Source organism: Aeromonas sp. ZOR0001, assembly GCF_000801015.1.
GTDB classification, from domain to species: Bacteria; Pseudomonadota; Gammaproteobacteria; order Enterobacterales; family Aeromonadaceae; genus Aeromonas; species Aeromonas veronii.
On record NZ_JRJY01000052.1, the window covers coordinates 1 to 41294 of the forward strand.

General features: G+C 58.2%; 43 protein-coding genes and 2 tRNA genes. 20 read left to right on the top strand and 25 right to left on the bottom strand.

All coding sequences use genetic code 11. From position 1 onward, the window contains the following. Positions 1-51: 51 nt before the first annotated feature. Entirely contained in the window at positions 52-3042 is a 2991-nt protein-coding gene (locus L972_RS22115; RefSeq protein ID WP_162504340.1) for a VWA domain-containing protein, read from the top strand. A gap of 73 nt (positions 3043-3115) precedes the next feature. On the opposite strand, the gene L972_RS07110 is transcribed toward L972_RS22115, so the two are convergent. Next, complete coding sequence (locus L972_RS07110) at positions 3116-3610, bottom strand: hypothetical protein (protein ID WP_005335330.1); 495 nt, start codon at positions 3608-3610, stop codon at positions 3116-3118. A gap of 185 nt (positions 3611-3795) precedes the next feature. Between L972_RS07110 and L972_RS07115 the strand changes: the two genes are divergently transcribed. After that, positions 3796-5751 carry a sensor domain-containing protein gene (locus tag L972_RS07115; protein WP_081990700.1) on the top strand — a complete coding sequence of 652 codons (1956 nt, stop codon included), beginning with the start codon at positions 3796-3798 and terminating at the stop codon, positions 5749-5751. 63 nt (positions 5752-5814) lie between these two features. Here L972_RS07115 and rraB read toward each other — a convergent pair whose 3' ends face one another. Next, a complete protein-coding gene (rraB, locus tag L972_RS07120) occupies positions 5815-6150 on the bottom strand; it encodes a ribonuclease E inhibitor RraB (protein ID WP_026034893.1) in 336 nt (111 codons plus the stop codon). Positions 6151-6415: 265 nt separating this feature from the next. Here rraB and L972_RS07125 point away from each other — a divergent pair. From L972_RS07125 to L972_RS07140, 5 genes are all read left to right on the top strand, one after another. Beyond that, positions 6416-6491 (top strand) — tRNA-Phe (locus tag L972_RS07125). Between the two features lie 4 nt (positions 6492-6495). Next, positions 6496-6571, top strand: a tRNA-Asn gene (locus L972_RS07130). Positions 6572-6654: 83 nt separating this feature from the next. After that, a complete protein-coding gene (locus L972_RS21780) occupies positions 6655-6867 on the top strand; it encodes a hypothetical protein (protein ID WP_156127043.1) in 213 nt (70 codons plus the stop codon). Positions 6868-6997: 130 nt separating this feature from the next. Next, complete coding sequence (locus L972_RS07135; RefSeq protein ID WP_047437039.1) at positions 6998-8272, top strand: alpha/beta fold hydrolase; 1275 nt, start codon at positions 6998-7000, stop codon at positions 8270-8272. A gap of 350 nt (positions 8273-8622) precedes the next feature. Further along, complete coding sequence (locus tag L972_RS07140; protein ID WP_047437042.1) at positions 8623-9348, top strand: carbonic anhydrase; 726 nt, start codon at positions 8623-8625, stop codon at positions 9346-9348. Positions 9349-9434: 86 nt separating this feature from the next. On the opposite strand, the gene L972_RS07145 is transcribed toward L972_RS07140, so the two are convergent. Together L972_RS07145 and L972_RS07150 are read right to left on the bottom strand one after the other, a co-directional pair. Continuing rightward, positions 9435-10343 (bottom strand): pseudouridine-5'-phosphate glycosidase, encoded by a 909-nt coding sequence (locus tag L972_RS07145; RefSeq protein WP_047437045.1) that lies wholly within the window; start codon positions 10341-10343, stop codon positions 9435-9437. After that, positions 10337-11428 (bottom strand): PfkB family carbohydrate kinase, encoded by a 1092-nt coding sequence (locus tag L972_RS07150; RefSeq protein ID WP_047437047.1) that lies wholly within the window; start codon positions 11426-11428, stop codon positions 10337-10339. Before L972_RS07150 ends, L972_RS07145 begins: the two co-directional genes overlap by 7 nt. A gap of 204 nt (positions 11429-11632) precedes the next feature. On the opposite strand from L972_RS07150, the gene L972_RS07155 reads away from it, so the two are divergent. Next, complete coding sequence (locus tag L972_RS07155) at positions 11633-12085, top strand: RNA methyltransferase (RefSeq protein ID WP_005335311.1); 453 nt, start codon at positions 11633-11635, stop codon at positions 12083-12085. A gap of 120 nt (positions 12086-12205) precedes the next feature. Here L972_RS07155 and L972_RS07160 read toward each other — a convergent pair whose 3' ends face one another. Continuing rightward, the gene (locus L972_RS07160) at positions 12206-12949 is read right to left on the bottom strand and encodes a hypothetical protein (protein WP_047437103.1); all 744 of its coding nucleotides are present in this window, start codon (positions 12947-12949) and stop codon (positions 12206-12208) included. A gap of 188 nt (positions 12950-13137) precedes the next feature. Here L972_RS07160 and L972_RS07165 point away from each other — a divergent pair, with 188 nt between their 5' ends. After that, positions 13138-13569, top strand: coding sequence for a universal stress protein (locus L972_RS07165; protein ID WP_005335309.1), 432 nt, complete (start codon positions 13138-13140; stop codon positions 13567-13569). 77 nt (positions 13570-13646) lie between these two features. On the opposite strand, the gene L972_RS07170 is transcribed toward L972_RS07165, so the two are convergent. From L972_RS07170 to crp, 4 genes are all read right to left on the bottom strand, one after another. Continuing rightward, a complete protein-coding gene (locus tag L972_RS07170; protein WP_005354246.1) occupies positions 13647-14282 on the bottom strand; it encodes a murein L,D-transpeptidase catalytic domain family protein in 636 nt (211 codons plus the stop codon). 174 nt (positions 14283-14456) lie between these two features. Further along, positions 14457-15551, bottom strand: a complete 1095-nt coding sequence (locus tag L972_RS07175) for a porin (protein WP_047437051.1) — start codon at positions 15549-15551, stop codon at positions 14457-14459. 342 nt (positions 15552-15893) lie between these two features. Continuing rightward, positions 15894-16694 (bottom strand): putative RNA methyltransferase, encoded by an 801-nt coding sequence (locus L972_RS07180; RefSeq protein WP_047437054.1) that lies wholly within the window; start codon positions 16692-16694, stop codon positions 15894-15896. A gap of 125 nt (positions 16695-16819) precedes the next feature. Then, a complete protein-coding gene (crp, locus tag L972_RS07185; protein ID WP_005335304.1) occupies positions 16820-17458 on the bottom strand; it encodes a cAMP-activated global transcriptional regulator CRP in 639 nt (212 codons plus the stop codon). A gap of 300 nt (positions 17459-17758) precedes the next feature. On the opposite strand from crp, the gene L972_RS07190 reads away from it, so the two are divergent. Beyond that, positions 17759-18166: an OsmC family protein gene (locus L972_RS07190; protein ID WP_047437057.1), complete on the top strand. Its 408-nt coding sequence runs from the start codon at positions 17759-17761 to the stop codon at positions 18164-18166. Positions 18167-18260: 94 nt separating this feature from the next. After that, positions 18261-18557, top strand: coding sequence for an MliC family protein (locus L972_RS07195; RefSeq protein WP_042060888.1), 297 nt, complete (start codon positions 18261-18263; stop codon positions 18555-18557). A gap of 141 nt (positions 18558-18698) precedes the next feature. Here L972_RS07195 and L972_RS07200 read toward each other — a convergent pair whose 3' ends face one another. Genes L972_RS07200 through L972_RS07210 form a run of 3 tightly spaced genes read right to left on the bottom strand, consistent with a single transcriptional unit; the run spans position 18699 to position 20395 of the window. Further along, on the bottom strand, positions 18699-19232 hold the full coding sequence (locus tag L972_RS07200) for a DUF4136 domain-containing protein (protein WP_047437062.1): 534 nt from the start codon (positions 19230-19232) through the stop codon (positions 18699-18701). Between the two features lie 16 nt (positions 19233-19248). After that, positions 19249-20118, bottom strand: a complete 870-nt coding sequence (locus L972_RS07205; RefSeq protein WP_042658487.1) for a phosphoribulokinase — start codon at positions 20116-20118, stop codon at positions 19249-19251. A 52-nt stretch (positions 20119-20170) separates the two neighbouring features. Then, the gene (locus L972_RS07210; RefSeq protein ID WP_005335298.1) at positions 20171-20395 is read right to left on the bottom strand and encodes a YheU family protein; all 225 of its coding nucleotides are present in this window, start codon (positions 20393-20395) and stop codon (positions 20171-20173) included. 97 nt (positions 20396-20492) lie between these two features. On the opposite strand from L972_RS07210, the gene L972_RS07215 reads away from it, so the two are divergent. Continuing rightward, the gene (locus L972_RS07215; RefSeq protein WP_047437067.1) at positions 20493-21644 is read left to right on the top strand and encodes a GGDEF domain-containing protein; all 1152 of its coding nucleotides are present in this window, start codon (positions 20493-20495) and stop codon (positions 21642-21644) included. Here L972_RS07215 and L972_RS07220 read toward each other — a convergent pair. From L972_RS07220 to L972_RS07230, 3 genes are all read right to left on the bottom strand, one after another. After that, the gene (locus tag L972_RS07220) at positions 21623-22609 is read right to left on the bottom strand and encodes a hydrolase (RefSeq protein ID WP_047437069.1); all 987 of its coding nucleotides are present in this window, start codon (positions 22607-22609) and stop codon (positions 21623-21625) included. The genes L972_RS07215 and L972_RS07220 overlap by 22 nt on opposite strands. Before the next feature lie 66 nt (positions 22610-22675). Then, positions 22676-23575, bottom strand: a complete 900-nt coding sequence (locus L972_RS07225; protein ID WP_005335289.1) for a chemotaxis protein — start codon at positions 23573-23575, stop codon at positions 22676-22678. A 152-nt stretch (positions 23576-23727) separates the two neighbouring features. After that, positions 23728-24387, bottom strand: a complete 660-nt coding sequence (locus tag L972_RS07230) for a hypothetical protein (RefSeq protein WP_047437072.1) — start codon at positions 24385-24387, stop codon at positions 23728-23730. Between the two features lie 39 nt (positions 24388-24426). On the opposite strand from L972_RS07230, the gene L972_RS07235 reads away from it, so the two are divergent. Then, entirely contained in the window at positions 24427-24630 is a 204-nt protein-coding gene (locus L972_RS07235) for a YheV family putative zinc ribbon protein (RefSeq protein ID WP_005335287.1), read from the top strand. A 143-nt stretch (positions 24631-24773) separates the two neighbouring features. Beyond that, positions 24774-25445: a peptidylprolyl isomerase gene (gene slyD, locus L972_RS07240; RefSeq protein ID WP_005348264.1), complete on the top strand. Its 672-nt coding sequence runs from the start codon at positions 24774-24776 to the stop codon at positions 25443-25445. Between the two features lie 100 nt (positions 25446-25545). On the opposite strand, the gene L972_RS07245 is transcribed toward slyD, so the two are convergent. Together L972_RS07245 and L972_RS07250 are read right to left on the bottom strand one after the other, a co-directional pair. After that, positions 25546-25761, bottom strand: coding sequence for a SlyX family protein (locus tag L972_RS07245; RefSeq protein ID WP_005335285.1), 216 nt, complete (start codon positions 25759-25761; stop codon positions 25546-25548). Between the two features lie 14 nt (positions 25762-25775). Further along, positions 25776-26744, bottom strand: coding sequence for a vegetatible incompatibility protein HET-E-1 (locus tag L972_RS07250; RefSeq protein WP_047437077.1), 969 nt, complete (start codon positions 26742-26744; stop codon positions 25776-25778). 118 nt (positions 26745-26862) lie between these two features. Here L972_RS07250 and fkpA point away from each other — a divergent pair, with 118 nt between their 5' ends. After that, positions 26863-27666: an FKBP-type peptidyl-prolyl cis-trans isomerase gene (gene fkpA / locus L972_RS07255; RefSeq protein ID WP_005335283.1), complete on the top strand. Its 804-nt coding sequence runs from the start codon at positions 26863-26865 to the stop codon at positions 27664-27666. A gap of 151 nt (positions 27667-27817) precedes the next feature. After that, complete coding sequence (locus L972_RS07260) at positions 27818-29224, top strand: sigma-54-dependent transcriptional regulator (protein WP_005348258.1); 1407 nt, start codon at positions 27818-27820, stop codon at positions 29222-29224. Between the two features lie 54 nt (positions 29225-29278). Here the strand turns inward: L972_RS07260 and L972_RS07265 are convergent, their stop codons facing one another. The 3 genes from L972_RS07265 to L972_RS07275 all read right to left on the bottom strand — a co-directional run bounded on the left by L972_RS07265 (position 29279) and on the right by L972_RS07275 (position 31085). Then, positions 29279-30148, bottom strand: coding sequence for a hypothetical protein (locus tag L972_RS07265; RefSeq protein WP_047437081.1), 870 nt, complete (start codon positions 30146-30148; stop codon positions 29279-29281). Between the two features lie 113 nt (positions 30149-30261). After that, the gene (locus L972_RS07270; protein WP_005335280.1) at positions 30262-30597 is read right to left on the bottom strand and encodes a hypothetical protein; all 336 of its coding nucleotides are present in this window, start codon (positions 30595-30597) and stop codon (positions 30262-30264) included. A 143-nt stretch (positions 30598-30740) separates the two neighbouring features. Next, the gene (locus tag L972_RS07275) at positions 30741-31085 is read right to left on the bottom strand and encodes a DUF2956 domain-containing protein (protein WP_005349520.1); all 345 of its coding nucleotides are present in this window, start codon (positions 31083-31085) and stop codon (positions 30741-30743) included. 259 nt (positions 31086-31344) lie between these two features. On the opposite strand from L972_RS07275, the gene ushA reads away from it, so the two are divergent. Continuing rightward, positions 31345-33069 carry a bifunctional UDP-sugar hydrolase/5'-nucleotidase UshA gene (ushA, locus tag L972_RS07280; RefSeq protein ID WP_047437084.1) on the top strand — a complete coding sequence of 575 codons (1725 nt, stop codon included), beginning with the start codon at positions 31345-31347 and terminating at the stop codon, positions 33067-33069. Between the two features lie 209 nt (positions 33070-33278). Here the strand turns inward: ushA and L972_RS07285 are convergent, their stop codons facing one another. Beyond that, positions 33279-34139, bottom strand: a complete 861-nt coding sequence (locus L972_RS07285) for a Tim44 domain-containing protein (RefSeq protein WP_005335275.1) — start codon at positions 34137-34139, stop codon at positions 33279-33281. 363 nt (positions 34140-34502) lie between these two features. Between L972_RS07285 and dnaB the strand changes: the two genes are divergently transcribed. The 3 genes from dnaB to L972_RS07305 all read left to right on the top strand — a co-directional run bounded on the left by dnaB (position 34503) and on the right by L972_RS07305 (position 37589). Further along, positions 34503-35897, top strand: a complete 1395-nt coding sequence (gene dnaB, locus L972_RS07295; protein WP_026035132.1) for a replicative DNA helicase — start codon at positions 34503-34505, stop codon at positions 35895-35897. 199 nt (positions 35898-36096) lie between these two features. Continuing rightward, entirely contained in the window at positions 36097-37170 is a 1074-nt protein-coding gene (gene alr, locus L972_RS07300; protein WP_047437087.1) for an alanine racemase, read from the top strand. Next, positions 37170-37589: a secondary thiamine-phosphate synthase enzyme YjbQ gene (locus tag L972_RS07305; protein ID WP_047437090.1), complete on the top strand. Its 420-nt coding sequence runs from the start codon at positions 37170-37172 to the stop codon at positions 37587-37589. The genes alr and L972_RS07305 overlap by 1 nt, the downstream gene beginning before the upstream one ends. Positions 37590-37709: 120 nt before the next feature. Here L972_RS07305 and pepE read toward each other — a convergent pair whose 3' ends face one another. From pepE to L972_RS20665, 4 genes are all read right to left on the bottom strand, one after another. Continuing rightward, positions 37710-38447, bottom strand: coding sequence for a dipeptidase PepE (gene pepE / locus L972_RS07310; protein WP_047437093.1), 738 nt, complete (start codon positions 38445-38447; stop codon positions 37710-37712). Positions 38448-38691: 244 nt separating this feature from the next. Next, positions 38692-40053, bottom strand: coding sequence for an endonuclease/exonuclease/phosphatase family protein (locus L972_RS07315; RefSeq protein WP_047437096.1), 1362 nt, complete (start codon positions 40051-40053; stop codon positions 38692-38694). Between the two features lie 230 nt (positions 40054-40283). Further along, positions 40284-41096 carry a heme ABC transporter ATP-binding protein gene (locus L972_RS07320; protein ID WP_047437099.1) on the bottom strand — a complete coding sequence of 271 codons (813 nt, stop codon included), beginning with the start codon at positions 41094-41096 and terminating at the stop codon, positions 40284-40286. Between the two features lie 11 nt (positions 41097-41107). Then, a partial coding sequence (locus L972_RS20665; RefSeq protein WP_156127044.1) for an iron chelate uptake ABC transporter family permease subunit occupies positions 41108-41294 on the bottom strand: 187 nt, incomplete at its 5' end.

The following is a 41294-nucleotide window of genomic DNA, read 5'->3' on the forward strand; positions in this document are numbered from 1 at the left end:
GTGGTGGGTTACACCACCAACACCGGCGCGAGCTCGACACTGACACTAACCATGAAGCCGGTGGTCGACGGTGTGACGCTCAAGGTTGAGCTGGTGAGTGGCGGGTTTGTGCCGGGGGCGGCGAAGGTAGAGCAGATCCTGTCCGACCTGGCTGGCAAGACGCAGTCTAAATTGCCGACCCCTGGCGATGATTATCTGGTTTCCAAGGATGGCAGCTGGGTCTTGGGCGGTGACGGCAAAGACACCATCAAGTACGGTAGTGGCGACCACTTCTCGGCAGATGGCGGTTCTGGCAATGACATTCTGATCGGCGGTGGCAGTGTCACTGACCATCTGATCGGTGGTGACGGGGACGACATCCTGATCGGCGGCAAGAACGCTACGTCGTCGGTGACTCTGGATGGCGGTGCGGGCAACGACACGCTGATAGCCCAAAGCCTGAAAGCCTCCACCTCTTATTATGGTGGCGATGGTCTGGATGTGGCCTATATGCCGGGTTCGATGAAGGATCTCAAGCTGATTAAGCCTAGTGGCTCACAGAGCTTTGATTACAGTCTCGTGTATAAAGACCCGATTAGCGGTGCTTTGACTTACCATGATTTTTACAGCGTTGAGACCCTTTACCTGCAAGATGGCAAGTATGAGTTCAAGGATGGCAACCTGACCAAGGTGGCTGATCTGGCGACGCTGAAGGTGGATGTCGATCTGATCGATAACGACGGCAGCGAACATTTTACCGAGCTGACCATCAAAGGGTTACCTCAGGGGACGCTACTGTCAGGCGGCACACTGCAGGCCGACGGCAGCTGGAAGGTGCCAGCCAGCATGCTGGATAAAGACGGGAAATTGTCGCTGCAGGTGGAGTTGCCTGTCGGTAGCCAGAATATCAAGGTGACCGTGGTGGCTGGTTCGCAAGAGTATGACATGAATGGTCAGCCGATAGCCGGTGAAGTGAAATATACCGAAGCGGATACCGGCTTTATGGTCAAGCCCACTAACCCGAATGGGGACAATGGTACGTCAGACAAACCTGTCGAGGGTGGGCGTGGTGATGATGTATTGCTGGGAGATATAGGTGGTATCAAGACCTCGGTTGAACCGGGCAAAAACTACAATATCGCCCTGATTGTAGATACATCAGGCAGTATGAAATTTGGCCTGGATGGAAGGGAAAACCCGCCTGCAGGTCAGGACAGAATGACCTTGACGATTAACGCCCTGAAAGCGTTGGCCAATCAGCTGGCAGGCCATGATGGTGTCGTTAACGTGACGCTCATTGGCTTTAGTAACTCGGCGAGTTCACTGTTGACGATTAACGATCTGTCCAGAAGTAATGTGCAGTCGTTTATCGACAAGATCAGCTCGTTGAAGGCCAACGGGGCGACCAACTACGAGGATGCCTTTATCAAGGCTGCCGCGTGGTTCAACAGCCAGCCGGGCAGTGGCAGCGGGAAAACGTTCGAGAACCTGACCTACTTCCTGACTGACGGTAACCCGACGGTTTATAACGGGGATACTTCGGGCAGTGGTGGCGATACCGACAATATCGATATGCAGAAGGCCATCGATGCTTTTGCGAATCTGTCCGGCCAGAGCGAGGTCAAGGCGATCGGCATCGGCACTGGCGTGACCCAGGGGAACCTGGCGTATTTCGACAATACCAAGGTGGTCGGTTCAGGTAGTCAATATGAGAACGCTCAGTTGCTGAATGATTTTTCCGGTAATACGGGGCCGTGGAGCGCGAATAGCTGGAGCAGGACTGGCGATAGCTCGGGGAGTGTCACAATGGTCGGTAGTCGGCTGGAGTTGAAAGATAGTGCGAAAAATCAAGCGTCAGTATTTGTCAGCGAAAAAATGACATTGGTGGCTGGTAGCGGTCTGCGCTTCGACCTTGGCAAGGGTAGTGATGTCGGCTCCGAAGACAGTTTCTCGGTGCAGCTGCAACACTGGAACGGCACTGCCTGGGTGAATGTTGGTGCCGCGGTGACCTCAGCGGGGACAATCAACAGCGGTGCGCTGGCTGCGGGTGATTACCGTTATGTTTTTACCATAAACGAGTGGGGAAACTCAGGAACGGCTACCCTGACGATCGATAATTTGATTAAGGTGATGGACGGGCGCCCGCCGGTTGGCCAACCCGATATCATCACCACGGCAGATCAGCTTAAGGCTGTGCTGGTTGGCAGTTCGACCACCAACACGCCTGCTGAGGTGGGGAATGATGTTCTGCACGGTGGCGCGGGCAACGATATCCTGTTCGGGGATGCCATCAATACCGATCACCTGCCGTGGGGCACGGCTGGCAACCCGGCCAAGCCGGCAGATTGGGTTGATGGCAAGGGACTGGATGGGCTGACCCAGTTCCTGACCTTGAAAAACGGTTATGCACCCAGCTCCCTTGAGCTTTACGAGTACATCAAGGGGAATGCCAACTCATTGGATGTGGCGGGCGATACCCGAGGGGGGAACGACAAGCTGCAAGGTGGCCTTGGTGACGATATCCTGTTTGGCCAGGGTGGCAACGATGAGCTCTATGGGAATGATGGCAAAGATATCCTTTATGGCGGAACTGGCAGCGACAAGCTGGATGGTGGTGCCGGGAACGATATTCTGAGCGGCGGTTTGGGTAACGATATCCTGACTGGTGGGGAAGGGACCGATATCTTCGTGTGGAACAAAGGGGATGCCAGTGCCAACAATCCAGCCACTGATGTCATTACTGATTTTAACAAGACGGCCAATAATACCGTCGACTTGAATCAGAAGGATGTCATTGACCTGAGTGACCTGCTTGATTCTGATGGAAGCAAGAGCGAGGCATCTCTGAAAGGGCTGCTCTCCATCTTTGAAGAGAGCGGTAAGGTTCGTTTGGAAGTAAGAGACGACACTTCTCAACATAATTTGATGCAAACAATTGTATTGGAAGGGCACTCTTTTGCCTCACTGACAGGCAATACATATACGGATAAGAGCCAAGCCAGCCAGGTCATCGACTATATGTTGTTGAACAATATGCTGGAGATCGACAAGCCTCATGGCTAAAACGAGCAAACAGTAGAAAAGCAAAAGCGGCAGAGCAATCTGCCGCTTTTTTTATCTTTGCAGGGAAGCGAAATCAGTTGCCGAGGGTGGCGAACAGGCTCTGCTCCAGGGTACCGCGGGAGACACAGACCGGCTTGATGGACGGGGCCGGTACGCGCTCGCCTGAGGATTCAACGAAGAACAGTTCGGTGTTGCCCTTGACGTTGACGGTGGCCACGCTGCTGTTGCCGCTCTGGGTGATGATCAGGTTGATCTGCAGGTTCGGGTTGCCCAGTGCAACTTTGGAACCCATGGTGCCGCAGTCCAGCCACTCCAGCCCATCGGCTGACTGGTTGACGTTGGCAGTCATCAGGCCGGAGCCCCGCTGGCTGTTTTCGATGGTGAGGCCGTGATCGGTGAACCACTTCTCGGCGCGAGCCCACACCAGATCCACCGGGATCGCCATTTCCTGAGTGTTGTTGGTTGCCTTGGCAATTGGCGGGTTGTAGCGATACTCCTCACCGCCGTTATTGTCACCAGCACAACCAACCAGCAGCAGCGCCAATGCGCTCCCCATAATCTTTTTCATCTTGTTTCTCTCGTCCATATCACCAGGCCATTGGCCAACCGGCGCCTATTATCGCCGGAGCGACAATCTCTGTCAGCAACCATCCAGCGTTCGATGTTATGGGGAGGTGATCGGGGTGCTTTACAAAATTGGTTTGCTATCATAGATTTGCTCGAAATTCCTCCATAAGCACCCCTGTGACCAACATGCTCACCCCGGATCTGCTGCAGCAGATCATCGACCAATTGCCAATGAGTATCTTCTGTCGGGATAGTTATGGGCGTTACCTGTTCGCCAATCGTGAGTTCGCCCGTGAAGCCAAGCTGGAGTCGCCTGCCGAGGTTGTCGGCAAGACAGATGCAGATATGCCATGGGGCGATCTCTTTCGCAGTGAGGATGAGCAGCTGCTTGCTGGAGGCGTGCCGATGCTGTATCAGCAGCTCCATTGCAACCGGGGCGGGAATACCTGCTGGATGGAGGTGCACAAGGTGCCTCTTTACACTCCGCAGGGGGAAGCTTGCGCAGTGTTCGGGGTGGTTAACGAGATTGCCCAGCGCAAAAGTCTTGAACAGACGGTCAAAAAGCAGCAGTTGTTGCAGCGTTTTCTGCTCGATGCCATTCCTGACCTGATCCGTTTCGATGATCACAACGGGGTATTGCTGGAGTGCAATCAGGCATTCCTCGACTTTATCGGCCAGGGGGCGGATGAGGTGCTGGGGCAGCAGCTGCCGTTCCGGTTGGCGGCGCCGCAGGGGATGGGTCATGGCGAGTGTTGTCTGCTGGATGCCAGTGGGCAGGGGCGACACATGGAGATCACCCGGGTCGATGTCCCCGATGGTGACGGCCACTCCCTAGGGATCCTGACGCTGGGGCGTGACATCACCGGCCTGCGCACCACTCAGGCGCAGTTGCAGCAGGAGCAGCACTACGACAGTCTGACCGGGCTGCTCAAACTCTCCCGGTTCTTGCAGACCAGCCGCCATCTTGGGGGACGCAGTGCCACGCTGGTGCTGGTCGATCTGCACCATTTTCGTGAGATCAACGATCGCTTCGGCATCCGGATTGCCGACCGCCTGCTGAGCCAGGTGGCCAAGCGGTTGCAGCAGCTGGTACCGCCGCGTTCCCTGCTCTGTCGGGTCGCTGCCGATGACTTCAGCCTGCTGTTGCCCGACTTCAACGAGCCATTGCAGGGGTGGAGCCAGCATCTGCAGCAGCAGTTGATGGAGCACTATCAGGTGGAAGATCATCGCATCCAGATACCGGCGTTTCTGGGGCTGGCCCAGGGGCGGGCAAGCGATGCCGAGCGGTTGCTCAGTCATGCCGAGGCTGCGTTGGCGCAGGGCAAACGGCAGCAGCAGTACTGCACCCTGTTTGATCCCGAGCTGCATGCCCGGCTCAAGCGGCGTCAGCTGATCGCTGCCCAGTTGCCGCTCGCCATCAAGTCTGCCCAGCTGGTAGCCGTCTATCAGCCCATCATCTGTACCCGTACTCACAGACTGCACGGCGCCGAGCTGCTCTGTCGCTGGCCCCATCCCGAGCTTGGGATGATCTCCCCCGACGAATTCATTCCGTTGGCGGAAGAGATGGGGATCATCGGTCAACTGGGTCAGTTGATGCTGGAGCAGGGCTGTGCCCAGCTGGCGCAGTGGCAAACTGCGCAGCCGGATATGGTGCTCTCCATCAACCTTTCGCCGCTGCAGTTCCGTGATCCGGCGCTCTGTGAGCGGGTCTCAGCCTGCATCGTTCGCCATGGTCTCAAGGCCAGTCAACTGGAGCTGGAGATCACCGAAGGGGTACTAATGGAGAATGCCGACGAGATTGAGACCAACCTCGACAACCTGATCGCCGCCGGTTTTCAGTTGGCCATCGACGACTTTGGTACTGGTTACTGTTCACTGGCCTATCTGCCGCGTTTGCAGGTGGCGACCCTCAAGCTGGATCGCAGCTTCACTCAGGGGCTCGCCAGCAATAGCGCGACCACCGCTATCGTGCGTTCGGTCATCGGATTGGGCCATGAGCTCGGGATCCGGATCACCGCCGAAGGGGTAGAGACACCTGAGCAGCAGCTATGGCTGACCGAGGCGGGGTGTGATCGGCTACAGGGCTATCTGTTCAGTCGCCCCCTGCCGCCGGCGGAGTTTGCTGCCAGCTATCTGGCGTGAAAGCTCGTCAGAAACAACAAGGCCACCGCAAGGTGGCCTTGTTGTTTTACGATGGAGGCAGGATCAATCCTGGAAGTAGGTGCCCCAGCCATCGTAATCCACCCCGTATTTTTCGAGGATGGGCAGCATCTTGGCGATATCGGCGACGATCGCTTCGACATTCAGCTTGCACTCGATGGTGGCATCGAAGCAGAAGATGGTGGCGCCGTCATCCAGCTCCATCTCTTCGGCATCGGTCACTTCAAAACCGGCCTTGAACAGGTCAACCGCTGCTTTTTCCAGACGGTCGAAATCCTGGCAGGCGAAGTGGTGCTCGATGTCGTAATCCGCATCGGGATTGCTGCCATCGGCCAGCAGTTCGTTGACGATCTCGGTGGTCTCATCACGCCACTCTTGCATATTCAGACTCATGTTGCCTCCAGGCGGTATCATTGCGGCAAAGCATACTCGCAGAGTGGATTCGGCTCAATGCGGCGGACCCACTGAACCTCGAATTTCCATCATATTAGCGCAGACTGCAGGGTGTTCAGAGGACAGCGAGTATGGCAAACAGGGCTGAAATGGATAATAAATGGCCGCTTCGTTCGGTTGTTGAGCGAACGCGCTTTTTATCGTGCCATCATGGTTGACACTCTGCGCTGGAAAGGGTTTAATGCGCGCCGTTGCCCAGATAGCTCAGTCGGTAGAGCAGGGGATTGAAAATCCCCGTGTCGGCGGTTCGATTCCGTCTCTGGGCACCATAATTCCTCCTTAGTTCAGTCGGTAGAACGGCGGACTGTTAATCCGTATGTCACTGGTTCAAGTCCAGTAGGAGGAGCCAAATTCGAAAAGCCCGCTCAATCGAGCGGGCTTTTTCATTTCTAGTTGCTGTTGCATGCGGCCAAAAAGAGCGTCGCGCCACAGGTGGCACTGAACAGCAGCATTCCGGTTTGCAACATGCTGCCAGGGCATGGCTTCTTCTCTTTTTTTCTGGCCCTGATCCACTTCGGTTTCATCACATTCCCTTATCCATTTTGTCGGCCTGAATGGCTGCACTCCTGTGCAGGCGAGCCATCTTTGTTGAATGGCACCATGGCGTCAATCTCCCCCGCAAAACAATTAATTCAGCAGCGTTGAAGAGCGGCTTGTCGGGTGATGATGCGACCTTTAAGCCATTGTTAACATTTTGGAAAACCGGAGTGACCCTGTGGCTGGGCGAGGATATGATGGGGTCAATGATGTTCCCATCCTGACGGAGAGATCCCAGATGAGCAGCCCCTTGAGCTATGTACTGGACGGCATTCATTGCGAGCCGCACTTTTTTACCGTTCCCCTCGATCATGATGAGCCGGATGGCGACAGCATTACCCTGTTTGCCCGTACCCTCTGCCGTAAAGACAAGCTCGATGAGAAGTTGCCCTGGCTGCTTTTTCTGCAAGGGGGGCCGGGATTCGGGGCTCCGCGCCCGACGGCCAACAGTGGTTGGCTCAAACGGGCGTTGCAGGAGTTCCGAGTGCTGCTGCTGGATCAGCGTGGCACCGGGATGTCGAGCTCAATTCACGGGCAGATTCTGGCCAAAATGACACCGACCGAGCAGGCGGAGTATCTCAGCCATTTTCGCGCCGACAGCATAGTGCAAGATGCCGAGTTCATCCGGCAGGAGCTCAGCCCCAAGCATCGCTGGAGCTTGCTGGGTCAGAGCTTTGGCGGCTTTTGCTGCCTGACCTATCTCTCGCTCTTCCCCGATAGCCTGCGGGAGGTCTATATCACCGGCGGCATCGCGCCGATTGGCCGCAGCGCCGAGGAGGTTTACCGCGCCACCTATCAGCGGGTGGCTGACAAGAACCGAGCCTTCTTCGCCCGCTTCCCCCACGCTCAGGGGATTGCCAACCGGTTGGCCAACCATCTGCACCAGCACGATGTGCGGCTGCCCAACGGTCAGCGCCTGACGGTGGAGCAGTTCCAGCAGCAGGGGCTGGATCTCGGTGCTACGGGTGCTTTCGAGGAGCTTTATTACCTGCTGGAAGAGGCCTTTATCGGTGACAAGCTGAGCCCGGCCTTTCTCTATCAGGTGCAGAGCATGCAGCCATTCAATACCAACCCGCTGTTTGCCATTCTGCACGAGGCTATCTACGCCGAAGGGGAGGCGACTCGCTGGGCGGCGGATCGGGTCAGAGGGGAGTTTCCTGCGGTGAACTGGGCACCCGGCAAGGATTTCGCCTTCACCGGCGAGATGGTTTACCCCTGGATGTTCGAGCAGTACCGCGAGTTGCTGCCCCTGAAAGAGGCGGCTCATCTGCTGGCCAACAAGGCGGACTGGGGGGCGCTCTATGACCCGGCCCAGCTGGCCCGCAACCAGGTGCCGGTAGCCTGCGCCGTCTATGCCGAGGATATGTATGTGGAGTTTGACTACAGTCGCGAAACTCTGCGTGGTCTTGGCAACAGTCGCGCCTGGATCACCAATGAGTATGAGCACAACGGTTTGCGTGCCGATGGTGAAGCGATTCTTGATCGTCTGATCGCCCTGAATCGCGACCGTTAATTGCCGTTGTCGGCAACCATCGCGGGAGCTCGGATTCCCGCGATGGTTGTTATGGATGGTTGTTATGAAAGCGTGACACCCTGAACCTTGACCCGTATCCGCCAGACGATGAGTGGATAGCCGGCTGATTAATTTCCCCCTCTTTCACTGTCTCTGCCGATCCCTCACCATATACTTGCCAAACGACTCTGTATTGAGCCGCGGTCAAACCGATTGACCAACCCGTGCTCGTTACCATTAGAAAGTCGCTCCGATGCTCTGTATTCCGCGTATCTGATATGCCATCTCTGCATGCCCCGCTATCCGGGGGAGGGGATGGTCGTGCTTTTCAATCAAGATAAGGATGTATGATGAGAAAGTCTCTGTTGGCCTGCTCCCTGTTGCTGTGCCCTGTCGTGTTTGCTGCCACTCCCCATTGGGAATATAGCGGTGAGGCGGGGCCTGCCCACTGGGCCAAGCTGACCCCTGAGTTTGGCCAGTGTGCGGGCAGCAATCAGTCGCCGGTTGACCTGAGCGGATCGGTCGAGGCCAAACTGGCCCCGCTGGTACTCCACTATCAGGCGGGTGGCAACACAGTGGTCAACAACGGTCATACCGTGCAGGTCGGTTATGCCCCGGGCAGCACCTTGCAACTCGATGGCACCACGTTTGAACTAAAGCAGTTTCACTTCCACGCCCCGAGTGAGAACCTCATCGAGGGCAAATCCTATCCGCTGGAAGGGCATCTGGTGCATGTCAGTGACAAGGGAGAGATCGCCGTGGTGGCGGTGATGTTCGAGGCTGGCAAGGCCAATCCGGTGCTGGCGGCAGCTTGGAGTGTATTACCTGCCAAGGTGGGGGAGATCCAGGCCCTCAAGGCGCCGCTCTCTGCTGAGCAACTACTGCCCGAGAATCGTGACTACTATCGCTTCAGCGGTTCCCTTACTACGCCTCCCTGCTCGGAAGGAGTGCGCTGGCTGGTGATGAAGCAGCCGGTCGAGGTCAGTCAGGCCCAGATCGACGCATTCAAGGCGGTGATGCACCACCCCAACAACCGGCCGGTGCAGCCCCTCAATGGGCGCGTGGTACTGCAATAACACAGTGTTGCAATAGCGCTGCAGATAGCAAAAACAACAAGAGGGCCGTGAGGCCCTCTTTTACATAGCGAGGTATCGGCGAGCGATCAGAGGCTGGCGGCGATCCGGGCGCCGAGGGCCGCGTTGTTCAGTACCAGCTGGATGTTGGCGGCGAGTGAGTTGCCGCCGGTCAGCTCGCAGACGCGGGCCAGCAGGAAGGGGGTCGACGCCTTGCCCTTGATCCCCTGCTCATCGGCTTCACGCAGCGCTTGGGCAATGGCTGCGTCGATATCGGCTTTGGGCATGGCGTGTGCGCTCGGGATGGGGTTGGCCACCACGGCACCGCCCGCCAGTCCCAGCTCCCACTTGAGGCGAAGCGCCTCGGCGATGGCTGCTGGACTATCCAGTCGGTAGTCGACCTTGAAGCCGCTCTCGCGGGTGTAGAAGGCGGGCAGATCTTCGGTTTGATAGCCGATCACCGGCACGCCCTGGGTCTCCAGATACTCCAGGGTCAGCCCGATATCGAGGATCGACTTGGCGCCGGCACAGACTACGGCCACTGGCGTTTGTGCCAGCTCCTGAAGATCGGCCGAGATATCGAAGGTCTCCTGCGCCCCGCGATGTACCCCGCCGATCCCGCCGGTGGCAAAGACCCGGATCCCCGCCATGGCAGCGATGATCATGGTCGAGGCGACCGTGGTGGCCCCCATACCCTTGCGCGCCAGCACGAACGGAATGTCGCGGCGGCTGCACTTGGTCACATCGTGGCCAGCTCGGCCGAGCGCTTCCAGTGCACCCGCATCGAGACCCACCTTGAGGCGGCCGTCGAGGATGGCGATGGTGGCCGGAATGGCGCCGTTATCTCGCACCACCTGTTCAACCTGACGGGCCGTCTCCACGTTCTGTGGATAGGGCATGCCGTGGGAAATGATGGTGGATTCGAGGGCGACGACCGGTTTGCCGGCAGCCAGCGCGGCAGCCACTTCCGGTTGGATATCGAGGTAAGCGTTCAGCATGAGTACTCCTCCAGTATGCGGTCAACGGCGGTCTTGCTCAGACCGGAAAAAACGGTATCGGAACAATTGACGGTGAGTGCGGCGCAGCCCAGGGCAAAGCGGGTGGTTTGGGCAATGTCGAGCTGTTGCAGCCAGGCGTGGGCAAGGCCAGCCATAAATGCATCCCCGCCGCCGGTGACGTTGAGTACCGGACTGCCCAGTACCGGCAGGTGACCCTGCTGCTCGCCATCGCTGTAGAAGATCCCCAGTTCACCCAGACTGAGGAACAGTCGCTTGACCCCGGCGCGGTGGAACCAGGCGGCTACCATGGGCCAGGTTTCGGGCCCGGCGATGGTCATACCGCACAGCTGCTCGGCTTCACTGCGATTGGGTTTGAGGGTGTGGATCTTGCCGATCCAAGGGCGGATCTTCTCCACCTTGGCCACCGAAACGGTATCGACAAAGATGGCGTGCTCCCCCTGTCGCTCGAACAGCCAGTCGAGGGTGTGGATGGCCAGATTGGTATCGAGCACCCAAAGCCGGGCACCGCCGAGAAAGCCTGCGAGGGGGGTCAGGCGGGCAGGGGTGAGCTGCTCTATGATGGCCATGTCATTGATAGCGCAGCTCATTTCGCCGCTGCCATCATGCAGGCTGAGATAGCAGGAGGTGGCGTGACCATCGAGCACCAGAGTCTGGCGCACATCGACGCCGGCCCGCTGGCTCACTTCCAATAGATGGTGGCCATATTGGTCGTTGCCGACCGCTGTCAGCAGCCGGGTGTCGCTGCCGAGCCGCGCCAGATTCTCAGCGATATTGCGACCGACACCGCCTGCCGAGGTGCGCACCTTGCCCGGGTTGGAGTCGCCGAGCAGCAGGTTGTCGTGGCTGGTGCCGCAAATATCCATATTGGCACCGCCGATCACCACCACGTATGGGCCTTCTCGCAGTACATAACCTCTGCCTTGCACATACCCCTGCCGGATCAGGCTTGAGATGTGGCTGGCCAGCGCGGAGCGGCTGATGCCGAGGCGATCGGCCAGCTCCTGCTGGGCAATCATGGGATCCTGACGCAGCAGGGCGAGGATCTCTTGTTCACGCTCAGTCATAGACAAACATCCATTTACAAACGTTTGTCTATTATTGCTGGGAAACGTTTGCTGGCTATCGGCTTGTACAAGATTTGTCGGCTTGCGCACAAAAAATCGACATTCAAAGCTGGGTTGGTAAGCGGTTTAGCCGGGGAGGGGACTTTTAACGGGTCGATGGCCCTGCAACGGCTTATAATGGCCGCCGCAAGATGAGGAGAGATGATGGAAAAGAGTGCATTCTGTTGCGTGGGGCTGGTCAATCCCAAGTCTCCGGAAAATGTCGGCTCCGTGATGCGGGCTGCGGGCTGCTACGGGGTGGACGAGGTCTACTACACCGGCAACCGCTTCGAGTTGGCGCGCCGCTTTGCCACCGATACCAAGCAGATGGTGGAGAAGATCCCGCTGCTCGGGGTGGATGATCTGATGGCGTTTATCCCGCAGGGATGCGTGCCCGTGGTGGTCGATTTGATCGACGGCGCTACGCCGCTCCCCGACTATGTCCATCCGGAACGCGCTTTTTATATCTTCGGGCCGGAGGATGGCACGCTCGATCCCGCCCTCTATGGCGCGGTGAAAGATGTGGTCTATGTGCCGACCCAGGGCTGCATGAATCTGGCCGCCTCGGTCAATGTGATCCTCTATGACCGCTTGGCGAAGGGGTTCCGGCAACCCTGAGTTGTGGCGTGGCCACGGTCAGTCAAACCGTAATGGAAACGGTGTTGCTCATAGACTGGTTGCTGGCGGTGGCTGCTGTTGACGGGGCTGCGGCATCCTTCTCTTTCCCCTATGGTGGGATCAGTTTTCGCCGGCCTTGACCGCCTGCTCCTCGAGAAAGTCGCGGTAGTAGTCATAGAGGTGATAACGGCGATATATCTCGACCAGCGTGCCGCGACGGATCAGATTCACCATCTCCTGATCCCACAGCTGCAATAAGCGCTCGCCCTGCTCGGTATCGGTAAAAATGGGGTAAGTCGGGATCCAGCGCAAAATGGTGCGGTACATATTGGCCGGGGTCTCATCGGCTGCATGGAGCACGCCAGCGGTCAGGTAATAGCGATAGCGCCCCTTGCCAATCAGCTGCAGGGCCATCTCATGGCTGTCGATCTCGTGCCACCGCATGGTAACCGGAAGATATTTATCCAGCACCCATCCTCGCCGCCAGAGGACGGTCTCGCCTTCCAGACTGCGCTCTCCCCGCCATTGCGGCTGCCACTGCTTGAGCATGAAGACGGTCACATCATCGGCGGAGGCTGGCTGATGGGGCTGCCTGACCCCCTTGATCTCGTCCCGATAGACACTCATCGCCATATCCCCCTCTTGCCTGGCTACCATGGCGACGGCACGTTTGTAGGGCACGATATGGGGCACGATCTGATAGCCGTGGGGTTGGTAGATGGTTCGCACCAGATCGAGATAGATACCGTGGCCATCCGGTTGGCAGAAACCGGGCCAGCCATCGCAATAGACGTGAATATCGGCTGTGCGAGCGTGGGCGATCGCAAACAGAGAGCAAAGCAGCAAACAACCGATGCGCAGCATGGTCAGCATTATCCTCGCAGGGGTGAGGAGAGCATTTATCACCTGATTTATACCATGCATTGATCGCGGCGGGCGGAGAAAACATCTCGCATCTCCATTTTGCGACAGGGTCGAGGGTTATTTGCGGTCGGATCGTTATGATCGAGTAAAGATTCAATAGCACCCCAATCAGTAGAGGAGACTGCATTATGCCATCGATCAAGACTCTGCTCTGTCCAGTCGATTTTTCCCAAATGTCTCGCGCGGTACTCGACTATGCCGTTTTCATGGCACAGAGCCATCAGGCCCAGCTCAAGCTGATCCACGTGGTTGATCAACTGCACGGTTTTGACAGTTACAAGATCCTTCATATGACGGCCATCGAGATCACTCACGAGATGGAGCGTCAGGCCAGAACCCAGCTCAAAGAGCTGGTTGCCACCCTGCCGATCCCGGCCACCTTTGATATTCGCTTTGGCCGCGCCGCCGATGAAATTGTCATTCAGGCCAAGGAGGATGAGGTTGAGCTGATCGTGATGGGCAGCCACGGTCGCTCCGGTATCAGCCATCTGCTGGTAGGCAGTGTCGCCGAGTCTGTGGTGCGTCATGCACCCTGTCCAGTACTGGTGGTGCGCCAATAACGCGCCACGTTTAGTGTGAAAAGCGTAACAAACAAGGCCAGCGATTGCTGGCCTTGCGTTTTCTGGTGTTGTGCCCGCTAGCCGTGGGCGTAGATGACACTCCCCCCCTTGATGGTATCTATGATGGCCCTGGCCTGCTCTTTGGGCAGGGCGGGGCAACCCCAACTGCGGCCCAGCTTGTCATATTTGCGCAGATGGGTCGGGCTGGCATAGGCGGCGCCATGTACCACGATGGCACGCTTGCGGGCATTGCTGTTCTTGCCAGGGCTGAGCCCGTCCAGCCGCAGGGAGTAGCCATGTTTGCCCAGATAGGTTTCTGCGGTGCGATAGACGCCGAGGGAACTTTGGCGGGAGTTGAGCTGGTTGGAAAAGTGTTTTGCGGCCAGTTCACCTGAGTTGCGGCCATGGCTGACCCAGGTGTGATAGAGCAGCTTGTGGCGTTTCATATCGATGACAAACAGTCTGCGCTGGGTGGATGGCTTGCTGTAATCGATGATGGTGAGAATGGGTTTGCGTTTGTGGCGCACAGTTTGATAACTGTTGAGTGCCTGACGAAAGGTCTGTTTATCCAGCTTGCCTGCCAGACCCAGTTGACGATAGAGGCTCTGATCCCAGCTGGCATCTGCCGTGCTGCTCCAGATGAGCGATATCAACAGCAGTGGCAACAGCAGCCATCCGCGTTGCCAGTCTATGTTCCCGCGCGCTTGTCTCATCCGTGAATATCTCCTTGTCACTCCCTGTCAACGACGCGGATATTGCCATCAATCCGCTCGATAGTTATATGCAAGGTGCTGAAAAGGCGCAATAAAAAAACCGGCCGCAGAGCGGCCGGAAGTAATTCAAACAGTAGACATTGGTATCACAGGGTATAACTGACTTCCAATTACTTAGAAGTTGTACTGCAGGGCAACCGCGACTACGTCGTCGGTGTTCTTGCCCAGAGAGTTGGTGTGAGCATCCACGCCATTGTTGTCCAACAGATTGATCTTGTAGTCAACGTAGGCGTTGAAGTTGTCGGTGAAGTTGTACCAGGCACCGATAGATACGTACTCGGTGTAGGTGTCATCGATACCGTGAGCGGTATCTTTCACGTCAGTGCGCAGGTAGGCCAGAGAAGGCTTGAACTTGCCGATGGCGTACTGGGCAACAGCTTCGTAGCCATCCATTTTCTCTGCATAGCCGTTGAAGGTTTTGACATACAGGTGGTCTTCACCGTGGGAATAGGTTGCTGCCAAGTAAAGGTCACCCACTGCGTATTTGGCACCTACGCCGTATAGTTTAGCGTCGCGATCACCACCAAAAGCGGCATTGGCTGCCTGCTCATCTGTTTTACCTGCTTGGTTATAAGCAGTACCCAGACTCAGACCCATGTCGAAATCATAGTTGGCAGATACAGCAAAACCTTCTGCTGAGCCCTTCGGATTCCAAGTGCTGTGTGCACCAGAGAGGTTAGAGCGGTCAGCATTCTGCGGATCATTGTTACCGGTGAACTGGGCTCCCAGAGTCAGCCCCTGATAGGTGTAGATGTACTGGGCCAGACCGTTGGTACGGCCGGTACCGAATACTTCAGTATCTTTGCCCAGGCCGTCACCGCCCCACTCAGGCAGGACGTCGGTATAGTTGTTGACGGCCTTAGTGAACAGGCCATCCTGACGACCATAGCTGAATGCGCCGAAACGGTCGTGCTTGATGCCGGCATAGGCATAACGCAGCTCGTCGTTGTCAGAACCGGAAGTCGGCAGGTTGTACTCGGCAAAGCCGAACGCCTTCATCTCGGGAGCAATCTTGGTCTCGCCAGCAACGTGCAGACGGAAGTAGCTCTGGTCACCTTCGGAACCGTTGTCGTCAGTACCGTAGTAAGCACCTTGTGCACGGCCGCCGATTTCCAGCTTGGTATCGTTCTGGTTGTAAACGGTAGCAGCATGGGCGCCGCTCGCCAGCAGCAGGCTGGAAATGACAATAGTCAGTGCAGACTTCTTCATATGCGTTATTCCTCTGATGTAAACACTTCCGAACTTGTTGTCGGTTCTGTGAAATCGGAAATAGTCCGATAGCCACACGGTAGGCGTCCCAACCTTGACTGGGCCTGAATCCATCGTTGTTTAATTGAGGTGACGAGGTCGTTATCAATTCTGGGTGTGACGGTTTTTGACAAGATAAAAAGGGATTAAATTTAATGAATTATTTTCTAGTGACTTTTTTGACATCAAGGCTGTTCTGAGCAACAAGGTTGATGGCTCAAGTTGTGAGCCAGATCACGCAGGGGAGAATGGGGCGTGGCGGGAAAAACGGGGGGGGGAGCCTTGCAAGGCTCCCCCCAGTGATCAGATGGGCTTTTGCCACAGGGTCAGCAGCAGATCCTGTTCCAGTTCATTCGGGCCCTGTTGAGCGAAAGCGTGACGCTGCTCACCGGTTGCCCGCCAGCCAAGACGGCTGGTCTCCAGAATAAAGCTGCGCATGGCCTGATCCATGGTGAGGCTGAACTGACAGCGCTGTTGAGCCATCGGATTGAGACCGCCGAGGGTTGGCCAGCTGAGGGGGTGTTCCATGCTCACCGGGTTGAGGCTGACTCTCAGTTGCCACTGATGGCGCGGGCCAGGCTGCAGATAGAGCAGATAGCCACCGGGGGCCAGCCAGCTGACCAGCTGTTCGGTCTTGACCTTGAGATCGTTGACCAACAGCACCTGAGCAGAACCCGGTTGCAACGGCGCGCGAGCGGGATCGGCAATGACAAACTGGCCGTCCGGCTGCGCTTTTTTGGCGGCAAAGATGGTGTTCTTGGCGATATCAACCCCGGCAAACTGCCAGCCGGGCAGGCGCTCTGCCAGCGCGCGGCAGTAGTAGCCTTCACCACATCCCAGATGAACCAGCTCTTGCGGGGCCAGCGGAGCGAGCAGGGCGGCCATGGCCTCAACCAGCGGCAGTTGGTGGCCAGCTTCCAGGAAATGGTGTTTGGCGCGCATCAGGGCACGGCTGTCGCTGTCTTTGGGGTTTTTCTTGCCGGGGATGAGATCCAGATAACCTTCCGGTGCCGGATCGAAGTGATGCTTGTTGTCGCAATAGCGCCCCTGAGAGGCTTCATGAAGATGGAGCGGACTGCGGCAACGGGGACATTGAAGGTGCATAGTAACTCTCTGGGCGAATGCCGGAACAGTGAAGGGCGTTCGGGATTATAGGGGAGAGGATCAAAAAAGGCTGCCGTAGCAGCCTTTTTTATCCCAAGGCCTCAGTCAGGCCTGCGGACGGGTCATCAGCGAGTGCCAAATACCACAATGGTCTTGCCGTGAGCAGAGATGAGCTCCTGCTCTTCCAGCATCTTCAGGATGCGGCCCACGGTTTCACGAGAGCAGCCGACGATCTGGCCTATCTCCTGACGGGTGATCTTGATCTGCATGCCATCCGGGTGGGTCATGGCATCCGGCTGTTTGGCCAGGTTGAGCAGGGTCTGGGCGATCCGACCGGTCACATCCAGGAAGGCGAGGTTACCCACTTTCTGGCTGGTGTGTTGCAGGCGCTTGGCCATCTGGCCAGAGAGACGCATCAGAATGTCCGGGTTGACCTGGATCAGCTGGCGGAACTTCTTGTAGGAGATCTCTGCCACTTCGCAAGAGCCTTTCGCGCGAACCCAGGCGGAGCGCTCGGGATTCTCGTTCTCCTCGAACATCCCCATCTCGCCCAGGAAATCGCCCTGGTTCAGATAGGAGAGGATCATCTCTTTGCCCTCATCGTCCTTGATCAAGACGGCCACAGTGCCCTTGACGATGTAGTAGAGGGTCTCCGCTTTTTCACCCGCATGGATCAGGGTGCTCTTGGCGGGATACTTATGAATGTGGCAGTGCGACAAGAACCATTCCAGGGTGGGATCGCTTTGCGGTTTGCCAATGACCATGAGAATTCCTCTGTAGTGTCTTTTTATGGACTTGTGCGTCCGGGCAAGCTGCCAATCTTGCCATTCCTTGTATTGGTCGCAGTAGGATAAGAGCCTTTGCCTGTGCTGACAAGGCTTTGCGGGCTTTTGACAGAGCCCTTTGAGTAATGCCTGCTGCGCCGCTTCGGCCATTCTAGGGAAGATAGAGGTCGGAGATGTTGATTTTGATCTATTTCCATCCCAACTCCCCCTGTTCGGCAGAGATAAGCGACTGGGTTATGCTAGGGATCCATCATCATGATTAACAGGAGAGAGTGCGAGATGAAAGCCAAGGTCAGCTGGGTGGAAGGGATGAAGTTTGTGGGTGAGAGTGAATCCGGTCACAAGGTGATCCTGGATGGTGCCAACCCCGGTGAGGGCGCTAGCCCGATGGAGATGATCCTGCTGGCAGTCGGCGGCTGCAGCTCTATCGATGTGGTCTCTATCCTCGAGAAAGCGCGCCAGTCGGTGACTGCATGTCATGTCGATGTCAGTGGCGAGCGGGTCGATAGCGTGCCGCGGGTTTTCGAGAAGATTAATCTGCACTTCGTGGTGACAGGCAAGGGATTGGCAGAGAAGCAGGTAGCCAGAGCGGTGGATCTGTCGATGGAAAAATATTGTTCTGTTTCCCTGATGTTGGAAAAAGCGGTACAAATTACCCATAGTTATCAAATTGTTGAAGCTGGATAACTGACGATTGTTTCGTTGAACCACTGCCATAAGGCCATCACCTCAGGCCACGGCGCAAGGTCATTACATAAGGCCACCACATAAGGAAAGTGCAATGAAAAAATTGATCGCTCTGCTTCCCCTGCTGGGTCTGGCTGCTTGCAGCAGTCCACAGCCTACACAGTATCAATACAGCCAGTACCAGTGTGGCGAAGAGATGCTGGCCATTACCTATGATGCCCAGGCTGACATGGTGCAGTTCCCCTATGCCGGGGTTTACCACAAGCTGGGCCGCGTCGAGGCTGAGTCCGGCGCCAAATATTCAGACGGTGTGACCACCTTCTGGAATCAGGACAAGCAAGGGCTGCTCACCCAGAAAGGGGTGACCCTGCTGACCTGCACCCTCAAATAAGTGGCTGCACAGGTCTGAAGGTGTGCGGCTGTGTCCCCCAATCTGGCCAGGGTCAGATTGGGTCAAGACCTGAGAGCACAAAAAAACGGCTTGCCGGGAGGCAAGCTGTTTTTCTATCTATCCATTATCGCTAAACAAGCGTTAGTTGGTCGGGACGCTATGAAGCAGTTCGGCCGCGAGCTGTTGGCTGAGCGCCTGGCGCTGGCTGTCGGCAATGCTCACATCGCTGGTCAGCTGGATGATGCTGCTCCAGACCGCTTTCTGGGTTTTGCGATCGAGCAGTACGATAGCCAGCGAACCTTTGCGCTCGTTGGCCGAGGCATAGACCCCCGGCGTCATGCCGAGGCGTGCGAAAATCTCGCCGTCGCTGATATCCTTGCCGCCTGCGACGCCGATGGCGACCCACAGATCAGCCTCGTCGAGCGGTGCGCTTTGCCACCCCTTGCCATTGAGCTCCCGGCTCACCGCCTGCTGCATCGGCTCCAGCCACCCTTCCGCCAGCTCACCGGCGAATTGATACTGCTCGGCCAGGGCGTAGCGCGGGGTCGCGCCATAGATCCAGTTGCCAAGCGGGCGTACCAGCATGGTGCCGGACTCCAGCGTGGGGGCCGCCGGCCCGCTGCTGCAACCGCCCAGCAGGGCGAGCAGAGCCACAGAGAGATAAGCAAGCCGCATCGTGAACTCCTTTGAATCAGGTTATTTTGCCGGTTTCGAGCAATTGCTGGATGAGCGGGCGCAGGATCAGCTCCATCGCAAAACCCATCTTGCCGCCCGGCACTACTATGGTGTTCATCCGCGACATGAATGAGCCATCGATCATCGACAGCAGGTAGGGGAAGTCCACCTGCTTGATACCGCGAAACCGGATCACCAGCATACTCTCGTCAAGACTCGGGATCACCTTGGCGCTGAAGGGGTTGGAGGTATCCACCGTCGGCACCCGTTGGAAGTTGATATGGGTGCGCGAGAACTGCGGGGTGATGAAGTTGATGTAGTCATCCATGGAGCGAACGATGGAGTCGGTCACCGCCTCGCGAGAATGCCCTCGCTCCGAGGTATCGCGGATCAGCTTCTGGATCCACTCCAGGTTGACGATGGGTACTACACCTATCAGAAAATCCACGTGGCGCGCCACATTGTGATCCTCGGTAACCACGCCGCCGTGCAGCCCTTCATAAAACAGCAGATCGGTATTGCTGGGCAGATGCTGCCAGGGGGTGAAGGTGCCGGGCATCTGGTTGAAGGGCACCGCCTCGTCAAAGCTGTGCAGGTAGCGGCGATACTGGCCATTGCCATCCTGCCCATAGCCCTGAAAAAAGCTCTCCAGCAGCCCGAAGTCATTGGCCTCAGGGCCAAAATAGCTGATATGGCGCCCCTGTTCGCGCGCCTTGCGGATCGCTACATCCATTTCCGGTCGGGTGTAGCGGTGAAAACTGTCACCTTCCACCACAGCCGCGGTATATCCCAGTTGATGGAACATGGAGCGAAAGGCGTTGGTGGAGGTGGAGGTGCCGGCACCGGACGAACCGGTAACAGCAATAATGGGGTGCTTGGCCGACATGGGATTCTCTCTTCCTTGGGAATTCCGTTATAAGGTCCGGATTGCGGTTGGGTCAAGACTGCTCGATGAAGCGGTCTTTCATCACGATATTCACCGATTCGTGCAGCTCGCTATAGACGATGACAGCTTTGCCTTGCTGTAATTGTTCTCTCACTGCATCGACTTTGACGCCAAGCGGTACATCCTGTTCTCCATATTCTGTTCCCTCCTGCAACACAAAGTGTTCGATCAGGTTGGTCAGGGTGTCGCCGTCCAGTTCTTGCCAGGGAATGATCATTTAAAGGTCTCACAGCAAAAGAGGTGATCGTCAGGCTATTGTTGTGTTGAATCCCGCGAATGCAATCACTTTTTACCTTTTCACCGGAGTCTGAGAGATGTTGTCTGAAGCGCAGCGCAGCGCGCCGTTAACCCTGACTGAGCATCTGGACAGCGCACGTCGAGAGGCGATTGCCCGAGGCATGGTGTGGTTCTGGTTGTTGAACTGGCTCGTGGTATTGTTTCTTTCGATACGCTACGAGGTTTACAGTCAGGTCGGGCTCGCCAGTGATGACAGCTTGCCCTGGCGCTTTCAGAGTGAGCTGGCCCTGGTCATGGTGGTGCTATTGCTGCTACCTGTTGTCAGCCTGTTTTGTGACCATTTGCAGGACCGCCTCTGGTTACGGATGGCTGCGCTGGTGATGGTGTTATGGGGCGGACTCTGGACGCTGCACATCTACACGATTGGTCAGGTAGAGCTGCGGGGAGGGGTCAGCTATGCCAACGGGATCATGCGGCTCAACCTGCTGGCTGCGCTCATCGCGTTTTATCCCGATCGCAAGGTGTTGTATGGCTATCTCTTGGGCCCGATGACGGTGGGTGTGGGGTTGGAACTCTTTTTACGCGTCGATTTTCCCCAGATCTACCTGCTTGGCGTGTTGTTTGGCGTGATTGCGCTGGAGGTTGGCCGCCGCATGCTGCACCGCTGGTTTGAGTTGGCGATCATGCGGGAGCATGAAAATCTGACGCTGCTGCGCCAACTTGATCAGCTCGCCAAGCAAGATCCTCTGACCGGTGTCGCCAACCGGCGGCATTTCAATATCGAGCTGGATCGCGCGTTGGCCCATAGCCAGGAGAGCGGCGCTCCGCTATCGCTCATTCTGATCGATGTGGACTATTTCAAGCGCTTCAACGACCACTACGGCCATCAGGTGGGGGATATGTGTCTCAAGGAGGTGGCACAAGCGCTCAACCGTGCGGTACGCACGCCATCTGATCTGGTTGCCCGCTATGGCGGAGAGGAGTTTGTGCTGCTGCTGCCCAATACCGACCGTCAGGCGGCGGCCAGCGTGGCGCAGCGGCTGCAAGATGGCTTGGCCAGCCTGCGGCTGGAGCATCTGGCGTCCGATGTTGCCCCCTGGGTGACGGTGAGTCAGGGGATTGCCAGCAATGTCTCCGGCGAAGGGGCGAGCCAGTTGCTGGAGCGGGCCGATCAGGCGCTCTATCGGGCCAAGGAGTCGGGACGCAATCAGTTCTGTGTTGCGGAGTGACTCTGTTCGGCAATCCAGCGACTGATCCGTTCATCCAGCCAAAACCGTGGCCGCCAGGGCGTGCCGTGCAGAAAGCCGACATGGCCGCCACGCTGGCTCAACTCATAGCGCACCGTGGGCGAGAGTTGCTCTGGCCGGGGAATGACCGCGCGTGACATAAAGGGATCGTCGGCGGCGTGCAGGATAAGGGTAGGGATGGGGATTTGAGCCAGCAGCGGTAGCCCCGAGCAGCTCTGGTAGTAGTGGCTGGCACTGTGAAAGCCGTGCAGCGGCGCGGTAACCAGCTCGTCAAAATCGCGCAGGGTGGCAATCTGCTCCACTTGTCGAGGTTGCCAGCGTTCACTCGCTTTCTGCTGCTGGCTGATCTTGTTGAGCAGGTTGCGGCGCATGGTGCGCAGCAGATAGTTCTGATAGACCTTCGAGAAGCCCTGATTGACCCGCTCGGCGCAGCTCGCCAGTTGCAGCGGGGCCGAGACCACCACCGCCGCTTTCAATGCCGCAGGACAGGCCCGCGCCAGCAGATTGACCAGCATATTGCCACCCAGTGAAAAGCCGATGGCGATCAGTGGTTTGCCCGGGAAGCGCTGGCTTAGCTCGGCAATCAGCTCCTGCGCATCACCGATGGCGCCGGAGTGATAGGCCTGCAGGTGGCGATTGGGCTCGCCGCTGCAACCGCGAAAGTGCATCAGCACAGCCTCTCTGCCCTCTTGCTGCAGGTGGGCGAACAATCCCTTGGCGTAGTGGGAGTGAATGCTCCCCTCCAGCCCGTGAAATACCACTATCAGTGGCCGTTCATCAAGGCTGACTTCCCCGCTCCAGGCGAGGTCGACAAAGTCCCCATCCTGCAGTTCAAACCGCTCCGCCACAAAACGGGCTGGGGTGCGGCGCAGCCATTTGGGCAATATGGTCTGCAGATGAGGATTGCGTGCCCACCAGGGGGCGTGGAAGTGGCTCTCGGTCAGCATGGGGTCAGTCGGTCTGGGTCGAAGATAAGGAGGACGGGAGGCGTGTTCCTCCCGCCAGTCATTGGCTTATTTCAGCAGGCGATCGTGATGTTCGGCGCCGCGCAGCATGGCCTGGATCAGCTCATTGGCTTCGAACTTGGTCAGCGCCTCATGGGCTCCCACCTGATGGGCCCGCTCCACACTGATCTCGCTGGAGAGCGAGGTGTGCAGGATGATGTAGGCCCCCGCCAGTTTGCTGTCGCTCTGCACCTCGAAGGCCAGCTCGTAGCCATCGAGCCCGGGCATCTCGATATCGCTCACCAGAATGTCGATCGGGGTCTTCTGGCTCGCCCGCGTCTGCATCAGGGTCAGTGCATCCTTGCCATTGGTGCAGACTTCATAGGGGATATTGATGTAGTCGAGGGCGGCCATCAGCTGACGGCGAGCGACCGAGGAGTCATCGACCAGCAGGATCCGCATCGGCTTGATCCGCTCCCGCTGCACATCGGTCAGCACCGGATAGAGGTGGCTCGGATCATCCGGATAGACCCGGGAGAGGATCAGCTCCACATCCAGCAGCTGGATCAGCTGGTCATTGACCCGGGTCACGCCGGTTACGAACACATTGTGACCGAGAGAGGCGGGGGGCGATTCGATATCGCGCCAGTTGCACTCGGTGATCTTGTCGATGCCTCGCACCAGAAAGCCCACCAGGGTGCGGCGGCAGTCGGTAATGATGATGAAGCAGTGGGGCATCTCCTCCTTGCTGATGGGGCGATAGCCCACCGCCATCGCCATGTCGATCACCGGAATGGTGGAGCCGCGCATATTGGCAGCCCCCAACACGGTCGGGTGCGAGTGCGGCATTGCCGTCAGCTGGGTGTAGGGCACTATCTCCTTCACCTTGAGGGTACCGATGGCAAAGGATTGTTTGGCTGAAAGGTGAAACAGCAACATGCCCTGGGATTGATTGGCTTTGCTCGTCATGGCAGATGTCCTGTTGGTCGAAACGTTGGCAGTCACTTCAGGCCTCTAGCATAAAGGATTACGGGGGGAATGGCCCTTCCTTGTTAACGACCATCTGGCAAAAAACTGGACTCATTCAGCCAATTTCGTTGGCGTATTCCATCGGCGTCCGGTTATTGATCGCCATCCTCGCCAACGCCCCACTGCTGGCAGGCTGCTTGCAACGCGGCCTCATCGGCATAACCCAGCTTGCTGGCCACCTGCGCGGGTTTGCTGCCGCCTTTGAGCAATCTGAGCGCCTGCAGCAGTCGCCACTGTTGTTGCAATTCACTCCCTTCCACCGGCGCATCGGCTTGTTGTACCCACTGTTGCAGAGACTCCGTTTGGCCATTGGCCAGTGCTTGCCAGCAGGCTTGCAGCTCATCGTGACCCTGCTGGCTGATGGCGCACTGTTGCAGCTCATCCAGGATAACCTGCAGTCGCTGACCGTAGGCCCCTTGCCACTCTTTCGGACGTTGCCACCGGGCCAGCGAGTCGAGCAGGGCATCGAGCAGCGAGGTGGTCTGCAGCCAGCCAGCCTGCTGCGGCTGAGCCACGCGCAAAGAGACGCTCAGCTGATCGTAATCGCAACCGCTGAGGGGGCTGAAGGCCGCGAGGGCATCGGCGCAGAGCCAGAAGCTGCTGCCTGCCGGCAGCAACAGCTCATGTTGGCCCAGTCTCAGCAGCGCGGCGCCCCGGGTGATCCGCAACAGCTGCCCGACCGGAGTTCGTTTGCGGTTGCCAGCGTGCAGGCCCTGGCAGGAAAAATGGTGATACTCGATGGCGTGATGCATGTAAAAACCCTGATATGATGCTGCCTGGAGGTAACAAATATGGAAACCAGACGTAAAAAACGCTTCATTGCCGGTGCTGTCTGCCCGGCGTGCGGCAAGTTGGACAACATGATGCTGTATCTGGAGCATGGAGTCGAGAAGGTGACCTGCGTCGCCTGTGGCGATACCCAGGTACAAACACCCGCCGAGGTCGACAAGCAGACTCGCGAGGCGGAAGAGGTGATCGGGGTGTTTCGCCCCTGATAAGGGAACGGCGGGTGGAATGAGGGTCTCCTTACTGACGCTGTTGCCGTTTTTTTCGTCACTCAGTGGCGCTGCACGGCATATGCGCGGCCCGCTTTTTAGGGTATTCTGAGCCCGTTTTTTTCTATCCGCAGGATCCTGACATGAAAGTAGCTCCTCTGAGCGTGGTTACGCTGGAATACACAGTCACCGACGAGCACGGTGAAGTCATCGACAGCACTGTCGGCAAAGAGCCGCTGGTCTATCTGCACGGCACCCGTTACCTGGTCTCAGGCCTGGAAGCCGAGCTGGAAGGTCGCGCGGTAGGTGAAGCCTTCGAAGTGACTCTGGCACCGAGCCAGGCTTACGGCGAATATGACGAGACACTGGTACAAGAAGTACCGGGCGAGCTGTTCGACGGCATGGAAGTCTCCGAAGGGGATACTTTTGTGGCTGAAACCGACGATGGCCACCGTCCTGTGACCGTGGTTGAAGTGTCCGAAGAGTTCGTCAAGGTGGATGGCAACCATCCGCTGGCTGGCGTAACTCTGGGCTTCAAGGTCGAGATCAAGGACGTGCGTGCCGCCACTGCCGAAGAGCTGGCCCACGGCCACGTTCACGGTGCCGGTGGTTGCGGTCACGATCACGGTCATGACCACGATCACGGCGGCTGCTGTGGCGGTCATGGTCACGACCACGATGAAGATCACGGCCAGGGCGGTTGCTGTGGCGGTGCTGGCCACGGTCACGATCATGGCCACGACCACGGTGACGACCATGGTCACGGCGGCTGCTGCGGTGGCGGCGGTTGTGGTGGCAAGGGCCATCACCACTGATCACGGCCATGCCAATGATAAAAAACCCGCGATTATCGCGGGTTTTTTATTGGCTGACAGCTGTGCCAAGCCATGTTGCCTGACCAGAGATGGCGTCGGGTCAGTAGTGCGGCGGCGGGGTCTCTTCGGCCATGCTGGCAATCTGGCTGGGTTGTACGCTTTGCAGTTTATCGATCAGCAGCTGGATCTGGTATTTGAGCCGATCGAGTTCACGGCCCTGGGTAGTTACCTCGTCGTTGAGCTGCTCTATGGTGTACTCCGCATAGGCGAGACGGGTTTCCAGGGTTTCGATGCGATCGTTAAGTTGCTGACTCATGGGCCTTCGGGTCCTTACTTGATTGTCCAGATTTCGGCCAGACCACTGGAGCTGGCACTGACAAGGTGGCTATTGTCGCGCAAAGCGACGCCGTAGACCACTGCGCTGGGCGGTTTCACCTTGGGTTGCGGTGAGACGCGCCAGCTCTGCAGCAGGGCACCATCGCTCACTTGCCATAGGGAGAGCTGACGGGAAGGGGCGCCGGTGATGAGCCACTTGCCATCGTTGGCAAAGCGGGCGCTGGTGTAGACCTCGAAGCGGTGATCATATTGCAGCTGACTCACCTCCTTGCCGGTTTTCAGATCCCAGATGCTGGCCCGGCTGCTGTCGGCGGTGAAGGCGTAGCGGCCGCTCGGCTCCAGTCTGGCCATGATCACCCGGCCACCATGGTTGAACCGCCAGATCACCTGCCCGCTACGGGTATCCCACAGATAGGCGCTGTAGTCGTTGCCGCCGGTCAGGGCGTAGCGACCGTTGGCGGAGAGATCCACCGTATTGACCTGTTCGGTGTGCCCGAGAAACTGCAGGCGACGACCGCTTCGGGTATCGAGCCACTCGGCTTTGCCATCTTCCCGCCCGATCAGCACATAACGACCGTCGGCAGAGAGCGCGATGTCCCTCAGCCTGGATTCAGGAAGTGAGTAGTAGCCTTGTGATTGCCCGTCGCTCAGCCGCCAGGTTGCAAAGGTGCTGGGGGTGGCGGTGACGGCATGGCTGTTGCCTTCGGAAAAACGGGTAATGAATACCAGGTCATCCGTAGAGTCGGATTGCTTCCAGCGCCAGCGTTGACGGTTCTGTTCCAGATCCCAGACGATGATGCCCTGGCTGATGCTGGAGACGATGGCCTGCTTGCCATCACTGGAGAGATCTGCGGTCAGCAGACCCGTGCTGGCGAGGGTCATTTGCTGGTTGGGTTGGGAGCTCTGCTCGCAACCGGTGAGCATTAAACAGAGGCTCACCAGATAAATGGCACTTTTTATCATTTTTGCGGTCTCACGCTTTTGTTACCTGCGATCACGGCGTTAGTATAAGGCGCTTATCACGATAAACCTCTCATTTCACGATGGAACCGAGAGCGGTATTTGGAGTTTGGAGAAACTGATGAACAAATTTCTGAAGGTGTCCCTGTTGGCGGCGGCCGTTGCCGTCGGTCTGACTGCTTGCCAAAAAGACGAGAAGCCTGCTGCGGCCAATACCGCCGAAGTGAAGGCAGAAGCCAGCAAGCCTGCAGAGGCGACCAAGGCCGAAGCCAAGAGCTTTGAAGAGCAATCTGGCTACGCAATTGGCCTCTCCATGGGTCGTTACATCGCCAATACTCTGGAGCGTCAGCAGGAACTGGGCATCAAACTGGACAACGCCGTGATCCTGAAAGGGGTGACTGACGGTTTGGGCAAAGAAGCCAAGATGACTGATGAAGAGATCCAGAAGGTACTGCAGGATTACGACGCCAAGATCAACGAGCTGACCAAGGCCAAGGCCGAGAAAGACGCCGTTGAGAATCTGAAGAAGGGCGAAGAGTTCCTGGCTGCCAACGCCAAGAAAGAGGGTGTGAAGAGCACTGAATCCGGCCTGCAATACGTGGTCGAGAAGATGGGCACTGGCGCCAAGCCGAAATCTACCGACATCGTCAAGGTTCACTACACCGGTACCCTGACCGATGGCACCAAGTTTGACAGCTCCGTCGATCGCGGCGAGCCGGCTACCTTCCCGCTCAACCAGGTTATCCCAGGTTGGACCGAAGGCGTTCAGCTGATGCCGGTTGGCTCCAAGTTCAAGTTCTTCCTGCCGTCCAAGCTGGCCTATGGCGAGCACGGTGCAGGCTCCATCCCGGCGAACGCCGTGCTGGTGTTTGACGTTGAGCTGCTGGCTATCGAGAAGCCGACTGCTGACGACGCCAAGAAGTAATCCCCTCTTGTAGTTAAAAACGGCTCCTTAAGGAGCCGTTTTTACTTGTGTATTCCCTGCAATCGCGGGATAACAGAACTGTCTTGGCGTTGGGTTTGCGCGCGAAAATAAGGCAAAATAGATCGCAGAATCAAATACAAGGATGAGTCCAGTGGCTGAAAATAAATCGCGTGTCCTGCTGGTGGAAGATACCCGTAGTCTGGCGGTGGTCTATGAACAGTACCTGCGCCAGGAGGGGTATGAGGTGGTGCTGGCCGATTGTGGTCAGCAAGCGTTGGCGCAGTTGCTGGCAAGTCCTCCCCCCGTGGTGCTGCTGGATCTGGAGCTGCCGGATATGTCCGGTATGGATATTCTGCAAATGATCACCGAACAGCAGTTGCCCTGCTCGGTGGTGGTGATCACCGCCCATGGCTCGGTGGATGTGGCGGTGGAGGCGATGCGCCTCGGTGCCTTCGATTTTCTGACCAAACCGTTTGACAGCAAGCGGCTCTGCGCCACCGTTCGCAATGCCTTGAAACACCAGCAGTTGAGCTCGCTGGTTGCCCACTATCGGGAGAACTTCGAGCGTAGCTCCTTCTTCGGTTTTATCGGTGCCTCCATGTCGATGCAGGCGGTCTATCGCATCATCGAAAGCGCGGCGCCCAGCAAGGCGACCGTCTTTATCACTGGCGAGAGCGGCACCGGCAAAGAGGTGTGTGCCGAGGCGATTCACCAGTGCAGTCCCCGCAGCGAACAGCCCTTTATTGCCCTCAACTGCGCCGCCATTCCCCACGATTTGATGGAGAGCGAGATCTTCGGTCATGTGAAGGGCTCTTTTACCGGTGCGCAGGGGGATCGCAAGGGGGCGGCCAGTCTGGCCGATGGTGGCACCCTGTTTCTCGACGAGATCTGCGAGATGGACCTGGATCTGCAGAGCAAGCTGCTGCGCTTTATCCAGACCGGCACAGTGCAGCGGGTCGGTAGCGGCAAGCTCGAGACGGTGGATGTGCGCTTTATCTGCGCCACTAACCGGGATCCGCTGGTGGAGGTGAAAGCGGGCCGTTTTCGCGAGGATCTCTACTATCGGCTCCACGTCATTCCGCTTACCCTGCCGCCACTGCGGGAGCGGGGTGAGGATATCCTGCTGCTGGCGCGCACCCTGCTGCAGAGCTACGCCAAGGAGGAGAACAAACGCTTCAAGGATTTCGATGTCGAGGCGGCGCGAGTGCTGCTCGACTACCCCTGGCCTGGCAACGTACGCGAGCTGCAAAACGTGGTGCGCAATATCGTGGTGCTCAATGACAAGGAGCTGGTGAGCCCGGATATTCTGCCGCCACCGCTCAATGGGGTTCGTCCCCAGTTGCCGGCTGCTATTGCGGCAGCGGTGGCATCGGCTCCGGCCGCCACCGGGGTTGCCAACGGGCCAATTCGTCCGCTCTGGCTGGTGGAAAAAGAGGTGATCGAACAGGCCATCGCCAGCTGTGACGGCAATATTCCCAAGGCGGCGGCCCTGCTCGAGATCAGCCCCTCTACCATTTACCGTAAAAAGCAGGGGTGGGAGGAGTCCAATCGGGCCTGAACCATCTTGCCAGCAGAAAGGGCGGCTAGCGTGCCGCCCTTGCTATTTTGGGGATCAGAGTTTGGCGAGGCGCTTGAGGCGGGCCAGTCGCTCCCCCTCGTTGGCGCTGAACCAGCGGTCCTGCGACAACAGAAACCAGGCACGGGAGAAGTATTCCGCGGCCAGCGGATCGTCCAGCACCAAGGCATTCTCCCCCAGCTCCTCGAACAGATAACCATCCTCAGGCTCGCCAGCCTCGGCCATATCGGCCTTGAGCTGGTGCAGCTCTGCCAGCGCCTGCTGGTGCTGACCCTGGGCCCGGGTCAGGCGAGCCAGACTCCAGCGAGCGATAAACGCCTTGGCCGGCTGGTTATGCTGCAGATGCCAGGCCAGACACTTCTGTTGCTGGATTTTCGCCTCATCAAAGCGGCCCAATTCGAACAGGGTCCAGCCCTGATTGTTGTAAAGGGGGGCCAGCCAGCCACGCACCTTCTCGTCACTGCTGCGCTCCGCCAGCTCCATCGCCAGTTGATGCCAGCGGCTCTGCTCTTCCAATGGTGCGGCGATGGCGATCATGTGAGCGGCGTCGATGGCGAGATAGGTTTCTTTCTCCTTGAGCCCCCATTGCCAGGCTTGTTCAAACAGCGGTTTTGCACTGGCTTTGTCGCCCGCCGAGTTAAAGGTGCGGCCTCGTTCCAGCAGAGCCCGGATCCGCGCTCTGGGGGTTGTGTCGGTGAGGCGAGGCGCTATCTCGTCGAGCAGCTGGTGGGCTTCGGCAAACTGGCGCTGCAGCGAATGGGTGCGGGCAATTTGGGTCAGCAACTCCAGTTCGAGTTGCAGGTCTGCGGCGGTGCGCGCTTCGGGAAGAAGGGTGTGAAAACGCAGTGCGCTGGCGGCGGGATCCTGATAATCCCACAACGCCATGAAATCGGGCGGATTGTCCATTTGGCCTCCTTGCTGGTTATCCTGTCACCAAGATGCCTGCAGGCCATTGTTTGTACAAGGGGCGCCCGTCACAGAGCGCCCCTTGAGTCATGTTAACGGCTGTGGCCAGTTGCTCAGTAGACCATAGCCAGGCTCATCAGCATCAGACCGAGGGCGGCAAAGGCCCCCTCCTTGATGGCGAGCCGTGGCACCAGCGCCTTGGGCAGGGCCGGAAACAGGCTCAGGGCAAAGCCAAGGCCCGGCATCAACCAGTGGAATGCCGGATCACGCAGGGTGGGATCGGCGGCACCATTGATGATGATCAGCAAAATAAACAGAGTGAAGGCCGGCAGGATAAACCAGCGTACCCCACCGGCGGCGACCGCCCGCAGCGGCGAAATGCGATAGAGCAGCATGGTCACAAGGAACAGAACAAAAGGGGCCAGCAGATAGAGCGGAGCGGGGTTCATAACATCTTTCCTGAAAACTGATCGTCAAAAAACCGGTTGTCCGGTGCAAGAGGCGCGGGATTTAATCACTCTTCGCAGGTAATCACCAGCAGCCCGGGCCCGGGCTGTGAAGAGGATCCCGGATAAAGGTTTGCTAGCGCGTCTTAGTGCAACCAGAACCAGGCTGCAGCAAATCCCAGCCAGCTCAGCACCAGCAAGATCCAGGGCAGGGGATGCTGATGGCTTACTTCAACCAGCTCCAGCTGATCGTCTTGTTCTTCGGTTTGTGGCGCGCCCTGTGGCTGCCTGGCTTTGGCCTGCAATTTTTTCTGGCGGCTCGCTTCGCGGGCCCGCGCCTTCATCTGTTTCTTGTATTCGTCGATGCCTTTCTGGATCCCTTGCGCGATAAGCTGGGTCTGTTCCTTGGTCTGCCCCGGCTTCTGGTTGGCACGGGCAATTTTCATCGCCTCCTGCTGGGTCTCGGGGGAAATCTTGTCGTACTTGGCCATCAACACACTCCTCGGGCATGGGGGAGGGAGTATGCCATAAAACCGCGTTTCGTGGGGCTAGGTCAGGCATGGCTACAAATGAGGAATGCATCAATAAAAGCATTTAAAAATCAGCAGCAAAGGGCAAGTTTGGCCGTCGATCACAATTAACAACATTTGTGAGTCGCTGATGAAAATTTCTTCTTCGTTGTTTGTTATATTTGGGCCCGACCTGCTGGATAGGGTCACTAAATAACAAAACAATCAAGGTGATATGGAAATGAATAATAACGTTATCAAAGGCAGCGTGGCCCTGGCCGTGCTGGCGGCACTGACGGGTTGCAATATCTCCAAAAACGACAGCGTGGCACCCTGCACCGAAAATGTCTGCAAACTGACCATCCTGCACACCAACGATAGCCACGGCCGTTTCTGGCACAACGCTGAAAATGAGTACGGTATGGCTGCCCAGAAGACTCTGGTCGAACAGCTGCGAGCCGATGCCAAGGCTGCTGGCAGTGACGTACTGGTTCTTTCCGGTGGTGATGTGAATACCGGCGTGCCGGAGTCCGATCTGCAGGACGCCGAGCCTGACTTCATGGCGATGAACAACATTCGCTACGATGCCATGGCAGTGGGCAACCATGAATTCGACAACCCCCTCAGCGTGCTGGAGAAGCAGCGCAAGTGGGCCCAGTTCCCCATGCTCTCGGCCAACATCTACGACAAGGCCAGTGGCAAACACTACTTTGACCCCTACAAGGTGTTCAAGTTGGAGAGCGGTCTCAAGGTCGCCGTACTGGGCCTGACCACCGAGGATACCGCCCAGCTGGTGGATCCCAACAACGTGCAGACCCTGGAGTTCCGCGATCCGACCAGCGAGGCGGCCAAACTGGGCCAGCAGATCCGCAGCAACAAGGAGGCCAATCTGGTCTTCGCCATCACTCACATGGGCCATTACGAGAATGGTCAGCACGGCAGCAATGCGCCGGGCGATGTAGAGATGGCTCGTGCACTGCCGGCAGGGACTCTGGATGCCATCATTGGTGGCCACTCCCAGAATCCGGTCTGTATGGAACCGGGTACCACCAACAAGTACGCCAATTTCAAACCGGGTGATAACTGTCAGCCGGATCAGCAGAACGGTACTTGGATCATGCAGGCTCACGAGTGGGGCAAGTATGTGGGCCGTGCCCAGTTTGAGTACCAGAATGGCAAATTGACCCTGACCAGCTATGACCTGATCCCGGTCAACCTTATCAAGCGCAACGCCAAGGGCGAGGCGATCGATGCCAACGGCGCCGTAACCAAGGACCCGGCCAAGATGCAGTTCGTACAGGACGAGATCACCAAGGATCCCGAGCTGTATAACACCCTGCTGGGTTACCAGGAGAAAGGTCAGCAAGAGCTGAATGTCGTCATTGGCTCGGCAGACGGCTTGCTGGTTGGTGATCGCAACTCGGTTCGCAACAAGCAGACCAACCTGGGTCGCCTCATCACCACGGCGACCAGCAGCAAGCTGGGTGTCGACTTTGGTATCGTCAACTCAGGCGGTGTGCGCGACAGCATCCCGGCCGGTGATATCACTTACCGCAGCGTGCTGCTGGTGCACCCGTTTGGCAACACGGTCAACAAGGCTGTCATGAAGGGAAGCGAGCTGGCGACCTATCTGGGCCAGGTGGCAAGCAAGACCCGCAATACCGGTGGTTATGCCCAGTTTGGCGGTATCAACATGGCGGTGGATTGCCAGGCCAAGAGCGTCAATATCACCAGTATCGGTGGCAAGGCGTTTGATCCGGCAGCAACTTACAGCTTCGCGATCCCGAGCTTCAGCGCCTCCGGTGGTGACGGCTATCCGAAGATCGATACCATCAACGCCGGTTTGGTGGATGCTGCCGTGCTGAAGGAGTACATCGAGATCAAGAAGACCATCAACGTGGCCGATTATCAGCCAGGTAATGAGGTGACCTATCTGAACTCAACATCTGCCGAAGGGTGCAACTGATTCGTCAGCGGGGCGCATACCCCCAGATGTGATCCCAAAGGGCAGCCGGTGGCTGCCCTTTGTCGTTATGTGCGTGGTGACATGTCATCTTGGGATTGGTCACAACTCTTCAATTATCAATGACGATAGCACTCGCCTGTATCAGGTGAGGGGATGAAATGAAAAGAGGCGGCCCATGGGCCGCCTCTTGCGTAGTGACAATCTAAACCTTACAGCTGCTCGATACCGACGATATGCCAGGGGGCATTGTTTTTGGCCAGATCGCGTTCGAGGTGCCACACCTCTTTGATATCTTCCTCGACCTGCTCCTGACGGTCCATGTAGCGGCCGCTGAAGCGCACGCTCACCTGAGCCCAGTCGCTGCCGTAGTCGGCGCGTACCAGCTGGGTATCCACATACATCACTTCGGTATGCTGGTCGCCAGTCAGTTCGGCGCGCTCGGCTTTGAGCTGTTCAAACAGCTCGGGGCTGACGTATTCGCGCACTTTTTCCAGATCGTTCTTGTTCCACGCCTCTTGCAGGGTGCGATAGTGATCGCGGGCACCGGCCAGGAAGCTGTTCATGTCAAAGCCCGGCGGCAGGCGGAACGGCACGTCGCTGTCGGCAAAGCCGGTGGCTTGCGGTGCGCTGTTGCTCTGCTCAAACTGCTGCGGGGCCGCAGATTGCGGTGGCTGATAGCCCGCATAGGCCGCCTGTTGTGGCTGTGGCGTCGCGACCTTGCCCTTGCGCAGGGTACGGATCAGGAACACTGCACCCAGCGCCAACAGGGCGATCAGCAGGAAGTCCATTCCTTGCAGACCTTCAAAGGCACCGCTGCCCAGCAGGTAGGCAAACAGGCCGCCAGCCAGCAGGCCGCCCAGCAGGCCGCCCATCATGCCGCTCTTTTTCGGCGGAGTCTGGGCATTCAGTGTCGGGTTCTTGTTGTCGACCGGTTTGGCCGCAGGCTGGGCCGGCGCAGTTTTGTAACTTTTGCCAAAGGATTTGCCGCCGCCAAATTTCTTGGCTTCGGCGTGAGGTGCCCCCAGGCCAATGGCCAGGATCACGGCAAACAGGGTCAGCATCTTTTTCATTTTGACTCTTTTCACTCTCGTCTGTGGGTGGGGCATGCTCCGCTTTGGCAAGCTCAGCAAGGCGCATGGCAGGCTGCCTGTCCCTAATTGTGTCGCAGCTTGTATTCATCAATATCACCTCTGGCATGAATTATTCATGAACGAGGTTGCCGCGATGCGGCGTCAAACAAGAGGAGTAAACCGGATGAAAAGCAGAAGATTGAGTCGCAAGGAGCGCAAAATGCGAAGCAAAATCAAAATGGTCAAGGTAGAGCAGACTCTGGTTTGGCCCTTTATGATGGTATGAGCCGCCAGATAGGGCTCGCCGTAGTTGGCTTTCTTTTGTAAAATTCCCGTCCCCTTCCCGCTGCGGTTTTTATGTGTATGGCAGAGCAAGTGACGGCGAAAAAAGACGCCAAGACACAACAGCTGAAAGTTCCTCCCCACTCTTTTGAGGCCGAACAGTCCGTACTGGGCGGCCTGATGCTGGATAACGATGCCTGGGATCGGGTTGCCGAACGGGTGATCGATCAGGATTTCTACAGCCGTCCGCACCGGTTGATCTTCCAGGCCATGACCCGCCTCTCCAACGCGGGCAACCCCATTGACCTCATCACCCTGCAGGAGGAGCTGGAGCGTTCCGAACAGCTGGAAGAGGCGGGCGGCTTCGCCTATCTGGTGGAGATCGCCAAGAACACCCCGAGTGCTGCCAACATCAACGCCTACGCCGAAATCGTGCGTGAGCGGGCGGTGGTGCGAGAGATGATCTCGGTCGCCAACGAGATAGTCGAAGCGGGCTACGAGCCACAGGGCCGTACCTCAGGCGATCTGCTCGATCTTGCCGAGAGCAAGGTATTCAAGATTGCCGAGCAGCGCACCAGCGCCAACGAGGGGCCCCAGCCCCTGAAGCTGATCCTCGAGCAGACCGTCGACAAGATTGAAGAGTTGTTCAAGACCCCCCACAACGGGGTGACCGGGGTATCGAGCGGTTACAACGATCTCGACAAGATGACCGCCGGTTTGCAGCGTTCGGACTTGATCATCGTGGCGGCCCGTCCCTCCATGGGCAAGACCACCTTTGCCATGAACCTCTGCGAACATGCGGCCCTCACTGCCGACAAGCCGGTGCTTATCTTCTCGCTGGAGATGCCCTCCGAGCAGATCATCATGCGTATGCTCGCCTCGGTCGGTCGCATCGATCAGACCAAGGTGCGTACCGGTCAGCTCGATGACGAGGATTGGGCGCGCCTCTCCTCCACCATGGGATTGCTGCTGGAGAAGGGCAAAATGTATATCGATGACGCCTCCGGCCTCACTCCGACCGATGTGCGCTCCCGTGCCCGTCGGGTGGCACGCGAGCATGGTGGCCTATCCATGATCATGGTGGACTACCTGCAGCTGATGCGGGTGCCGGCGCTCTCCGACAACCGGACTCTGGAGATCGGTGAAATCTCCCGCTCCCTCAAGGCGCTGGCGAAAGAGCTGCAGTGCCCGGTGGTGGCGCTCTCCCAGCTCAACCGAAGTCTGGAACAGCGGGCCGACAAGCGCCCGGTCAACTCGGATCTTCGTGAATCGGGCTCCATCGAGCAGGATGCGGATTTGATCATGTTTATCTATCGTGATGAGGTTTATCACGATGACAGTCCGGACAAGGGGATTGCCGAGATCATCATCGGCAAGCAGCGTAACGGCCCTATCGGAAGAGTGCGCCTCACCTTCCAGGGTCAGTTCTCCCGGTTCGACAACTACGCTGGTCCGGCGTTTGACGACGATTATTGATAAGTAACAATCATGGCAATCCTGTGGTCAGGATTGCCACCACCGCTCTGACCCGCTTGCCATTCACTGCAAGGCAGCCCGTCAGAGCCTGTTTTCCCGGTTCGACAATTATGCCGGTCCGGCCTTCGACGACGATAAGTGAGTGGCGGTCTTCGGCCCTATGAGGGGGAGACCATTTGTGCCCTCGTAAGGGAAAACCATGAAAGCGGCTACTGCCCAAATCAACACTGCGGCCTTGCGCCACAACCTCGCTGTGGTCAAGCGCCACGCTCCCGCTTGCAAGATCATCGCTGTGGTCAAGGCCAACGCCTATGGCCACGGACTGCTGCCGGTCGCCCGCACCCTGGTGGATGCGGATGCCTACGCGGTGGCCCGCATCGAAGAGGCGCTGATGCTGCGCTCCTGCGCCGTGGTCAAACCCATCGTGCTGCTGGAGGGCTTCTTCTCCGCCGACGACCTGCCGGTGCTGGCGGCCAACAATCTGCAGACGGCGGTTCACACCTGGGAGCAGCTCGAAGCGCTGGAGCAGGTCGAGCTGCCAGCCCCCGTGGTGGCCTGGCTCAAGCTCGACACTGGCATGCACCGCCTCGGGGTGCGTGCCGACGAGATGCCCGCTTTTATCGAACGACTCGGCAAGTGCAAGAACGTGGTGCAGCCGTTCAACATCATGACCCACTTCAGCCGTTCCGATGAGCTGGAGCAGCCCACTACCCGCGAGCAGATCGACTTGTTCAGCAAGTTGACCACGCCGCTCCTGGGCGAGCGGGCCATGGCCAACTCGGCGGGCATTCTGGCCTGGCCAGACTCCCACTGCGACTGGGTTCGCCCCGGTGTCATCCTCTATGGCGTGTCGCCCTTCCCCAACACGGTAGCGGCCGATTATGGCCTGCAGCCGGTGATGACCTTGAAGACCCAGCTGATTGCGGTGCGGGATCACAAGGCGGGCGAGCCGGTGGGCTATGGCGCCAACTGGGTGTCAGATCGCGATACTCGGCTCGGGGTGATCGCCATCGGCTACGGTGACGGTTATCCGCGCATGGCGCCCAACGGCACATCCGTGCTGATCAACGGCCGCATCGTGCCGTTGGTGGGGCGTGTCTCCATGGATATGAGCACGGTCGATCTGGGCCCGGGCGCGACCGACAAGCCAGGTGACGAGGCGGTGCTGTGGGGCGAGGGGTTGCCGGTGGAGCGGGTGGCAGACGAGATTGGCACCATCCCCTACGAACTCATCACCAAACTCACCTCCCGCGTCTTTATGGAGTACGTCTGATGTGGCAGCAGTGCCTGCTGACGTTGAAGCCCCGTTCGAGGGGCTTTCATCTGGTGACGGACGAGCTGGTGGCCAAGCTGCCGATGCTGGCGGATTACCGGATTGGCATGGCGCACCTGCTGCTGCAACACACTTCTGCCTCGCTCACTCTCAATGAGAACTGCGACCCCAGCGTGCGCAGCGATATGGAGGCCCATCTGCACCGGCTGGCGCCGGAAGATGCCCCCTACTATCGCCACACCTATGAGGGGGCGGATGACATGCCCGCCCACATCAAATCCTCCCTGCTCGGGGTGAGCCTGCAACTGCCGATCCGCGATGGTCAGCTGGCGCTCGGCACCTGGCAGGGGATCTGGCTTGGCGAGCATCGTGTCGATGGCGGTGCCCGCAAGGTGCTGGTGACTCTGCAGGGTGAGTAATCAGGCTGCAACCAGCTGAAAGATGACGATAAAAAAGAGGGATGGCATTGAGCCATCCCTCTTTTGTTTTTACGGTTTCGCGAGCTATCTGCTTGCCAGTAGTGAAGCGCTCTGCGTGGCTCAGGCGACCTTGAAGGGGGTCAACTCGGCCAGCGGGGCTGCGTCCATAAAGGCTTGCGGCTCCTGACCGTGTTTGAAGATCTTGAAATCCTGCTCGCGGGCGCTCCAGTACTCCAGACGTTCGCTGCCGTTTTCTCCGGTGATTTGCAGCAGACTCGCTTCGCGCAGGGCCACCACATATTCGCTCGGGTTGATGGCGCAGAACTCCGCCAGACGCTCGTCGCGGGTCTCACCCATGTGGCCGCTGATGCTGGCATCCAGATAGTGCGGGTTGATCTGCAGCGGGAACAGGCCCAGCGCGGGCAGTACGGCGGCGTTGCAGACCGGCATGTCGTTGGTGGTGCGGATGCTCGGGGTCGCCACGTTGCAACCGGCGCTCCAGCCCACATAGGGGACGCCCCGCTCACGCACGGCGCGCTGGATCGGCACGATCAGGCCGTTTTCATGCAGCAGCTGATTCAGGCGCCAGGTGTTGCCGCCGCTGATAAAGATGGCGTCGGCCTGATTGACGGCCGCGACCGGATCGTCGAAGTGGTGGATGCTGATGGCATCGACTCCCAGACTCTCCTGCAGCTCGTTGGCACGGGCATCCCAGTCGCTGCGGATCACCGCGTAGGGGATGAGCAGAATGCGCTTGACCTGTTTGCGCGCGAGCAGGCTTTGAACCCGATCCCGGGCCCAGCCGAGCAGACCCGGAAATTCGTTGGCTTTACCGTTGCTAAGCAGAAGCAGTTCCATCAAATCGTTCCTCAAAAAGTGAAAGCGGAGGAGGGAGGACCACCGGAGCCGCCGTGCGGCCGGATGGCAAGAGGAGGCATGCTACCACCATTGGCGCGGCGGTTCTGTGATCGCGAGGCCCATTCAACGGCTATGGAGGAGTTATGGATAGATAACTCAATGCTAACTGGTGGATTAATAAGCAGAGCTCAGCTCGCCGCCCATTGCCAATAAAAGACCCCGCCGCAGCGGGGTCATGGCAGAGTTAGTCGAGTTTGAGATCGACCCACACCATGCGGTGATCCGAACTGACTCCCTTGGCGATGCCGAGTTTCGCATCATAGACCAGGTGATAACCGGCCTCGAAGCTGGCCGGCCAGAAGACGCCGCTCTTGACCGCGTTGAGGTTGGCGGAGGGGATGACGTGATCCAGCTGCAGCACGCTGGAGTTGGTGATCCGTTCCGGGTTGGGGCGATTGAGGTTGCGTTTGCAGTCGGCCCCCTTGCTGACACACTCCGGGCCCCCTTCGCTGACCGGGATCAGGGTGCCATTGGTGATGGCCTGATTCATCAGCGGGTTGTTTAGCAGATTCTGAATGGCGCTCAGGTCACCGTCACCGGTGAGCGGATCGGCGTTGAGATCGCCGGCGATGACGAACTTGGCGTTTTTGGCCAGCCCACCCTTGGTGCCCTTGTCATCGGTCATGTAGCTGAGACCCTTGACGTAGTCGTTCCAGAAGGCGATCTCGGCACGGTTGTGCTTGACGGTGTGACGCGCCGCGTTGGCAAAAATCGGCGGGGTCGGGTGGGAGATCAGGAAGTGGATCACCTCTTCACCCTTCTCGGTCTTGATCAGTACCGGCACATCGGCGTGGTTCTTGGAGGAGAGCGGGTACTGCTGCCAGGCTGCATCTGAATACCAGGCGTCGCCACACTGGCGGCTGGCCGGGATCTTGACCTTGGGATTGTTGCAGTCATCGATGATGGGGTTCTTCTCGCCCGGCATATCCTTCCACTTGAAGTGCTGGAAGGTACGGATCTGCTTGGTGTCAATGGGATATTTGGACATCACCGCAAAGGCGTACTGGCCGTGATAGTTGCCAAAGCCCCAGGCATCGTCGGGGCCGTTGTTGATATTGCCATCCAGATTGAGGTCATAACCGCTCATCAGGCCGGTGTTGGTAGCGAAGTTCTGCATCACCGGATAGCTGATGGCGGTCACTTCGGCGTGCTGGGCGTGAGCCAGATAGTTGTCGTTGAAGGCTTTCAGATCGGCGGTGCTCTCGCCTTTGCCGTCGTTGTCGAACTCGTTGAGCAGGAACACATCCGGGCGGGTGCGCTGGATGATCTCCGCCACGTTGCGGATCTGCTGCACGTTCTTGGCTTTGGTTTCAGTGGCGCCGCTCAGGCTCCCTTCGGCGAGGCGGGCCAGCAGGGCATCCTGCTCGGTGCGGGTCAGCGCCAGCTCGCCAGTCAGCATACCGGCGGCAGTGCGGTCAAAAGAGAGGTTGAAGGTGGCAAAACGAACCATGGGATCAGCTGCCTTTGAGTCGTTGTCACTGTTGCAGCCAGCCAGCATCCCGAGGGAGATGGCGGCAGCCAGTAGGGTCTTGTTGATATTTTTCATTGTAATTATTCCGTAGCATCAATGAGTTATGCCTTCTGTGAGGCGGCGCCATTATAAGTAGACGGCGATGCTGCGGGGATTTTGCCTGAGCAAAGTGTGAGGATATTCACACCACATATCTGGCGATGATGAATGTTAGCAGGGCGATATGGGGTGTGAAAAACCGGTTTATACGCTGCAGTTTTCGGGATGAATGGTGCGCTTCCTGCCGTTACCGCACTCTGAGTTTGTCACACCACCATCGGCAGGCCGCTCTCGGGGTGATGGATCACCTGTGCCGGATAGTCATAGAGACGGGCGATGAGCTCAGGGGTCAGCACCTCTGCAGGCGTGCCATCGGCCATCAGCTTGCCCCGCTCCAGCATCACCAGCCGATCGGCATAGCGCGCCGCCAGATTGAGGTCGTGCAGCACCACCAGCACTGCAGTATTGCGGCTGGCGAGGGCGCGCGCCATGGTGAGCAGCTGATGCTGATATTTCAGATCGAGCGCCGAGGTGGGCTCGTCGAGCAGCAGCAGGCGGGGTTGCTCGGCTTGCTCGGTCGGGGAGGGGGCCTGCCAAATCTGCGCCAGCACCCGGGCAAACTGCACCCGCTGCCGTTCGCCGCCGGAGAGCCCGGGATAGAGCCGTTTGGCCAGATGCTCGACCCCGGCATGGGTCATGGCCGCCGCCACAATCTCGTCACGCCGCGCCGCCGGTTCACTGTGGGGCAAGCGCCCCATGGCGACCACTTCCTCGCAGAGAAAGGGGAAGTTGAGGGAGGAGCTTTGCGGCAATACCCCGAGCCGGTGGGCAAGCTGGCCGCTGTCCCACTGCTGGCGATCTGCGCCAAACAGGGTGATGGAACCCTCATATTCCAGCTCGCCGGTCAGGCACTTGAGCAGCGAGCTCTTGCCCGCCCCGTTGGGGCCGAGCAGCGCGGTGAGGGTGCCGCTCTCGAGACTAAGATCGAGCCCATCCAGGATCTGGCGCTGGCCACGGCGCAGGCTGAGTCGTGTGCAGCTCAACAGGGGGTAGGAGAGTGAGGATGAGAGTGGTTGCATAACAGTCCGTATCACAGGGCGCGGCGGCCTTTTACCAGCAGCCAGATGAAGAAGGGAGCGCCGAGCAGGGCGGTGATGATGCCCACCGGCAGCTCGGCCGGGGCCAGCAGGGTGCGAGCCAGCATGTCGGCCGCCAGCAGCAGGGCGGCGCCAAGCAGGGCCGAGAGCGGCAGCAACCTGACATGGTTGGGGCCCGCC

Coding starts and splice junctions, on each gene's coding strand:
- L972_RS07165 (WP_005335309.1), top strand. CDS start 13,138: ATGCCATCGATCAAGACTCTGCTCTGTCCAGTCGATTTTTCCCAAATG.
- L972_RS07150 (WP_047437047.1), bottom strand. CDS start 11,428: ATGACTGAGCGTGAACAAGAGATCCTCGCCCTGCTGCGTCAGGATCCC.
- L972_RS07195 (WP_042060888.1), top strand. CDS start 18,261: ATGAAAAAATTGATCGCTCTGCTTCCCCTGCTGGGTCTGGCTGCTTGC.
- L972_RS07200 (WP_047437062.1), bottom strand. CDS start 19,232: ATGCGGCTTGCTTATCTCTCTGTGGCTCTGCTCGCCCTGCTGGGCGGT.
- L972_RS07140 (WP_047437042.1), top strand. CDS start 8,623: ATGAGAAAGTCTCTGTTGGCCTGCTCCCTGTTGCTGTGCCCTGTCGTG.
- L972_RS07250 (WP_047437077.1), bottom strand. CDS start 26,744: ATGATAAAAAGTGCCATTTATCTGGTGAGCCTCTGTTTAATGCTCACC.
- L972_RS07265 (WP_047437081.1), bottom strand. CDS start 30,148: ATGGACAATCCGCCCGATTTCATGGCGTTGTGGGATTATCAGGATCCC.
- L972_RS07160 (WP_047437103.1), bottom strand. CDS start 12,949: ATGCTGCGCATCGGTTGTTTGCTGCTTTGCTCTCTGTTTGCGATCGCC.
- L972_RS07205 (WP_042658487.1), bottom strand. CDS start 20,118: ATGTCGGCCAAGCACCCCATTATTGCTGTTACCGGTTCGTCCGGTGCC.
- L972_RS07115 (WP_081990700.1), top strand. CDS start 3,796: ATGCTCACCCCGGATCTGCTGCAGCAGATCATCGACCAATTGCCAATG.
- L972_RS07275 (WP_005349520.1), bottom strand. CDS start 31,085: ATGGCCAAGTACGACAAGATTTCCCCCGAGACCCAGCAGGAGGCGATG.
- L972_RS22115 (WP_162504340.1), top strand. CDS start 52: ATGAAGCCGGTGGTCGACGGTGTGACGCTCAAGGTTGAGCTGGTGAGT.
- L972_RS07175 (WP_047437051.1), bottom strand. CDS start 15,551: ATGAAGAAGTCTGCACTGACTATTGTCATTTCCAGCCTGCTGCTGGCG.
- L972_RS07230 (WP_047437072.1), bottom strand. CDS start 24,387: ATGCATCACGCCATCGAGTATCACCATTTTTCCTGCCAGGGCCTGCAC.
- L972_RS07270 (WP_005335280.1), bottom strand. CDS start 30,597: ATGAACCCCGCTCCGCTCTATCTGCTGGCCCCTTTTGTTCTGTTCCTT.
- L972_RS07285 (WP_005335275.1), bottom strand. CDS start 34,139: ATGAAAAAGATGCTGACCCTGTTTGCCGTGATCCTGGCCATTGGCCTG.
- rraB (WP_026034893.1), bottom strand. CDS start 6,150: ATGCAAGAGTGGCGTGATGAGACCACCGAGATCGTCAACGAACTGCTG.
- fkpA (WP_005335283.1), top strand. CDS start 26,863: ATGAACAAATTTCTGAAGGTGTCCCTGTTGGCGGCGGCCGTTGCCGTC.
- L972_RS07315 (WP_047437096.1), bottom strand. CDS start 40,053: ATGAAAAATATCAACAAGACCCTACTGGCTGCCGCCATCTCCCTCGGG.
- L972_RS07320 (WP_047437099.1), bottom strand. CDS start 41,096: ATGCAACCACTCTCATCCTCACTCTCCTACCCCCTGTTGAGCTGCACA.
- L972_RS07110 (WP_005335330.1), bottom strand. CDS start 3,610: ATGAAAAAGATTATGGGGAGCGCATTGGCGCTGCTGCTGGTTGGTTGT.
- L972_RS07135 (WP_047437039.1), top strand. CDS start 6,998: ATGAGCAGCCCCTTGAGCTATGTACTGGACGGCATTCATTGCGAGCCG.
- slyD (WP_005348264.1), top strand. CDS start 24,774: ATGAAAGTAGCTCCTCTGAGCGTGGTTACGCTGGAATACACAGTCACC.
- L972_RS07170 (WP_005354246.1), bottom strand. CDS start 14,282: ATGAGACAAGCGCGCGGGAACATAGACTGGCAACGCGGATGGCTGCTG.
- L972_RS07215 (WP_047437067.1), top strand. CDS start 20,493: ATGTTGTCTGAAGCGCAGCGCAGCGCGCCGTTAACCCTGACTGAGCAT.
- L972_RS07190 (WP_047437057.1), top strand. CDS start 17,759: ATGAAAGCCAAGGTCAGCTGGGTGGAAGGGATGAAGTTTGTGGGTGAG.
- L972_RS07305 (WP_047437090.1), top strand. CDS start 37,170: ATGTGGCAGCAGTGCCTGCTGACGTTGAAGCCCCGTTCGAGGGGCTTT.
- pepE (WP_047437093.1), bottom strand. CDS start 38,447: ATGGAACTGCTTCTGCTTAGCAACGGTAAAGCCAACGAATTTCCGGGT.
- L972_RS07225 (WP_005335289.1), bottom strand. CDS start 23,575: ATGACGAGCAAAGCCAATCAATCCCAGGGCATGTTGCTGTTTCACCTT.
- L972_RS07180 (WP_047437054.1), bottom strand. CDS start 16,694: ATGCACCTTCAATGTCCCCGTTGCCGCAGTCCGCTCCATCTTCATGAA.
- dnaB (WP_026035132.1), top strand. CDS start 34,503: ATGGCAGAGCAAGTGACGGCGAAAAAAGACGCCAAGACACAACAGCTG.
- L972_RS07155 (WP_005335311.1), top strand. CDS start 11,633: ATGGAAAAGAGTGCATTCTGTTGCGTGGGGCTGGTCAATCCCAAGTCT.
- alr (WP_047437087.1), top strand. CDS start 36,097: ATGAAAGCGGCTACTGCCCAAATCAACACTGCGGCCTTGCGCCACAAC.
- L972_RS07220 (WP_047437069.1), bottom strand. CDS start 22,609: ATGCTGACCGAGAGCCACTTCCACGCCCCCTGGTGGGCACGCAATCCT.
- crp (WP_005335304.1), bottom strand. CDS start 17,458: ATGGTCATTGGCAAACCGCAAAGCGATCCCACCCTGGAATGGTTCTTG.
- L972_RS07235 (WP_005335287.1), top strand. CDS start 24,427: ATGGAAACCAGACGTAAAAAACGCTTCATTGCCGGTGCTGTCTGCCCG.
- L972_RS07210 (WP_005335298.1), bottom strand. CDS start 20,395: ATGATCATTCCCTGGCAAGAACTGGACGGCGACACCCTGACCAACCTG.
- L972_RS07145 (WP_047437045.1), bottom strand. CDS start 10,343: ATGCTGAACGCTTACCTCGATATCCAACCGGAAGTGGCTGCCGCGCTG.
- L972_RS07245 (WP_005335285.1), bottom strand. CDS start 25,761: ATGAGTCAGCAACTTAACGATCGCATCGAAACCCTGGAAACCCGTCTC.
- ushA (WP_047437084.1), top strand. CDS start 31,345: ATGAATAATAACGTTATCAAAGGCAGCGTGGCCCTGGCCGTGCTGGCG.